Below are 53688 nucleotides of genomic sequence, written 5' to 3'. Positions count from 1 at the left end.
CGGTCGTGTCGACGGTGGTGGCGATGCTGGCCTTCTTCGCCGGGCTGCGCCGGGTCGGCCCGTCGTCGGCGGCCATCCTGTCGACCTTCGAGCCCGTCGTGACGACGGCGCTGGCGACGCTGGCGCTCGGTGAGTTCCTCACCCCGGTGCAGGTGCTCGGCGGCCTGCTGGTGCTGTCCTGCGTCGCGATCGTGCAGGGGCTGCGGCCGGCCGGCCGCGACCCGGCGGCGGCCGATCACCGCTGCGCCGCCCGCGATCACGTGGCAGTGTCACGCCGGTGACCGAGGCACCGCACGACCAGACAGCGCAGCGCGAGCGCATCGAGGTGTCCCGCACGATCCCGGCCGGGCCAGCGGCCGTGTTCGCGGTGCTGCGCGACCCGCAGGGCCACGTCGACATCGACGCCTCGGGGATGCTGATGGACGCCACCGGCGAGCCGGTCTCGGCCGTGGGTGACCAGTTCGTCGTGCACATGGACCGCGAGGCCCTCGGCGACTTCCCCGAGCTCGGCACGTACGACGTGACGGTGAGCATCCGCACCTACGAGCAGGACCGCGAGATCGCCTGGACCATCGTCGGCGTCGCGCGGCCGCCGATCGGGCACGTCTACGGCTACCGGCTCGAACCCGTCGAGGGCGGCACGCTGGTCACGCAGTACTACGACTGGTCGGAGATCTCCCAGCGGTGGCGCGAGCGCGGCATCTTCCCGATCATCTCCGAGGCGTCGCTGAAGGCCACGCTGGGAATCCTCGACCGGACGGTGCGCCGCCGGGGCGGGTGGATGGTGCACTGAGCAGCGCACCATCGCCGCAGGTCCGAGGGCTTCGTGACCGTCGGAGCCGGGCCTGCGGTCGAGTCGACGTCCATGATCGTCGACGACACCGACCACAGATCGAACATGCAATTCAGGTCGCTCCGTGATCTGCACTCGAGCGTCGACGACTACAGACGATGCTCCGGACATCTTGCGACATCTGCCATATCTGACCAGCGGTTTCCGCGCTCTCGTGCCACAGATGTGCCACAAGACCGTCGACTGTGGACCGAGAGTCCGCGATCGGATCCCTGCCAGAGTTGACGCCGTCCCGATCGGGCTGGTGAATCCGCTTACCCGAGGGCGCGAGCATGTCGCTCAAGCTCGGTCCCGCCGCGACCAGACCGCCTACCACAACGTGAACTACTTCTGCCCCGCTCCGTCGGGGCCCACCACGGGTCGCCTCGACCGCCAGCACGGCCAGCGGCTCGACAACCGACACCACCAGCGACTCCCGGACGTTCCTCCGCGGCCTGCGCCAAAGCGGTTCAGGCCTCGGCGAACCGGCCCACCATCTCGGAGCACGTGTCAGGTGCCGCTCTGAAGGCCGGCGGCAGGGCCCCGACAACGCAGCCGCCACACGGTCGTCCGGCATGGCCACGTGCCGCCTGCCAGCCCAGGGCCTCGGCCGTAAGGGGTGCGGGACCGGCTCGGCGTTGCCGCCGCACGTCATGCTCTCCGTGGCCCTGCTGGTCTCGATCCCCCTGCACGGCGCCGATCACGGCGACCTCTACGTCGGCGCGGCCACCGCCGGCGCCGCGCTGATCGCGGTGGCGTGCGGTGTCGTGGTCGTGCTCACCCGGGCAGGGGTCCCGGACGCGGCGCGGTGTGCGGCGGTTGGCCTCGTGGATCCCGCGCGTCGACCCGCAGCGGGTCGAGGACGTGGTCGTGCGGGAGGCCGAGCAACCTGCGGGCACTGGGCAGCGACCCGGCGCGGCTGGCCGTGGCGTGCGGGTGGGGCGCGGCCAACTGACTGCTCGACGCGGCGGCGCTCGGCGTCGTCCTGGCCGGGACCGGCCACCCGGCCGATCCGCTGGAGCTCTTCGTCGCCTACGCCCTGCCCGGGGTCCTGGGCGTGCTGCCCCTGACCCCGGGCGGCATCGACGTGGTCGAGGGCGTCCTGGTGCCCGCGCTGGTGGGGTTCGGGACGCCGCTGGAGGCGGCCGCGGTCGCGGTGCTGGGGTGGCGGTTGGTCAGCTACTGGGCGCCGATCCCGGTCGGTGCGCTGGCCTGGCTCACCCTGCGCCACCGGGCGCCCGCTCCCGGGCGCGGCCGGTGGACGACCCGGACAGGGCCAACGCCGCTCGCCCGCGGGACCTCCGACACCGGTCCCGGATCGGGGACGACCCGACCATGGCGGGATGCAGATGCTCAACCACCATGACCCCGGAGGGCGTGAGCTCGTGGACCTCGACCGGGCCGAGTGCCTGCGCCTGCTCGGCTCGCGCCGCATCGGGCGGGTCGTGTTCACCGAGTCCGCCCTGCCGGCCGCGCAGCCTGTGGCCTACCTCGTCGACGACGAGGAGGTCGTCTTCGCCACCCCGGCCCTGAGCGCGCTGGCCGACGCCACCTGCCACCACGTCGTCGCCTTCGAGGTCGATGAGCTCGATGATCCGACGTGGACGGGCTGGAGCGTGCTGGGGGTCGGCGAGGCCTACGAGATCCTCGAACCGGTCCGCCTGGCCTGGTTGGCCGAGCGGCTCCCGCCACCGTGGACGCCGGGACCCGCGCAGCGGGCGTTCTCCATCCCGCTGCAGCGGTTGACCGGTCGCCGGGTCCGCCGCAGCGCGGCGCCCCGCGACGTGCCGCGGCGGCAGGCGTCCTGATCGTCGTGCTGGGAGGGGGCGGAGGACCCGGACGATCCCGGACCGTCGCCCCTGTCCATCGTGCTGGCAGCGCACCGACCATCGGGGCATGGCCCGCTCCGAGACCGTCACCGGTCCCCGCGCCGCCGGCTCCGCCGATGCAGTCGAGACGGCGGACGAGCCGTCGCGCCGGCTGCTCGCGGAGCTGGTCCGGGACTTCCCCGGGGTCGACGCCACCGTCCTCGCGGCGACCGCCCGCGCGGCGCTCGCGGAGTTCGCCGATGCCCGCATCCACCTCTACGTGCACGTGCTGTCGCTGCGGATCGCCCGCGACCTCGTGCAGACCGGCACCGGAACCCGACCGCTCCCGCGGGCCTGAGCCCCGTCCGGACGGCGCGGGGCCCCGACCCGGCGAACCGGATCGGGGCTCCGGGCGCACCGTCAGACGTGACCGTGCGCCCGTCCCGCCGTCCTCGTGGGCGGCAGGACCGCGGTGTCGACGAGCGTGGCCAGCGCCCAGGTCGCCACGATGGCGATCACGAACACGGCCAGCACGTACTCATTCTCCGTCCACACCGCGGCGACGCCGAGGCCGAACGCACCCACCCCCGTCACCAGGGCGGTGCGGTGCCAGGGCTCGGCGTCGAACGCGGCACGCCCGGCCAGCAGAGCGGCGAGCATGCCGAGGACGAGACCGATGGCGCCCATGCCCCGCGGGTCCTGGACAAGCGGCACGTCCCAGCCCAGCAGGTACCCCACGTACGGCACCACGATGGCGGCGACCAGCACGGTCGCAGCGACGTCCTTTCCGGTGAACCTCATGGTCCTCACCTCCGTCGGACGCCTCCAGCATCCCGCCCGCCACCGATCCGGCCCCGGGGCGAAGGTCCCGTCCCGTGCGGCGCGGAAGTCCTCCGCCCGTGAGATCCCGTCAGGTCGGGCGGTCACCACCGCGGCCGCGGCGGTCGACGCTGTCGATGCTCGCGCCCACCGCCGTCGACACGCTGTCGACCGCCCGGCGGGCGCGCTCGCGGACCTCGGGAGTGCGCAGCCGCTCCCCCAGGCCGCTCAGCACCGCGTCCGCGGCCCGGATCGGACCGCGTCCAGCGGAGGTCGCCGGAGCGGCCCCGTCGGCGGGAACCCGCGCCGGCCGCAACGCGCCGCCGAGCGAGCGCAGCTCCGTGCCGACCGTGCGCCACGCCTCGCGGACGCCGGGCCTGGCCGCACCGCCGGCCGACGGAGCCGGGCGGGCTGCCGTCGCTCCGGACCGTGGGATGAGGACCCAGGCGATGACGTAGGCCACCACCACCGACCCCCCCGCTGACGACCAGCAGCGCGATCGCGGCCAGGCGGACCAGTGCGACGGCCACACCGGTGCGGTCCGCGACCGCGGCGCACACGCCACCGAGGACGCCGTCCGGCGGACGGCGCAGCGGGGGCCTGGGCGAGGGAGCGGAACTCGCGGTACTCCTGTCTTCGGACATGGGTCCACGCTGCCGCGGCACCGGACGGGCGCACAGGGCCGAAGGACCCGCCACCGCCTCCGGCGAGGGGTCTTCCGACCCGGTCGCACGCGTCGAGCGGCCCTGGGGCCGCGCGCGAGATCATCCCCTACGTCCCCATCGCCTCGACGGTTCGCACCGGGGTGTCGATCCTCAGCTACCGCGACCGCGTGGTGTTCGGCGTCACCGGCGACCACGACAGCGCCGGTGACGTCGACGTGCTGGCCCGCGGCCCACCGATCGTGCGCGGCCGGGCGCCGCGGCGCCCGCTCAGGGGGTCCTCCAGCAGGTCCGACTCGCCGACGACGCCCAGCAGCCGGTCGTGGTCGTCGACGACCGGCAGCAGGATGAACCCGTGCCGGGCGAGCAGGTCCGCGGCCTGCGCCGCCGACCATTCCTCGCGCACGCTCAGCACGGGGGTCGTCATGACGTCCTTCACGCGCGGCGTCACCGCGCACCTCCCTCGGATCGTCCACGGTTCGCGGCGCCCGCACCGGAGCGGTCCGGCGCCAGATCGACCCGCACGAGCAGCAGCCGCTTGGCCACGGCGTGCATCCCGGCCTCGTCGGTGGCCCGCATCGTCCGGGCCGCCGCGGGGAACCGCCGCAGCCAGACCCGCAGGCCCTGCTCGGCGAGGTCCGGTTCGACGCCGCCGTCGACGGCGCGCCCCCACCCCGGGCGGCGGATCCCGCACAAGTGAAGCTCGACCGGTGCGGCAGTGGTCAGGTTGCGCCACCAGGTCTTCGCGGGGTGGTCACCGACCAGGACCCACAGCGCGTCGCCGTCGCGGGCGTACTGCACCGGCAGCCGGTAGCGCCTGCCCGTCCGACGGCCGGTCACGGTGAGCAGCAACAGCGAGCGCCCCAGAGCTCCGCCGCGCTGGGTCCGCAGCAGCACGTCCACCAGGCCGTTGACCGCACGGCCGCTCCAGGCCGGAGTCATCGCGACCGACCCGCCGCCGCGGCGACGACGGGCGTCGATCTGTCCGCCGTCGGGCGCAGCGGCACGACGGTCACCGGGCAGGTCGCGTGCAGCACGCAGTGCAGCCCGACCGAGCCGAGCACAGCGCTTGCCACCGCACCACGTCCACGGTGCCCGATCACGAGCAGTTCGGCTCCGCGCGAGCGGTCCACCAGGACAGCTCCCGGCCGGCCGACGATGCCCATGACGTCGTAGGGCACCTGCCGCGCCGCGCCGCCCATCTCCGCCAGGACCTCGCCGACCTTGCGGCGCAGGCGCGTCTCGATGCCGATCGTCATCTCGCCCGCGCTGGGTCCGGTGATCGGCCGTGAGCCCTCGAACCAGGTCTCGGGTCGCTCGTACGCCTGGACCGCGACGAGCGCGGCGCCGCGGAGCGCGGCCTCCGCGGCGGCGTGGCGCACCGCGGTCAGAGAGTTCGGCGAGCCGTCCACACCCACTACGACCGTTCGCTGCGCGGTCATCGCGACCTCCTCCTGGGTTCTCGGTGCCACGATGCCCCGCAGGTGGCGGCGGGACATGAGGCGCAGGACCCGCCAGCGCGGGCACCTCGTCACCCCTCGAGCGGCCCTCCACGCGCACGGCTCATCGCTCTGCGGGGTAACGGGCGAAACCGGCGACGGCCAGGACGCGCCGGGCGACGTCGGTCAGGACGTCCAGCGGCCCTGCGCTCGGCGGGCAGCAGCGCGCCGCAGTCCAGGGCCCCGGACCGAGGTCGTGCTCACCCAGATCCGCCGGCTGGCCGACCGGGGTTTGGCCGTGCTTGTCATTTCGCACAACCTGAACGACGTCTTCCGGGTCTCCGACCGCGTCGCGGTGCTGCACCTCGGGCGGATGGTCGGGGTGCACCCGACCGGCGAGCTCACCCAACGCGCAGTGGTCGACCTGATCACCCTGGGCAGCTCCGCCCAGCTGGCGCCGGGTGCCCGCTGGCCGCGTCCGGGGTCGCGGCTGACCGCACGCGGTGCCGGCCGGGCCGGAGGGCGGACGGCCCCCGCGGTCCCGGACCGACGACCCTGCCCGGTCACCGGGCCCGGGGCGACCATGCGGTCATGCGAAACGCCACTGTCGCCCACGTCATGACCACCACCGTCCGCACCGCGCGCCCCGCGATGCCGATCAAGGACCTGGCTCGGTCGCTCGCCCGGTACGGACTCAGCGCCCTGCCCGTGCTCGACGCCGACGACCGGGTCGTCGGGATGGTGTCCGAGCGCGATCTGCTGTCCAAGCAGGCCCGCCCGCTGACCGATCCCGCCCGCTGGTGGCAGCGCCGTCGGACCCGCGCCGAGGTCCGCCGGGCCCGGGGCGACACCGTCGGCGACGTGATGACCGCGCCCGCGCTCACCATCCGGCCCACTGCCCTCCTCGCCGAGGCCGCGGACCTGATGGTCCGCCACGAGGTCAAGCACCTGCCCGTGCTCGACGACGGCCGGCTGGTCGGCGTGATCAGCCGCGGTGACCTCGTCCGGCGCTTCCTGCGCAGCGACGCCGACATGCGCCGGACGGTCGTCGAGGAGGTGTTCGTGCACATCCTGCTGGCCGATGCGAACGCGGTGCGTGTGTCCGTCGACCACGGGATCGTCGTGCTGGCCGGCCAGCTGCAGCGCCGCAGCGAGGTCGAGATCGCCGAGCGCCTGGTCCGCCGGATGGACGGCGTCGTCGACGTCACCAACGAGCTGGTCTACGCCCTGGACGACGGGGGCGTGAACGATCGACCGCCGGTGCTGCACCGGCGGTGACGGCCAGGCGAGGGAGAGGAGGTACGAGGATGCGCACACCCCGTGGTGCCGTCGTCGTCGGCGTCGAGGACGCACCGGACGCGCGGCTGGCAGTGCGCTGGGCCGCCGACGAAGCCGACCGCCGCGCCGCGCCGCTGCACCTGGTGCACGCCCTCGACGTCGGCTACCGCGAGCTCCCGCCCACCACCCGGGAGTACCGCCGGCTGCGCCACCGCGGCGAACGGGTCCTCGACTCGGCCCGCGCAGTACTGCCGTTCGGGTTCTCCCGACCGGTGTCGTCGGAGATCGACGACCAGCCCGCCGCACCGGCGCTGGTGAGCGCGTCCGGCGACGCCCTGCTGACCGTCGTCGGCGCGCGAGCGCACTCGATCGGCTACGAACTGCTGGTCGGCTCGGTGAGCCTGCACCTGGCCCACCACGCGGCGTCCCCGCTCGTGGTCGTGCGCGAGTCGGCCGACCCGGTTGCCGCGCGGGTCGTCGTCGGGGCGGACGGGTCGCCCGGCGCGGAGACGGCCCTGCGCTTCGCGCTGGAGGCCGCCGCCCGCGAGGGGCTGACCGTCACCGTGCTGCACGGCACGAGCGGCCGCCCCGGCGCCGTCGATCAGGAGCAGGCGAAGCGCGAGGAGGCGATCGCCGCTGCCGTGGCGACGTGGTCGGCGAAGTACCCGGAGGCCTCCGTGAGCGTGCGGGTCGAGCCGCGGCACCCGGCACGGCTGCTGACCGACGCGTCCGCCCACGCCCGGCTGCTGGTGGTCGGCTCGCACGGGCGCGGTGTCCTCGGTGGGCAGCGCCTCGGCCCGGTCGGGCAGGCGGCCCTGCACCACGCCCGCTGCCCGGTCGCGTTCACCCGCTGACCGGGTCGGCGGGACGGCGCTGACCAACGGGACGGCGCTGACCGACCGGTCAGCGTCGTCCCACCGGGTACCGGGTCTCGACCTGCAGCAGCCGCACCACCGAGGGCAGCACCAGCATCCACAGCGGCACCAGGACCCAGATCCGACCCGCCGTGAGGTCGTAGTCCGCGAAGACGGCGGACCAGCTCAGCCCTTCGACGAGGCGCCCGAAGCCGACCTCGAAACCCAGCGTCAGCGCCACCCAGACCCCGCCGATGGCCCACGCCGCGCCCGGACCCCGGATGGGCCAGCGGTGGTGCAACCACCACGCCCAGGACGTGAGCACCACGAGCAGCAGCAGCGTGGCCAGCCTGCGGGCAGCCTGCTCGCCGAGCAGCGGCTGGGTGACCAGCTGCCGCAGTGTCCCGTTGAGCAGGGCCACCACCAGCAGCGCCGACCAGCCCGCCACCCACGCCAGCTCGGCGAGCTGCTGACCGACTTGCGGCGGCGCCGCTACGGCGCCCGCGGCACGGTGACGGCCACGCTGCGGCTGCGCGGGTCGACCCGTCGCAGCTGCCGACGGGGCTGGTCGAGCGTTCCGTCGCGCTGGTGGAGGACCGCGACGACGTCGCCGGCATGGAGCGGGCTTTCCTGTCCGCCACCCGGTCGCTGTTGTGGGCGCTGCTGCGCTCGGGCGTGTACCACGCGGCGATGTCCTCGATCGCCGTGCCGGTGCTGCTCGTGCACGGCGACCGGGACCGGCTCGTGCCGGTCGCCGCGGCGCGGGCGGTGGCCCGGCGGCACCCGGCGTGGCGGTATGTGGAGCTGCGCGGTGTCGGGCACGTGCCCCAACTGCAGGTGCCCGACCTGCTCGCCGAGCACCTGCTGGAGTGGCTCGCCGACGCTCCCGAGGCCCCCGACTCGCACCGCAGCGCCGGTGCCTAACGGTCCCGGTGTCGTGGGCCCAAGGACCGCTCCCGCGCCGCCGGGACGGCGGGACCATGCGGTCCCGACCACTCCGACCGCAGTTCGACCACCAGGAGGACGCCATGATCGAGGCCAAGCGGTGGAACATCGTGATCACCATCGACGAGCACGACGGCCGCACGCGGGCCACGGCCCGCCTGCGCACCCGTGACGGCGAGCGGGTCGGCGTCGGCCTGGCCCGGTGCAACCCCGCCGACCACGAGGTGCCCGAGATCGGCGACGAGCTCGCGGTCGCGCGAGCGCTGACCGACCTCGGCGACCAACTGCTGGGCGCGGCGGCCGCCGACATCGGCGAGAACACCCACGAGGGCGACGTCCACGTGTGACCGACCGGTCCGGGGCGAGGAGAGCGACGAGGAGGTCATCATGACTGTCCCGGGCCGCGGGACGATGCGCGAGCGGACGAGCTCGGGCCGGCGGATCGGTTCGCTGCTGCTCGTGGTGCTGAGCGCGGTGACGCTGGTCGCCGTGCACGTCTGGCCGGGGTGGACCGCCGTGCCGTTCCTGACGCCGGCCACCACGCAGGTGCTCGGCGTGTTCACCGGGTCGCTGGTCCTCACGATGGTCGTGCAGGCGCTCGACGCCCTGATCGACGGTCCCCGGCTGCGCGCAGCGGGTGACGTCGCGACCTCCGCCATGGGGGTGGTCGTGGCCGCGCGGGTGTGGCAGGTGTTCCCGTTCCGGTTCGACCCCGCGGGCTTCGACTGGGCGGTCGTCGTGCGCGTGCTGCTCGTGCTCGGGATGGTCGGCGCAGCGATCGGCGTGCTGACCGCCGGAGTGGTGCTCGCCCGGGGCGGCGGCACCGACCGCACCTGACAGCGGAACGGCCGGTCCCGGCCGGTCGCCGGTCAGGCGCGCGCGGCGGCGGTGTCGGTACCCGCCGCCACCGCGGCGTCACCGTTGGGCCGCACCACGGTCACCGGGCAGGTGGCGTGCAGAACGCAGTGCAGGCCGACCGAGCCCAGCAGCGCGCTGGCCAGCGCACCGCGCCCGCGGTGCCCGACGACGAGCAGGTCGGCGTGCGCGGCCGCGGCCGTCAGCACGTCACCGGGGACGCCGGTGTGCACCTCGACCGAGGCGTCGACCTTCACTGCCAGGTCGGGGTGCGCTTCGAGGAGCTCGCGCAACTGCTCCTGCGCCCCGATCCGCACCCTCTCCAGCACCTCGGCGAGGGACGGCGACGCGGTGATGCCGTACTCGAGTGACCAGACCTCGGGCTGCGGCGCCGCGGCGACCGCCAGCAGGCGCGCTCCCCGGCGAGCGGCGTCGGCCAGGGCGTGCTCCGCCGCTGCCCGCGACCCAGGCGATCCGTCGATCCCCACCACGACCAGGCCGGTGCGGTCCATCTCCGCGCTCCCTCCACGTCCGCCGACGCCCCGGTCCACCGGGACAGCGCCACGGTGGCGCACCCGGCTCGCCCGCACGACGGGCGGAAGTCCCGGATGCACGCGGCCGGTGGTCCCGGGTCCGGTGCGCGGGCAGCGCGGGGCCGCGGCGACGGGGCCGCCGAAGGGACTCACGGCCCGCGGGTCCGGGCCCTGCGGACCTGCCGGGGGGCGGCGCGGCGGCCGATGCTCGGACCCGACCGAACCGGAAGGAGGTCGGCCGTGCAGACCACGTCCCGTCCTGAGCGACGCAACACCCCCCAACCTCCCGGCCCCGCTGACAAGATCGTCGTCGGTGTCGACGGCGGCCGCGGTGCGCTCGACGCCGTGCGTTGGGCCGTCGTCGAGGCCGGCGCCCGCGGTGCCGCGCTGCGCATCGTGCACGCCGCGCCCTACGCGGTGGACGGCGACCGCCACGCGGCCGCGCGGGTCCGGTCGATCCTGGGCGTGGCCTACACGGTCGCGCGCCGGACCGCACCCGACGTCGAGGTGTCCACGGCCTCCTCGCCCGCGGGACCGGCCGATGCGCTGGTCGCCGCGGCCGAGACGGCGCAGCTGCTGGTCGTGGGCATCCCGCACCGCCCGGACCAGTCGTCCTACGACGTCCTGCCGACCTCGGTGGCGTTCGCCGTTGTCGGCCACACCTCGTGCCCGGTCGCCGTGGTGCGCGGTCGGACCCGCAGCGGGTCCGAGCCCGTGCTCGTCGGCGTCGACGACCCGGGGGCCGACGCCGCCGCGCTCGCCGTGGCGTTCGCCGAGGCCGCGCTGCACGGGGTCGGAGTGGTCGTGCTGCAGGCGCGAGCCGGCCTGCGCGAGCACCTACCCGGCCACGCCGCCCACGACGAGGAGCGCACGGCGCACCTGCGCGCGGCGCTCGCCGAGTGGTCGCGGCGGTACCCGCGGGTCGCGGTGGACCTGCGCACACCCGGGGCGGACCCCACCAGCGCCTTGCTCACCGCGGCGCACGCGGCCCGGGTGCTGGTGGTCGGGGCCCGCAGGCGGGGCGCCACCGCCCGCACGCTGTTCGGCTCGCACAGCCGGGCGGTGCTGCGCCACAGCCCGGTCCCGGTCCTGGTCGTCGACCCGGACGTGCGCAGCTCGACACGCTCAGCGGTGCCCGGCTCGACAGCGCCCGCACCGCGGACCTGAAGGAGGAGGGGTCATGAACCAGTACACCGGTCCGGCCGTGGACGAGCGGACCGTCCGCGCGGCCATCGACCTGGCGTCGAGAGCGCCGTCGGTGCACAACAGCCAGCCGTGGCGGTGGGTCGTCGGCCCGCGCAGCGTGCACCTCTACGCCGACCTGCGGCGCTGGCTGCCCGCCACCGACGCCGACGGCCGAGACATGGCGCTGAGCTGCGGCGCGGTCCTGCACCACCTGCGCGTCGCGCTCTCCGCGGCCGGGCTGGCCGCCGAGGTGCACCGACTGCCCAACCCCGACGAGGGCGACCACCTGGCCGCCGTCACGTTGCGGGCGGCGAAGGGCACCGGCGCGGTCGCCGAAGCCGACCTGGGGCTGGCCATCGCCATCTCCGAACGGCGCACCGACCGTCGGCGCTACGGCTCGTGGGACGTCCCCTCCGCCTTCGTCGACGAGATGGTCGCGCGGGCGGCGGAGCAGGGCGCGGTGCTGCGGGTGGTGTCCGACGGCTACTCGCGCCGCGTGCTGCTCGGCGCCATCCGCGACGCCGCCCGCATCCAGGAGAGCGATCCGCGCTACCGCGCGGAGACCGCGGCGTGGACCGGCATGGCCGTCGACGGGCTCGGCGTCCCGCCGCGCAACCTGCTGCGCGACCCGGTCGGCACGGGCGGCGACACCGCCCGCCGGTTCACCCCGGGCACGCTGGACCAGGGCCCGGGCCCCGACGGCGAGGGAGCGGGCGACGGGGCGCTGCTGCTCGTGCTGGGCACCGCGTCCGACGACACCCTCTCGCAGCTGCGGGCCGGTGAGGCCGCCAGCGCGGTGATGCTGCACGCGACCCGGCTCGGTCTGGCGACCTGCCCCCTGAGCCAGCCGCTGGAGGTCGGCGAGACCCGGATCGTGGTCCGCGACCGCGTGCTGGGCGGGACGCTGTCCCCGCAGCTGGTGCTGCGCGTGGGGTGGGCCCCGGGCGGCAAGCCGTTGCCGGCGACGCCGCGGCGTGCCGTCGACGACACCATCGAGCGCATGCCGCGCTGACCGCGTCCGAACGCTCGACGGCTCCTGCCGACCGCGTGGTCGGCAGGAGCCGTGGGTGTGCGGGGTTGGCTGGCGGCAGGTCGTGCGGGCTGGCCACCAGCACCAGCATCGCCTCCGGGTCGAGGTCCGCGCCGCCGCGGGAGAGCAGGGCGCCCACCGCGGCGCGCTCGCCGGGCTCGACCGCGCTGCGCACCCAGGTGGCCTCGGCCTCGGCGGCCCGGCGCAGGTGCGCCCGGATGCCGGGCAGCTCGACGCGCGGGCGCGGCCGGGCCCCGGCCAGGACGGCCTGCAGGGTGCGCTCGGTCGGCGTGGGCGGTGCCTCGGCTCCGTAGCGCAGCACCGCCAGCAGGCTCGGGCGCCGGGTGCGCGGCGCCAACGAGATGACCGGGCGCACGGCGCGCACGACGACCTCCAGGTGCACGGCGAACAGCCCGGAGCCAGCAGCGAGGCGGGTGTCGGGGACCCACAAACCGCCCCCGCCCGCGGTGACCTCGCCATGCACCTCCACCCCGCCGCTGATCGGCTCGATCCACCACCGCTTGGCCCCCGGCACCGCAACGGCCCCGGCGACCGCGGCCCGCATGGCCGCGCTGTCGCCGACGAGGCCACCGACGCCGCCACCGACGCTGCGCCTCACCTGCGAAGGGGTCATCGCGCGAGTGTCCGACCGCCCGCCCGTGCGGTCGACGGCCGGCGGGCCCGGCATCCCCCGCCGTTCGCTCCGACGCGGCGGTGGCCTCCGGCGGCGCCCGACGGGACCTCCGGCCCTGCCGACGGCCCGGGCGCGCGGACGACCCTGGTCGCATGATCGACGCGGTTGTCCGCGAGACCCACGCCGGCCTGGTCCTGCTGGTCGGCGACCTCGCCTACAAGGTCAAGAAGCCGGTGCGGACCGCCTACCTCGACTTCACCACCCCCGCCCTGCGCTCCGCCGCGCTGCGCCGCGAGCTCCGGCTCAACCGCCGCCTCGCGCCCTGGCCCTACCTGGGGATCGCCCACCTGTCTCCCCCGTCGCTCGACGACCGGGACGTCGAGGACCGAGCCGGCGATCCGTACCGCGCTGCCGGGGAGCCCGTGCTGGTCATGCGGCGGATGCCCGAAGACCGGCGGCTCTCCGAGCTCCTGCGCACCGGCGCGCCCGCCGAGGACGCGCTGCGCGCCGTCGCCAGGCTGCTCGTCGCCTTCCACGCCCGCGCTGACCGCAGCGTCGAGATCGACGCCGACGGCGGGCGCGACGCGCTCGCTGCCCGGTGGGAGGCCAACCTCGCCGATATCACCGCTCAACGCGGTACCGTCCTCGCTCCCGGGCTGGTCGACGCCGTCGCCACGGGGGCGCGCCGGTTCCTGTCCGGGCGCGGTCCGTTGCTGGCCGACCGGGTGGCCCGGGGCCGGATCGTCGACGGGCACGGCGACCTGCTGGCCGACGACGTGTTCTGCCTGGACCGCGGTCCGCAGCTGCTGGACTGCCTCGACTTCGACGACCGGCTGCGCCACGTCGACGTCCTGGACGACGCGGCCTTCCTGGTCATGGACCTGGAGCGCCACGACCGGCCCGACCTCGCCGCCGCTTTCCTCGACGCCTACGTCGAGTTCTCCGGCGACCCCGCCCCGCCCGCCCTGCGCCACCACTACGTGGCCTACCGGGCGGGCGTGCGGGCGAAGGTCGCCTGCCTGCGCCACGCCCAGGGCGAGCCGGCCGCGGCCGTCGACGCGGTGGCGCACGCCGAGCTCGCGCTGCGTCACCTGCGCGCGGGCGAGGTCAGGCTCGTGCTGGTCGGCGGGCTGCCCGGGACCGGCAAGACGACGGTGGCGACCGCCCTGGCGGACCGGTTCGGCGCGGTCGTGCTGTCCAGCGACCGGCTCCGCAAGGAGCTGGCCGGGCTCGACCCGGGCTCACCGGCGGGCGCGGGCTACGCGGAGGGCATCTACTCCCCGGCCCGCACGGAGGCGCTGCACGCCGAGCTGCTGCACCGGGCCGAGGTCCTGCTGGGGCGCGGCGAGTCGGTGGTGCTCGACGCGTCCTGGACGTCGGCGACGCTGCGGCAACGCGCGGGTGATCTCGCCCGGCGCACGTCCAGCCGGGAGGTCGAGCTGCGCTGCGAGGCCGACGCAGCGCTGGCGCGGCGGCGGATCCTGGAGCGGACGGGCGGGCCGTCCGACGCGACGCCGGCGATCGCCGCGGCGATGGCGGCCGCGGCCGACCCCTGGCCCACCGCCACCACGATCCCGACCGGGGGGACCGTGGCCGCGGCGGTCGATCGCGCCGCCGCCGCGTGGCGCGACGGCACGGGCGCGTAGGGCCACCGGGCACGGCCGGAGGTCCCGCCCGCGCGGTACCGCTCGGCCCCCTCCGGAGGAGCGCAGCCGGTGACCTTCGGTCCGGTGGATCCGGGCTGTTGCGCAGGCGCGGGGGGGTGCCGCGGCGGGATGGTTCTCCTGCTCGAGGCGGAGCGCAAGGTAGAGCGCGAGGAGCACATCGATGACCATCCGACGCACACCCGAGAACGCCACCTCCGCGGCCGTCGTCCCGGCGAGCGCGGCGGCCCGGTCGCTGGCGGTGCTGCGCATCACCACCGGCCTCGTCTTCCTCTGGGCCTTCCTCGACAAGCTATTCGGCCTCGGCTACGCCACCACCACCGAACGAGCCTGGATCAACGCGGATCCCCCACCAAGGGCTTCCTCAGCAGCGTCGAAGTCGGACCCTTCGACACCACCTTCCAGACCATCGCCGGCACCTGGTGGGCCAACTGGCTCTTCATGCTCGGCCTCGCCGGCGTGGGCATCGCCGTCCTCGGTGAGGCCGCCTGCTGGGCGCTGCTCCCCCGGGCCGGCGTCGGCCGGCTCGCGTGGGTGGCGCCGGACGGCCGCATCCTCGTCGTCCCGGTCAACTACGGGCTCGACGGCCGCACCGTGGTCCTGCGCACCGGCGACACCGACCTGCTCGCCGTGGCCCGTGCGCGGTCGCGGGTCGCGTTCCAGGTGGAGGACATCGAACCCGGCCTGCGCAGCGGGTGGACCGTGCTCGTCGACGGCACCCTCGACGAGGTGGACGACGAGGATCTGGCCGAGCGGCTGGCCCGCCTCGTCGACCCGTGGCGTGGGTGCGCGAGCCGCGCCCCTTCGTCCTGGTGCTCGTCGCGGAGCGGACGAGCGGGCGCAGCATCCACGCGGTCGGCGGCGTCGAGGTCGTCGAGCTGGACCGGGGCTGAGCTGGACCGAGGGCTGAGCGGTCCGCAGCTCGCGGCGGACCCGCCAGGAGTCAGACCGGGAGGGCGCGCAGCCACGGGTCGATGACCGGCGCGGGTTCCACCCGGATCCGCAGGTTTACCGCGACGGGCCCGTCGTCCCGCAGGACCAGCGGGTTCACCTCGGCCTCCGCCACCTTCGGGGACTGCTCGGCCAGCCAGGCCAGCCGGCGGGCGACGTCGCGGACGGCCGCTCGCCGGCCCTGCCCGTGCCCCTGGGCGGGGTTCGAAGGCCCCGCGTCAGGTGCGCGGTCCGGTCGTCCCGGCCGTGCCGTGGCGCAGCACGTCCAGCCGGGCCCGGTACTCGGCCTCGTCGATGCCGCCGCGCGCGAACCGCTCGGCCAGCATCCGCTCGGCGTCGGGCCGTCGGTCCCTGCGCCCGCCGCGGCTCCCGTCCTCCCGAGGCAGCCGCAGCGCCGCCGCCACGACGATCAGCAGTATCACGGCCCAGAACACCAGCGTGCCCGTCATCATGATCACGTTGCCCCAACCGGGCATCCCGTCGATCCAGTGCCTCATCGCCACCGCCTCGCTCCCTCGGTCGGCGGCACCGCGGGCACCGCCGCGCCCCGCACCCGTGAGCCTCCCGCGCCACCCGAGCGTGCCCCAGGGTCGAAGGGCTGACGACAGCCCGACGTCCGACCCGGGACCTCAGCCCAGCGCCGCGACGAGGTACGCAGCGGTGGCCGCGGCCGCCAGCACGAACCGCACCGCGTTCAGCGTCCGGAACCGGCCGCGCAGGGCCCGCCACCCGGGGGCGGCACGTCCGGTCAGCCGACCACTGCGGCGTAGATCGGGAAGTTGGCCCGCACGGTGACCACCAGCGGCGCGAGCGCGAGCAGCACACCGGCCCCGAGCAGCACCGCCCGCACCACGTCCCCGACGACGATGGCCTCGACCAGCGCGGGCACCGGGGCGAGGAACTGCGCCATGGTGATCAGCGTGATCACCGGGTTGCCCTTGGCCGCGGGTAAGAAGGCCCGCATTGCCCGCACGTACTCCTGTGGCGCCGGCGCGCGCCACATCGGGTCCAGCAGCACGACAGGGTCATCATGAGGCCGGCGAACAGCCCGCCGGACAGGATGCCCAGCGCCAGCCCGATCTCCGCGACGGACACCGGCCGCCTCCCCTCCCGATCGTCCCGGCCGCTCAGCTGCCCTCGGGCTCCATCGTGTTCGCGCCCGCCGGGCACCCCACCGCTCGCGCCGTGCCCCACGGCACGTGGCGCTCGTGGATCGCGACGACCGTCGCGTCGTGCGTCGAGCGGTGCCGGACGTCGACCAGGGGTCCGCTGCCGCGGTCGAGAGCACGCGGGTGCGCTCGATGAACTGCTCGGGTGTGTTCGCCTCGGCGCTCACCGCGCTGTCGTCCCCGCCGAGTTGGTCCACCCCGCGCAGGTCGGCGTCGCGGGCCACGGCGTAGGTCCGCAGCCGGTCGTTCCGGTTGATGATCAGGTGGTCGTTGTCGGGCGGCACCCCACCGTTGGCGACCACGGCGTCGTCGCCGGTCAGGAAGATCACGCGATCGACGACGACGGTCAGGCCGTCGCCGTCCTCGCGCACGCGACGAGGTACCCGGCGTCCTCGATGACACCGTCATGGGCGGGCAGCCGCGTGGTCGACGGGGGCGCCACCGGAGCGGGTGCGGCAGGGGCTCGTGTTCGGGCGGTCGACGCAGGGCCCTCCGTAGACGCCGTCGCGGGTGCCGTCGTGGTCGGCCCGCTGGTCGGCGGGGCGGTCGCCGGCCGCGGAGCCGGGCCGAACAGGGACGCGAGGACGACGACCGGTGCGGCGGCCAGGACCGCCGCGATGTACGTCCACGCCTTGCCGTCGATGTGCCTCACGGGGGCCTCCCTCGCTCCCGCGCTCGGTGACCGACCCGCGCCCGGCGGGGCCGGCGCGTCCACGGTCGTCCCACCGGGTCGCACCGACCAGGGCCGATCGGCCCGCGGCCGGGTCGCGGCGGGCATGGGCGGCTGGGCTACGGCTGGTCGGCGCCGGTGGCCGCGGCGTCGAACCGCACCGTCTCGCCGGGGCGCAGCGCGCGCACCTCCCTCGCGCAGCCCACCCGGACCGGCCCGCCGGGCCCGGCCTCGGCGGCGATCTCCACCTCCCGCCCGGTTACGCGCACGGTCAGCGCCTGCCCGCGGTACTGCACGGCGAACTCCAGCCGGCCGTAGCGGCGGGGCCAGTGCGGGTCGAACCAAAGGGCGTCGCGGCGGGCCTCCATGCCCGCGAAGCAGCGCTGCAGCAGGTCGACGCAGCCGGCCATGGCGCCGATGTGCACGCCCTCCGCCGTCGTGCCGGACTGGATGTCGGCGACGTCGCTGCGCAGGGCGCGCTCGAAGTGCTCCAGCGCCTGCGCGCGGTGGGCGCGGGCGAGCACCCACGCGTGCACGAGCGCGGACAGGGTCGAGCCGTGCGCGGTTCGCGCCGTGTAGTACTCGATGGTGCGAACGATGGCCTCCGGCGGCAGCGCGTAGCCCAGCCCACCCAGCAGGTCGCGCAGCTCGTCCGCGGACAGCAGGAAGAACAGCATCAGCACGTCGGCCTGCTTCGACGCCTGGAACTCGTCCACCGAGCGGCCCTCGGCCTCCAGGATGCGGTCGAGGCGGTGGATGTCCCCGTAGCGGGCCCGGTAGTCGGCCCAGTCCAGCTCGGCGAGCTCCCGGTAGCCCTCGAACTGGCTGATCACCCCGTCCAGGCCGATCGGCACGAACATACGCAGCCCGATGTCGCGCCAGCGCAGCAGCTCGGCCGCGGTGAGTCCGAGGGACTCGACCAGCTCGCGGCGCCGCGTCGGCGGCAGCACGTCGAGCACGTCGCGGGCGCGGTGAAGCAGCCACACGGTCATCACGTTCGTGTAGGCGTTGTCGTCGATCCCGGGCCGCTCGGCACCCGGGTAACGGGTGCTGTACTCGTCCGGGCCCATCACCCCCCGGATGCGGAACCGGTCGCGGGCCGCGTCGTGGGTCGCCAGGCCGGCGAAGAACCGGGCGATCTCCAGGATCACCTCCGCGCCGTGGTCGGCCAGGAACTCCAGGTCGCCGGTGGCCTGGTGGTAGTGCCAGATGTTGTGGGCGACGGCCAGGCCGATGTGGCGCTGCAGGTGGCTGATGTCGGGCAGCCAGCGCCCGGAGCGCGGGTTGAGGTGCACGCGCTGGCTCTCCTCGCGGCCGTCGCTGCCCGACTGCCACGGGAACATCGCCCCGGCGAGGCCGGCCGCGCGCGCCGCGCGGCGCGCAGCCTCGAGCCGACGGGTCCGGTAGCGCAGCAGCGCCCGGGCCAGCCCCGGCAGTCGCAGCGACAGCACGGGCAGCACGAACAGCTCGTCCCAGAACACGTGGCCGCGGTAGGCCTCGCCGTGCAGGCCCCGGGCGGGGATGCCGGCGTCGAGATCGAGGTTGTGCGGTGAGGTCGTCTGCAGCAGGTGGAAGGCGCCCAGCCGCAGGTTGCGCAGGACCTCGGCGGTGGTGACGGCGCTGCCGTCGGTGAGTTCCATGCGGAACCGCCGCCACAGCTGCTCCCAGGCCAGTTCGTGGGAGGCCAACAGCTCGTCGAAGCCGGGGGCGTCGGCGAGCAGCTCGACGGCGGCGGCCACCGGCTCGGACACCGCCGGGTCCCGGGAGGTGACGACCGCGGCCACCTTCTCCACCGCGACCGGCTCGCCGGCCTTGAGCTGCAGCGCGAGCTCCAACGCAATGCGCCGGTCGTCCTCGTGCACCGCCACCGGTGGTCCGCCGGTCGAGCACCGGGTGCGGGCGGCGGTGGCGATCGCGGTTCCGGACTGGGTGGTGCGGGCGGCGAGGACGACGGTGTCGGGCTCGGGGCGACCGGTCGCGGTCACGGCGAGGTGCGCGCCGGCCATGTCGCGGTAGCGCTCGACACCGGAGTTGGTAACCGCCCCGTCGATGCCCGACCGCACCCGCAGCCGCCCGCTCCAGTCCTCCGCGGTGACGACGGTGTGCAGGCCTGCCAGGAACGGCCGGCCCATGTGCACGAAGCGGCGCTGGCGCACGGTGGTGCGCCGACCCGCGCCGTCGGCGAACCGCAGGACGCGGCTGAGCAGCCCGCGGCGCAGGTCGAGGACCAGCCGGTGCTCCAGCACTCGGACCCCGGCCATCGCCACCCACGGCCCGTCCTCGACCGCGATCCGCAGGTCGAGCCAGTTGGGCAGGTTGACCAGGCTCTCGTTCTCCACCCGGACCCCGGCCACCTCGTCGACCAGCCGGTTGTAGCAGCCGGCGGCGTAGGTGCCCGGGTAGTGCGTCCCGTCGGCCGCCGACTCCGGGGCCGCTCCCCGGGTCGCGACCCGTCCGTTGCCGAGGGTGCACAGCGCCTCGCGGCGCCCCTCGTCGGCCGGGTCCCACCCGTCGAACACCACGGTCCACGGGTCGGTCGCGGGCGGAGGCCCGGCGGGAGCGGCGGTCGCCATCGGGCCAGGGTAGGGACGACCACCGTGCGTGAGCAGGGGACGAACGCCCCGGGAAGGCGGACCGAAGACCCTGCGCAGCGGCCCGCCGCGCGCTCACGATCGGGGCAGGTGCGGTCGACCGCGACCGCCCGGACCACATCGAGGTGGGTCATGGACACGACGATGCACAGCAGGAACGCCCGGCCCTCGCCCGCGGCGGGCGCCCCGGCCCCGGACGTGGGCACCCTGCTCGACGGCGTCGAGGCAGCGGCCCGGGCGAACCGGGTCTTCGGGGAACCGATCGACGCCCACGGCGTCACGATCGTGACCGCGGCGCGGGTCGGCGGCGGCGGCGGTGCGGGCTCCGGCACGGGCCCGGGAGAGGAGGGCGGCTCCGGCGGCGGCTTCGGAGGGCGCCCGGTCGGTGCCTTCGTGCTCAGCCAGGGGACCGCCCGCTGGCAGCCGGCCGTCGACGTCAACCGGCTCGTCCTGGTCGTGGCCGCCGTCGCGGTGCTCGCGCTGCTCACGGCGCGGCGCGTCGCCCGCCTGCAGGCGGCCGGGTGCCGGTCCGAGCGCTGACCCCCGTGCGCCGGGTGCGGCCGGAGGCCCCGGACGCCCGTCGCCCCGAGCGGGACGGGCTTCCGGGCCGTACCGCCGCCGCGGCGAGCGGCAGCCTCGGCCGCGACACGAACGGCGAGCGCGCGGACGGCCGCATGAACGAGTACCGGGGAGCCCTCGACCTCAGCCGGGCACAGCTGCACGAGGTGCTTGCCACCGCGGCCGCGGCGCCGTCGCTGCACGACGCGCAGCCGTGGCGATTCCACGTCGAGCCGGGGCGATACTGCTGGTCGTAGACCACGAGTGGGGCCTGCCCGGGATCGACCCCGACGACCGCGAGCTGCGGATCTCCTGCGGAGCCGCGCTTGTTCACCCTGCGCCTCGCGCTGCACGGCCGGTGATCCACCCACGCGTCACGCTGGCGCACGATCCAGCGGAGCTGCGCCGGCTGCTCGACGCCGTGCGGCGACGGCCCACCAACCGCCACCCGTTCAGCGACGCCCCGGTCGGCCTGCCCGAGCAGTACGCGCTGCGGCGCGCCCCCAGGAGGAGGCGCCTGGCTGCACATCGTGCACGAACCCGGCGACCGCCCCTGGCTGCGCGACCTGGCCGCGCTGGCCCACCGCCGAGCAGCCGACCGACGGGGCGGTCGTACCTCACCCGGTGGCCGGCCGTCGGCGAGGCACGGCTGCCGCCACGCCCCGCCGCCCGCTCTCGTCCGTCCTGGTGGGACCAGCCCGTGGGGTCCGGGACGGTCTTGGCGGGGGCCGGAGGTCCCGGCCGAGCCGGGACCGCCGACCGGTCCGCCGCGCACCCGCCGGTGCGAGTGTCGGCGCCACAGGCCCCGACCGAGGAGTCCCCCGTGCACACGACAACCGCTCCCACCGACCCGATCGCGACCATTGCGGCCACCGTCGTCGCCGAGGTCGACAGCTCCCAGACCCTCCGCGCGGTCGCCGAGGAACTCGTCGCCGACGAGATCGGCGCCGTCGTGGTGCGCGTCCCCGGCCGACCCAGCGGGCTGATCTCCGAGCGCGACCTGGCGGCCGTGGTCGCCGCCGGTGGCGAGCCGGGCACCGTGCAGGCCGTCGACCTGATGACCACCGAACTGGTCACCGCGGCGCCCGGCGACAGCATCGCCGAGGTCGGCGCCCGGATGCTCGACGCCGGGATCCGGCACGTCGTGCTGCACGACGGCGAGCAGGTCGTCGGGATCGTCTCCATCCGCGACGTGCTGGGGGTGCTGCTCAGCCCGTGGACCGCCCGGACCACCGGGCCCACCCGAGGAGGACGACAATGACCGGACCCGTCCCGCGGTCTCCCGCCCCGACGCCGGAGCCGACGCCGCCACCGGGCGGACCCCGGCGCATCCGCCGCAGCCGCACCGACCGCATGATCGGCGGCGTGTGCGGCGGGATCGCCGCTTCGCTGGGCATCGACGCCGTCCTGCTGCGCATCGCCGCCGTGGCGCTCGCCCTGTCCGGTGGCGTCGGCGTGCTCGCCTACGTGGCGGCCTGGATCCTGATCCCCGAGGCCGGCAGCGGCGATGGGGCCGACGACCCCGTGCCGCAGGCCCCGCCGCCCAGCCGCCACTCGGTGGCCATCGCCGTCGGGTCCTGCCTCGTCGGGATGGGGGCGCTGCTCCTGCTGCGGGCCTGGGTCCCGGGCCTGGGCACCCACCTGTTCTGGCCGCTGGTCGTCGTCGCGGCCGGCATCCTCGTGCTCGTCTCGGCGCGGAGGTGAGCCGTGAGCACACTGGTCGACCCCGTCCCGACGGTCCCCGAACCGGCGCACGACCGGCGCCGGCCCCGCTGGGACCGCATCGTCCTCGGCCTGCTGCTGCTCGCCGTGGGCGTCGGCTGGCTGCTCGACGACGCCGGCGTCGCCGTGCCGTGGCGCGCGCTACCGGCCGCCGCGCTCATCGTGATCGGCGTCGCGCTGCTGGCCAGCCTGGCCGGCGGGACCGGCCGGGCGGACCTGGTGGTCGTGGGCGTCCTCGCGCTCCTGGTCGCGAGCGCGGTCGGGGTGGGCGCGGACCGCTACCTCGGGCCGCCCGGCGAGCGGACGATCGCGCCTGCGCGCGACGGCTGGCCCGCCCCGGTGCGGATGGCGGCCGGCGAGGTGGTGCTCGACCTCGTGCAGGGCGACCTGCCGCCCGGCGGTGCCCACGTGGCGGTCGGCGCGGGCACGGTGGTCCTGCGGCTGCCCGCCGACGAGCCGGTCCGCGTCGACGTCCGCGTCGTGACAGGCACCGTCGAGGTCGACGGCCGCACCGTCCGGGAGGGCTTCGACCTGCGGTGGTCCCAGGGGCCCCCGACCAGCGCGGCGAGCGCCGTGGTCGACGTCGGCGCCGGTGAGGTGGAGGTCCGTCATGTCCGTCCGTGAGACCCGCCGCGGCCACCCGGCCGCCGTCCTGGGCACCGGCCTGGGCGCAGTGCTCGCCGGCGTCGCGCTGCTGCTGCAGGCCTACGACGCGCTGCCGATCGGGTGGGACGTCGTCCTGCCCGTCCTGCTGGTGGTGGTCGGCGTGGTCACCGCCACCGCCGGGGTGGTCGGGGCGCACCGCAGTCGGCCCCGCTGACCCGACCGCGGCTCGGCACCGAGCGCCCGACCGGGACCGCCGGGCGCCGGGCCGCGGGTTGGCGAGCTCAGGCCAAGTGATCGAACTCGCCGCGCTTCGCGCCATCGAGCGAGGCTACAAACTCGTCAGGCCGGAAACGCAGCACCGGGCCTCCCCGGTCCTTCGTGTCCCTGACTTCGATCATGCCCTCGTGACGCCGCTGCTCGACGCAGGACGTGCCGGTGTCGCTCATGCTCGCCTTGATCCAAGGCGTGGTGCCGTCGATCATCCCAGGTACTAACTCCTCGATGGGGACCGCCTGCGCACGCATGCCGTCGAAGGCGCGACAGAACGCCTCGACCTCCTCCGGCTTCTCCACGTACCGACACCCGATGAAGCTCTCGCGCATAGGCCCCGGATGTCCCTACTCACCCCCGTCGCTACAGCGCTCGAGGACCCGCTCGGGTCAGCTCTGCCCGGCACGGCCGTGCCGCCACATCGGCTCGACCCGGTCCCATTCCCGCTCCCAGTAGCGGCCGCGCGCCAGCGCGAGGAGCTGCTCGACGCCCAGCCCCGCGCCGAGCAGCAGCATGCCTCCCAGCGCCATGACCGAGAACCCGGTCAGGATGGTCGACGCGAACACCTCGTCCTGGTCCGCCGGAGCCGTCACCGGTTGGCCGTTTCCGTCGACCCACCCGTTCACCTGCTGACCGGCGTCCGCCCCGAACGGTGCGAACACCTCGCCGGTGACGGGTGTCCCGTCGGGGTCGGTCCAGCGCGCGGCCACGCGGACCGGCGTGGCGGCGGTGGCCGAGGCGGGGGTGCCCTCCCGGGTCGCGTCGGCCAGCAGGACTGCGCCGACCCTCGTGCGTTCCTGCTGCTCGGCCGCGACGCGCTGGGACTCCTTACCGTGCACCACCACCACGGCCGCCCCCGCGGCGAGCAGCAAGGCGAACGCCGCCACCACCGTCAGCACGGCGAGCGCGTCCGCGAGCCGGTCCACTCCCCGACGGGGCAGCGCCTTGCGCGTCGTCGCCACGGTCACGCCCTCCCCGAGCCGTCGGGGCGCACGACCGCGACCGGGCACGGTGCGCGGTGGACGGCCGCGTTGCTGACCGAGCCGAGGACCAGCCCGGTGCGCTCGCCGAGCCCGCGGGACCCGAGCACGAGCAGCTGGGCGCGGGTCGCCCGGCGCAGCAGGACGTGGGCCGGGAAGTCGCGCGAGACCACCGTCTCCACCGCGACCCGCGGGTACTTCTCGCTCCAGCCGACCAGGCGCTCGACGAGCATCCGCCGCTCGTCGGCCTCGATCGCCGCGACGTCGATCACGCGCGCCACCACCGGGCCGATCACGGGGTCCCACCAGGTGTGCACGGCGACGAGCGGGACGCCGCGGGCGTCGGCCGCGGCGAAGGCGAACTCGGTGGCGGCCTCGCTGGTCGCCGACCCGTCTACGCCGAGCACGACGGGCAGCGACGACTCCACGTCAAGGTGAGGACCACCGCGCACGACGACGACCGGGCACTGCGCGGTCGTCGTCACGGCCACGGCCACCGACCCGGCGACGGCACCGCGCAGCCGGCCGCGGCCGCGGTCGCCGAGCACCAGCAGCCGGGCCGAGCGCGACTCGTGGCGCAGCACCTCGGCGGGCGCGCCGGCGACGACGCGCTGCTCGACGGCAATGCCCGGGGTCACCTCGACGGCGGCCGCCGCGGCGGCCGCGGCCGCATCGGCGGCGGTGCGGCGCTGCACCTCCCGGAAGCGCAGCTCGCTCATCCGGTGCGTGGCTGCGCCGTCGCCGACCGCTCCATGGGCCACCACGACGCGCAGCGGCAGGTCGCGGCGCCGCGCTTCGCGCGCGGCCCACCGCACGGCCCGCAGTGCGTCGGCGGAGCCGTCGACACCGACGACCACGTCACGGCGGATGCTCCCGGTACCCAGTACGGCGTCCATGTCCGACCTCCTCGTCTCAGCAGGCAGCCTGCGCCGTCGCCGTCCGCGCCGGCAGCGGCGCAGGGCCCGCGGCCGGGGGTCCTTGGCCCCCGACCGGCGCGGACCGTCAGGGGACGAGGACGGCCGCTCCGGTGATCCGGTCGGCGGCCAGATCGGCCAGGACGCGGTCGGCCTCGTCCAGCGGGCGGCGGGTGACCTCGGGTCGGACGTCGAGCGCCGCGGCGAGCCGCAGGAACTCCTCGCCATCGGCGCGGGTGTTGGCGGTGACGCTGCGCAACTGCTTCTCCCGGAACAGCTCCGCGTCGTAGTCCAGGGCCGGGACGTCGGAGAGGTGGATGCCGGCCACCGCGAGCGTGCCGCCCCGCTCAAGGGCCCGCAGCGCCACCGGCACGAGCTCGCCCGCGGGGGCGAACAGCACGGCGGAGTCCAGCGGTTCCGGTGGGGCGCCGTCGGCCGGCCCGGCGGAGGCGGCACCGAGCCGCAGCGCCAGGGCGCGGGCCGGCGCGGAGCGGGTCAGGACGTGCACCGTCGCCCCCTGCGCGATGGCCACCTGCGCCACCACGTGCGCGGACGCGCCGAAGCCGTAGATGCCCAACCGGCCTCCGGGCGGGAGCTCGGCGCGACGCAGCGCACGGTAGCCGACGATCCCCGCGCACAGCAGCGGTGCCGCGGTGGCGTCGTCGAGCGCGTCGGGCAGGCGGTAGGCGAACGCCTCGGGCACGACGGTCCGCTCGGCGTAGCCGCCGTCGGCGTCCCAGCCGGTGAACCGCGCGGTCGGGCACAGGTTCTCCCGCCCGGTGCGGCACCACCGGCACGCCCCGCACGTCCCGCGCAGCCAGGCGATGCCGACGCGGTCGCCGAGCGCGAACCGACCGGCCCCGGGACCCAGCTCGTCGACGACGCCGACGACCTCGTGGCCGGGGACCGTCGACGGGCGCCGCGGCGGCAGGTCGCCCTCGGCGAGGTGCAGGTCGGTGCGGCAGACCCCACACGCCAGTACCCGCACCGCGACCTCCCCGCGGCCGGGGGCCTGCTCGGGCAGCGCGATCCGCTCCAGCGGACCGGGCCCGGGTCCACCCAGCGGCCCGGGGCACTCGACCGCCCAGGCGCGCACCCCGATTACCGGCCCGCGGCCGGGATGCCGCGGCGGCGCCGCACCTCGTCGGAGGTCAGCTCGCGGTTGGCCACGACGCGCAGCGCGTCGCGCCGGCTGACCACGCCGACCAGCCGGCCATCGGAGACGATGGGGACCGAGCGGATGCCCTCGTCGAGCATCAGGGCGACGACGTCGGCCAGGTCGGCGTCGGGTTGCATCGAGATCGGGGCCGGTGTCATGACGTCGGCGACGGTGGGTTCGGGCTGCTCGGGGACGGCCCAGCCGTCGGGCACGATCCGCCCGCGGACCAGGTCGGCCTCGGTGACGATCCCGATCACGCGCTCCGCCCGGTCGACCACCGGGGCGCCGGTGAAGCCGTGCGAGACCAGCAGTGCGGCCGCCGCGTGCACCGGCACGTCCGGCCGCAGCGTGATCACGGGGCTGCTCATCACGTCTCGGGCCAGCATCGGCCTTCTCCTTCCGATCGGTGGACACCTCCGCCGGGGCGCCGCAGCTGAGCACGGCGCTCGGCGGGGGCGACAGGCTCGACGATCCGGCCGCCGTCGTGCGCCGGCATCAGCCGGCCCGCGCGGGAGTGGCCCCGGGGGTCTCCGGCGACACGACCGCGACCGGGCAGTGGCTGCGGTGCAGCACGGCGTGGCTGACCGAGCCCAGCAGCATCCCGAGCAGGGCGCCGCGACCCCGCGACCCCACGACGACGAGCTGAGCGTCGGCCGAGAGGTCGACCAGCGCACGGGCGGCGCCGTCGCGCCCGACGAGCCGGCGCACCCGCACGTCGGGGTACTTCTCGCCCCAACCGGCGAGCCGCTCGGCGAGGATCTCCTCCTCCTCGGCGGCGATCGGGTCCCACTCCACGAGCGGCGCCAGGCCGGGCGCGTACTCGGTGGCCGCCCAGGTGTGCAGGGCCACCAGGGGAGCCCCGCGCACGGCCGCGGCCTCGTAGGCGAATGCGATGGCGGCCTCGCTGGTGGGCGTGCCGTCGACGCCGACGACGACCGGCCGATCCGCTCCGGTCTCCCGGTGCTCGCCCCGCACGACCACGACCGGGCAGGGCGCGCGTCCGGCGAGGCCGACGGCGACCGAGCCGACCAACAGCCCGGCCAGCCCCCCGAGCCCGCGGCTGCCCACGACCAGCAGCTGCGCCCGGCGGGCCTCCTCGGCCAGTAGGCCGACGGGGAAGCCGACGCGCAGCTCGTCCTCGACGACCAGATCGGGTTCGGCGGCGCGGGCCGCGGCGACGGCCGCGGCCAGGCCGCGCCGCGCGGCGGCGCGCTGCTCGTGGCGGAGCTGCTCGCCCAGGGCCGGGATGCCCACGACGTGCTCCGGCCCGTCGTCGTAGGCGGTGACGAGGCGCACCGCCGCGCGGCGGCGGCGCGCCTCGCCCGCGGCCCAGCGCACGGCGGTGAGGGCGTTGTCGGAGCCGTCCACACCGACGACGACGGGGCCCGTGGCGGGCGCGAACCGAGCGGACATGATCGTTCTCTCCTCGCGTGGTCAGGACTCGGGAACGGCGTCCGGGCGGACGACGGCGACGGGGCAGTGGCTGCGGTGCAGCACGGCGTGGCTGACCGAGCCCAGCACGAGGCCGGCGAGGTTGCCGCGCCCGCGCGAGCCCACGACGACCAGCTGGGCCTTCGCCGACTCCTGCACCAGCACCCGGCCGGCGGGACCCCGCACGACGACCCGGCGGACCTCGACGTCGGCGAACTTCTCGGTCCAGGGGCGCAGCCTGTCGGCCAGCACGGCGCGCGCGTCCTCGGCCAGCGCCTCCCAGTCGATCAGGGCGGCGACCTGCGGGTCGAGGACCAGATCACCGAAGGTGTGCACGGCCACGAGCGGAACGCGGCGGGCCGCGGCAGCGGCGAAGGCGAAGCCGAGCGCGGCCTCGCTCATCGGTGTGCCGTCGACGCCCACGACGACCGGTTCCGGTGATGAGGCGTCGCGGTCCTCCCCGCGCACGACGACGACGGGGCAGTCGGCGCCCGCCACCATGGCGACCGCGACGGAGCCGACCAGCAGTCCGCTCAGGCCGCCGAGCCCGCGGCTGCCCAGCACGAGCAGCTGTGCGTCGCGCGACCGCTCGTGCAGCGCCCGGACGGGGAACCCGATCACCAGCTCCGCGGAGATCGGCACGCCGTCGACCGTCCGCTCGGCCACCCTGGTCGCGCCGGCCAGCACGTGGCGGCGGGTGCGCTCCAGCAGCTCATGCCGGTAGCGCTCGGTCCGGCCGCTGTGGTGGTGGTCGGGTGCCCAGCCGAAGGCCGTGACCACCCGCAAACCGGTCTCCCGGCGCCGGGCCTCGACGGCGGCCCACCGGACCGCCTCCAAGGCGCTGTCCGAACCGTCCGCGCCGACCACGACGGGTCGGCGACCGGTGGCGACCTGCGCGGTCATCGCCGTCTCCTCTCGATGTGCTCACGACCATGCTGGGCCGCGGTGCGGTGCTCCGGTCAGTGGCGGCCGGCCGGGAATCGGTGGGTCGTTCGTCCTGCCCCGACCGGGTCCCCCGGCCGGCGGGCCGCCCGCGCTCCGCCCCTACCCGCGGGGGTGCGACGGGGCGACCCTGGCGTCCCGACTGCCTGCCCACCCCCTTGGGGCACCTGCCGAGCGGAGGACCGAGATGACCTACCGACGCGGCACCGTCACCCTGCTGGGCCCCGACGACACCGTGCGCATCGGCGGACCCCGCCGGCACGAACCACCGCGCGTCGTCGCCGCGCTGCACGAGCTGCCCGGGGACGGCCCGGTCCTCGCCGAGGCCGTGGCCGCCGCGCGGCGGATGGGCGGCGAGCTCGTGCTGGTCCACGCGGTGCCGCTGTCCTTCGCCGAGCGCAGCGTCGGGTTGGAGGAGGCGGTGCGCCGGGGCGAGCGCATGCTCGCCGCCGCGGCGGCGAGCGCGGCAGCGGCCGGGGTGGCGCCGAAGGAGGCGCTGCTCGTCCGGGTCCGCCCGCACGAGCTCGTCGGCGCGCCGGTGGAGGCCGACCTGCTGGTCATCGGCGGTCCGCCGGCGGACGACCCGCAGCGGCTCGGTCCGGTGACCCGCAGCGCCGCGCGGTACGCCCCGTGCGCGCTGCTCGTCGTGCCGCGCCCGTGAAGCCCCGCGGACCGTGCACGTCAGCGCCGAACGCACGACGCCGCGCGAGGCCACCGACTTGCTGCGTGCTCCCTCGGGTCGCGTGACCTTCGCCCCTGGCGCCGCGGGACGAGCGGCCGCTGGTCGGCCCGCCGCGCCGACCTCGATCCTCGCAGGATGCGGACGACGGTGATCGGTCCCGGGCTGCGGCCGGGCCTGACGGCCCTGCGGCGGCGCGACGCGCCCGCGCTGCGCGGCGACGTGGTCGCCGGCGTGACAGTGGCCGCGTACCTCGTCCCGCAGGTGCTCGCCTACGCCGGCGTGGCCGGGGTGCCCCCGGTGACCGGGCTGTGGGCCACCGTCGTGGCCCTGGTCGCCTACGCCGTGCTCGGCTCGTCGCGGCGGCTGTCGGCCGGGCCGGAGTCCACCACCGCGCTGATGACCGCGATCGCGGTGGCCCCGCTGGCCGGCGGGGACGCCACGCGCTACGCGGCCCTCGCCGCGGTGCTCACCCTGCTGGTCGGCGGCGTGTGCCTGCTCGCCCGGGTGGTCCGGCTCGGTTTCCTCGCCGATCTGCTGTCGCGCCCGGTGCTGGTCGGATACCTCGCCGGGATCGCCCTGGTGATGATCGTCGGACAGCTCGGCAACGTCACCGGGGTGCACGTCGAGGGCGGGACGATCCTGGCCGAGGTGGCCTCGTTCGCCACCGGGCTGAGCACCGCGCACCCGCCCACCCTGGCCGTGGCGACCGGCGTCTTCGCGCTGCTCGTGCTCCTCGGTTCCGCGCTGCCGCGGCTGCCCGGACCCCTCATCGCGGTCGTGCTGGCCGCCGCCGTGACCACGGTGGCCTCGCTCGACGCGCTGGGCGTGCGCACCATCGGGACCGTCCCGGGCGGGCTGCCCGTTCCCGCGCTGCCCGCGGTCGGCGCGTCCGACGTGGCCGCGCTCGTGCTGCCGGCGATCGGCGTGGCGGTCGTGGCCTACTCCGACGACGTGCTCACCGCTCGTGCGTTCGGCAGGCGCGACGGCGAGGACATCGACGCCGACCGCGAGCTGCTGGCCCTGGGTGCGGCCAACGTCGCCGCCGGCCTCTTCCAGGGCTTCCCAGCCAGCAGCAGCGGCAGCCGCACCGCGATCGGGCAGGCGTCAGGGGGGCGCTCCCAACTGACGTCCTTGGTCAGCGCGGTGACCGTGCTCGCCGTGCTGGTCGCCGCCGGGCCGCTGCTGTCGGCGTTCCCGGCTGCGGCGCTCGGCGCGCTGGTCGTGCACGCCGCCCTGCGCCTGATCGACGCCGGTGAGCTGCGCCGCTTCGCCCGGTTCCGCCGGTCCGAGCTGGCCATCGCGCTGCTCACCACGGTCGCGGTGCTCGCCCTCGGCGTGCTCTACGGCGTGCTGGTCGCGATCGGGCTGTCGATCCTCGACCTGCTGCGCCGGGTCTCCCGCCCGCACGACGGCATCCTCGGCTACGTCCCGGGCATCGCCGGCATGCACGACGTCGACGACTACCCGCTCGCCAGCACGGTGCCCGGCCTGGTCGTGTACCGCTACGACGCGCCGCTGTGCTTCGCCAACGCCGAGGACTTCCGCCGGCGCGCGCTCGCCGCGCTGGACTCCGATCCCGACCCGCGCTGGCTGCTGCTCAACACCGAGGCCGTTACCGACATCGACATCACCGCCGTCGACGCCCTCGCTCGGCTGGCCGACGACGTCGAGCAGCGCGGGGTCACCCTCGCGCTGGCGCGGACCAAGCAGGACCTGCTGGTCGACCTGCGCAGCAGCGGGCTGGCCCGGCGGATCGGCGAGGACCTCGTCTTCCCGACCCTGCCGACCGCCGTCGCGGCGTACCGCGCCGCCCGGGGCCTGCCGGAGCCGACCTGAGGCCGATCCGGCGGGCGGCGCCGGAGCGGTGCGCGGTCAGCGCCGGACGACCCGGAAGACCGGGATCGCGTCGGCGACCGCGGCGATCTCGGCCAGCGGGGCACCGCGGCGCACCGGCAGGTGCGGGCGCCCGCCCGGGGCGAGCTCCAGGTACCGGGCGATGATCGGGGCACGCTGCTCGACCGGCAGCTCCAGCAGCCGCACGGCGTCGCGGCGGCCGTGCTCCAGCACGGCCTCGCCGCCGGCCGCCCGCACGTTGCGCACCCAGTTCGCCTCGCCGAGCATGCTCACGAGGTACACCTCGCCGTCGAGGCGGACCGGCACCAGCGGCAGCGACACCACTCGCCCCGACCGACGCCCGACCACCTCCAGCGACACCAGCCGCGAGGGCAGCAGACCCCAGCGCCCGATCAGCTCCGAGGGCCGGTTCATCAGCCGCGCGGCCCGGCCGGGCCGCCCGCCGCGGTACATCCGCCGCATCAGCCGCGCGTACCAGCCGTCGGGCGCGACGGCGGACGCCGGGCCGCCCTGCTCCATCGTTCCCATGGGACACCCCGATCTCGAGTCGGAACTTCCTGCTCGCGGTCCGACGCTATCCAGGGCCCGGCGCCGCGCGCAGGGCTGGAGAGCCGCGGTCTGAGGGTCATTCGACCCGCGCCGGTTCCGGAACGCGGATCGACCGACAGCAGCGCGACGGGTGCGGCTCCGGGTCGATCGCCTCCGGCAGCGGGCCTTCCGGGCACGACCGACCTGCTCGGTCCGGCGCGATGCGTTCCTACGGCGTGTCCAGCTCGACGCACCATTCGACGCCGGTCAGGTCCGGGTCCAGGTCGACCACGCGGCACTCCGCCGCGGACGCCCGCGCCCGCAGGTCGCGGATCCACTCGCAGATACGCACCACCGAGCCGTGGGTGCTGCCGACCATCCGCCGTCGGCTCCGGCACCGACTATCCCGACGCGCGCGCGACGCGGGACCTGCGGCGCGCCGCACCGGGCCCAGCGGCCCGGGACGAACGGCGACCACGGGTCGACCGTGGTGGTATGCGCCCTGACCCGAGCACCCACCCGCACGACCACCCGACCACCGCGCATCCCGTCGACCACCGCCCGGTCCTGCTCGCCCACGACGGTTCGGCCGCCGCCCACGTGGCGGCGCGCTGGGCGGCCGCGGCGGCGGCCGGGACCGGCCGCCCGCTGCGCGTCGCCACCGTCCGCCGCTGGCCGGTCCCCGAGCTGAGCGGGCTGGACCTGCCGCCGGACGTGCTCGACGCCGAGCGCGCCGCGAGCGGGGCCCTCGACGCCGCGGTCCTCGCCTGCCGCGACACCGCCCCCGACCTCGACGTGCACGCCGAGGAACTGGTCGGCGACCCGGTCGAGCTGCTGGCGAAGCTGGCCGGCGAGGCCGCGCTGCTCGTGGTCGGCTCCTGCGGTCAGACCGCCCACCCCGACGTGCTGCTCGGATCCACCGCCGCCGAGCTGAGCCGCCGCGTGGTCACCCCGCTGGCGGTGGTCCGCCGGGTTCCCCCCGGCCCGCCCTCGGGCGCTCCGGTCGTCGTCGGCGTGGACGGTTCCCCCTGCTCCGCCGCCGCGGTGCACGCCGCGTTCGCCGCGGCGGCCCGCGACGGTCGCCCGCTGGAGGCCGTGCACGCCTGGCTGGACCTGCCGGTCGACGCCCTCGGCGCGCTCCCCGGGCTCGACCTGCGTCTGGTCCGGGCGAAGGCCGCGGCACTGCTGGACGGGGAGCTCGCCGACGCCCGCCGCGAGTACCCGGACGTGCCGGTGCGCACCGTCGTCGCGGTCGACCGACCCGCGGCCGTGCTGCTCGAGCGCGCCCGCGGCGCCGGGCTGCTCGTGGTCGGCCGGCGCGGGCGGGCGCACCTTCGCGGCGTGCCGCTGGGCTCGGTCAGCCACGCGGTCCTGCACTACGCGCCGTGCCCGGTCCTGCTCACCGGCTGACCGGGGTCCAGCCGCCCCCGCCCCACCCGAGGAGGTCCGCCATGACGGTCATCCTGCCCCCCGACCAGGACCAGCAGCCCTCGCCCCAACCACCCCCGCCGCCCTCGCCGGCCCGGCGCCGCTGGGCCACCGCCGCCGCGGTCCTCGCCACGATCGCGGTGGCCGTCTCGGTCGTGGTCCTCGCGATCGTGCTGGCGGGCGATGCGCCGGAGCCCGATCCGCCGCCGGTCCCGGTCCCGACCACGACGGCGGCCCCAGCGCCGACGCCCACGGCGACCGCACCGGCCCCGACCACCGCGCCGGCCCCGTCCGTCACGGTCGTGCCGACCACCGCCCCACCGGCAACCACACCGCCCACCGCGGCACCCACCACCGCACCGCCGGTCGTGCCGCCCGACGCGAGCACCGCGGTGTGGCCGACAGCCGCGGTGGCGACGCGCTACGACGACCCGCTGGCCGCGGCCCGCGGCTTCGCGACCCGGTTCGTCGGCTTCGCCGACCCCGTCGTCGGCCCATACCGAGCGGGCGACAGCCGCTCAGGCGAGGTCGACGTGCGCCCCACCCGGCGCGGACCGGTCACCACCGTCCTCGTCCGCCGGATGAGCGACGACCGGTGGTGGGTGCTCGGCGCGGCCTCCGCCGACATCCAGCTCGACACCCCGAGGGCCGGCGACGTGCTCGCGCCGCCGTCGGTCGCGCTCACCGGCCGCGCGCTCGCCTTCGAGGGCACCGTCGCGGTGAGCGTCGTCGACGACGCCTCCGCCGAGCCGCTGGGCACGGGCTGGGTGACCGGGGGCGGGGACGAGCTGCGCCCCTTCGAGGGCGCAGTCGCGATCGGCCGGCCACGCGCCGAGCGCGGCGCCGTCGTCCTCACCTCCGACAGCGCAATGGACGGCAGCGTGATGGCGGCCTCCGTCGTGCGCGTCGCGTTCGCCCGCTGAGCGATCTGCCGCCACGGCTCGGGGCACGGGTCACCGCGAAGCCGGTGTGCACCGGCAGGCCGGCGCGCTCCAGCCGGGCGAGTTCCACGGCTGCCGCACCGACGTCGGCGGCATCTGCCTCGCTCAGGTCGTCGAGCCTACGCACGGTCGGGCGTGCGGCGCCGGCCGCGGCGGCGCGGACGCCGACGCGCGCGGCCTCCGGCGGCAGCCGGCCTATCGGCGCCGAGAGCGTCCTCACCGCTGCTCCCCCGGTCGCGCCGCCCCGTCCGCGTCCGTGCGCCCCGCGCCCGTCACGCCGGGGCGGTCGCTGCGTCGGCGGCCGGCTCGGTCACGGCCTCCTCGACCGCCGTCGTCGGGACGACGGTGACCGTGCAGGCCGCGTGCAGCAGGACGTGCAGCCCCACCGAACCCAGTACCCGGCTGGCCAGGCCACCGCGCCCGCGGTGCCCGACGACCAGCAGGTCCGCGTCGTGGGACTGCTCCACCAGTGCCTTCGCCGGCGACCCGAGCAGACCCACGGCCTCGATCGGAACCGCGAGGGCCGTGCCGCCGAGCTCCTCGGCGACGGCACGGAGCATCCCGCGGGTGCGCGACTCCACATTCGCGGTGACCTCGCTCGGGCTGGGGGCGACCACGACCTCGTAGCCCTCGTACCAGGTCTCGGGCATCTGGAAGGCCCGCACGGCGACCACCCGCGCCCCGCGGCGCGCCGCCTCGGCGAGGGCGTGGCGCACGGCGGCCCGCGAATGGTCCGAGCCGTCCACGCCCACCACGATCTTCTGCTGCTTGCTCATCTCGGCCTCCCGTCGCCGGTCTCGAGGTCGACGATGGCCGTCGGGCGACCGCGCGGGCAGGAGGCGATCGGCCCCTCGGCAGGGGCACCTCGTCCCGAGCACCCGCCACCCGACCGGGGCACGACCCGCCGCAGGCCGAAGGTCCCGCCCCGCGCACCCCTGCGGCCCTGCCGCGTGCGGGGCCGGCCGCGGACCCTGCTCGCGGTGGACCGAACCGAGGAGGACGCGATGCTCAACGCCACCGTGGGCGACGAGATCGTCATCGGCACGACGACCCTGGACGTCCCGCGCCGGCGCGGCCGGATCGTGGAGGTCATCGGAACCGGGGAGCGGGAGCACTACCGGGTGCGTTGGGAGGACGGGCACGAGTCGCTGTACTTCCCCGGCCCCGACGCCCACCTCGTCCGGGCGCGCTGACCCGCCCGCAAGCCGACTGAGGGCCGTTCGGCCCGTCGGGTTCGGGCCGCTGGTCCGGCCGGGCGGGCCCGGTCGCCCCCTGCCTGCGCGCCGGGTGCTGATCGACGCTCTTCGACGAGCGCCGGGGCGCCGGCCGGGTCCTGCCGAGGAGCGATGAACCTCGATCTCGCACGGTGGCAGTTCGCGATCACCACCGTGTACCACTTCCTGTTCGTCCCGCTGACGATCGGGCTGTCGCTGCTGGTCGCCGGCATGCAGACAGCCGCCTTGTCGGCGACATCTTCGGCGCCCCGCTGGCCATCGAGGGCCTGCCGGCGTTCTTCCTGGAGTCCACCTTCCTCGGACTGTGGATCTTCGGTTGGGACCGGCTGCCCAGGCCGGTGCACCTGGCCTGAATCTGGCTGGCCTCCATCGGCACCGTGCTGTCGGCCTACTTCATCCTGGCTGCCAACTCCTGGATGCAGCACCCTGTCGGCTCGGTCGTCAACGACGCCACCGGCCGGGCCGAGCTGACCGACATCGGCGCGGTGCTGACCAACTCCACCGCGGTCGGGGCGTTCCTGCACACCATCACGACCTGCTTCGTCACCGGCGGGGTGTTCGTGCTGGCCATCAGCCCTACCACCTGGCCCGCGACCGCGACATCGACGTGTTCCGGCCATCCATGCGGCTCGGCCTGGGCACGGTGCTGATCGCGAGCGTCGGCGTGGTCGTCACCGGCGACCTGCAGGCCCGGCTGATGACCGAGCAGCAGCCGATGAAGATGGCCGCGGCCGAGGCGCTCTACGACACCGTCGCCCCGGCGTCGTTCTCGCTGTTCAGCATCGGCACCCCGGACGGGGTCGCAAGAGGTCTGGAGCATCCGGGTGCCCCCGGGTGCTGTCGTTCATGGCCGGCTCCTTCGACGGCGAGGTCGAGGGCATCAACGACCTGCAGGCGCCGGCCGAGCAGCAGCACGGGCCCGGCGACTACACTCCGAACATCCCGACGACCTACTGGACGTTCCGGTTGATGATCGGGTTCGGGGCGCTGGCCGGGCTGGTGTCGGTGCTCGGGCTGTGGTTCACCCGGCGCCGCGCGACCCGCTCGGTCCCCCGCTGGTTCTACGTCGCCGTGCTGGCCGCGCTGATCACCCCGTTCGCGGCCAACAGCGTCGGCTGGATCTTCACCGAGATGGGCCGCCAGCCCTGGCTGGTCTTCGGATGATCCGAACGGGACCTTCGACCCCAGCGGACAGGGCCGCCGTGCCGCAGTATTCGGTGGTGCAGCGATCCGCCCGACCCCGCGACGAACCCCGCGAGCTCGTCGAGCTCGACCGCGCCGCGTGCCTGCGCCTGCTGGGCACGGCCGCCGTCGGACGGGTGATCTTCACCGAGGCCGCGCTGCCCACCGCCCAGCCGGTCAGCTTCCTGCTCGACGACGAGGAGGTCGTTTTCCAGACCTCCGGCGGCAGCAAGCTCGCGGTGGCCGGGCGCCATCACGTCGTCGCGTTCGAGGTCGACGACCTCGACCCGGTGACCCGCACGGGGTGGAGCGTGGTCGGCGTGGGCGAGGCCTACGAGGTCGTCGACCCGCAGCGGCTCGCCGAGCTCGCCGGGCGCATCCCGGCGCCGTGGGCCACCGGCCGCACCGGGCACGTCATCAGCATCCCGCTGCAGCGGTTGACCGGGCGCCGCCTGGGCTGATGGCGGGGGTGCGCGGGCCCGGACGGCACGGGGCCGTGGTCCCGGTCGGATCCGGACCGAAGCCCCTGCCCGCCCCGCCGCCGCCGGTCGACGATGGCACCGTGAAGAACCTGACCGTTTCCGACGTCATGACCCGGGGCGTGCTCACCGCCCGGGCCGGAACGCCCGTCAAGGAGCTCGCGCGGATCATGGTCGAGCACCGCGTCAGCGCGCTGCCCGTGCTGGACGACGACGACCGCCTGATCGGCGTCGTGTCCGAGGCCGACGTGATCCTCAAGCAGGGCCACCAGATCCCGCGGCGCCCGCACTGGTGGGAGCCGATGGAGCAGCGCGACGCCGTGCGCCGCGCTGCCGGCGACACCGCGGGCCGGCTGATGTCCACCGCGCCGGTGTCCATCGCCACCGGCAGCAGCATCCCGCAGGCCGCCCGGCTGATGGCCGACCACGGGGTGAAGCGCCTGCCGGTCGTCGACGCCCAGGACCGGGTGGTCGGCGTGGTGAGCCGGCACGACCTGCTCAAGGCGTTCGTACGGAGCGACGACGACATCCGCGCCGACGTGCTCGGCGAGGTGTTCGTGCACCTGCTGTGGGACGACCCAACAGAGGTGGACGTGCAGGTGCGCGACGGCGTGGTCGAGATGGTCGGCACCGTCGACCGGCGCAGCACCGCTGAGGCCGCGGAGCGCCTGGTGCGCCGGCTCGACGGCGTCGTCGACGTCGTCGCGAACCTGGGCTTCCGCGTCGACGACCGCGGGCTGGCCCGCCGCCGGTGAGCGGCACGGCGCTGCCCGCGCTGGACCGGGCAAGCCCTGCCGACCTGACCGTGCTGGCCGCGGATCGCCGCCGCGGCGCTCCCGGGCAGATCGGCGTGGTCCTGGTGCTCGACGCGGGCCCCGGCGTGGACGTGCGCGCAGCCCGCGCGGCGCTCGCGGCCCGGGCGCCCGCCGTCCCCCGGTTGCGCCAGCGGCTGCGGGTGCTCCCGCCGGGGCTGGGCCGGCCGCTCTGGGTCGACGACGCTGCGTTCGCCGCCGAGAGCCACATCCGGTCGCCGGAGTGCGCGGAGCCGCTCGACGAGCCGGCGCTGCTCGACGTCGCCGCGCGGGCCACGACCCGCCCCCTGCCCCGATCGCAGCCGCTGTGGCGGGCCGTGGTCGTGCCGGTGACGGGCGGCCGGGTGGGTGTCGTGCTGGTGCTGCACCACGGCGTCGCCGACGGCATCGGCGGGCTGGCCGTGCTCGGGCGGCTCCTCGACCCCGCGCGCGCAAGGCCCCGCGCGGACTTCCCGCGGCCGGTCCCGGGGTGGTGGGTGCTCGCGGCCGACGCCGCCCACGACGCCGTCCGCGCCGCCATCGGGCTGCCCGCGGTCTTCGGCGAGCTGCACCGGGTCCGAGCCGCCGGTGGGGTACCGGGCACGCTCACCCCCACGTCCCTGCTGCACCCCACCGGTCGGCACCGGCGCCTGGCGGTGGCGCGCGTCGACCTGGCCGCCGTGCGGCGCACGGCGCACCGCCACGGCGGCACCGTGAACGACGTGCTGCTCGCGGCTGTCGCGGGTGCGCTGCGGCGGGCGCTGGTCACCCGCGGGGAGCGAGCGGTCGAGAGCCTGCGGATCGCGGTCGTGGCGGCTGGCCGGCGGACGGCGTCACCGGAGGAACCCGGGAACGCGACCGGTCCGCTGGTGGTCGCGGTGCCGGCCGGGGGCCCGCTCGGCGACCGCGTCGAGCGGATCGCCGGTGCCGTGCCCGCGGTGCGCGCCGCCGCGGACGCGGGAGCCGCCGGGAGCCCGGGCGTCGGGGCGCTGCAGCCGCTGTTCCGATTGGTGGCGCGCACCGGGCTCTACCGCGCCTACCTCAGCCACCAGCACCGCATGCACACGCTGCTCAGCAACGTGCGCGGCCCCGAACAGGCGCTGCGGCTCGGCGGGGCGACCATCCGCGAGATGATCCCGGTGTCGGTCGGCGAAGCCGGCAACATGACCGTGCAGTTCGTCGCTCTCTCCTACGCCGGCGGGCTGGTCGTGACCGTCGTCGCCGACCCCCGCCACGTCCCGGACACCGACGGCATCGCGCACGCGCTGCAGGCGGAGCTGGACGGGGCGCGCTGACCGCGCTCAGCGCGGCGGTGGCCCGAGCACGCTCGCCGTACCGTGGCGGTGGGCGCGCAGCTCCAGCAGCACCAGCACCGCCGCCCACAGCATCACCAGCGCGCTGACCACCGCAGCCACCGTCCCGGTGCCCGCCGCCGTGCCGCTGGCGATGGTGAACAGGCCGTGCCACAGGGCGACGAGCGCCACGCTCCCGCTGCGGTTGACCAACCAGCCCAGCACGATCGAGCCGGCGGTCAGCCCGAGCAGCCAGCCCACGACCGTCGCGGCGTCGAACTCCCGGAAGGAGGTGAGGAGCCCGAACATCGGGACGTGCCACCCCGCCCACAGGACCGCGAGCACCAGCATGGCGGCCAGCGGGGCGAGGCGGCGCTGCAGCGCCGGCAACGCGAACCCGCGCCAGCCGGTCTCCTCGCCGACTCCGTTGACCACCACGACGACCAGGCCGACGAGCAGCGGTCCCCACGCCGCCGGCAGCCCGGACATCACCCCGAAGTCCGCCACCGCGGGCAGCGGGGCCCCGGTCACAGAGGCCACGAGCAGGCCGACCAGCAGCATGCCCAGCGGGCTCACCGCGACCAACCACCACCGGGCGGGCACGCGAACGCGCACCATCCGCGCCACCAGCCCGCGCAGCTCGCCCGCGCGGGCCGCCACGAGCAGTGCCGCGACCATCGGACCGAGGAGCGCGGGGAAGTGCGTCGGCCACCCGTCACCGGGCGAGACCACGCCACCGGAGATCCACACCGGGGCGAGCCAGGCCCACGTCAGGCCGTAGGCGAGCACGAGGTAGGCGAGCAGCCCGCCGCCCCGGCCGGATCCGGCCGCCCTCGGCGGCAGTTGCACGTCAGAGCTGGACAACGCGACCTCCTCCGATCACTGTGGCAGCAGTCGGAAGGGTGACTCCGGACGGCAGCGCGGCACGGCAGCGCGTCGCGGTCCACGCGACCAGCGGCCGTCCGACCGCGGATCGGTCGGGCGGCCGTTTGCCGCGGTCCGGGCCTAGCGCAGCCGGTCCATCTCCGCCCGGATGCGCTCCTCGGTCAGGCGGTCGCGACCGAACACCTCCCAGCCGTGGGCGACCAGGCCGATGCCCCATCCGAAGATGGGGAATACCGGCCAGAAGAACGCCGCCCCCATCGTCCACCAGCAGCGCGTTCGTGGCCAGGAAGACGACCAGGTGGGTGCGGAACTCGGCCTGCTTGCGCAATCGCTGTACCCTGCGTTCGCGCAGCTCCTCCTCCGTCGTCGGCTGTACCTTCTCCTCGGGGACCATGTCGGTGTCCTTCCCCGGGATGTCCCCCGTCCCGTCGGGTGCGACCGGGCTCTCCGGCCGTCACGGCGATCCTGCGCCGGTCCACGACGGTCGAGCAGGGCCGTTCGTCCCGGTTCGCGGTGGTCCGACGGCTCGGCGGGACGCGGATCAGGCGGGTTCGAGCGGGACCCGCCAGGTGAGCCGGGTGCCGTGCGGGACGACCGGCAGCACGCTCACCGACCCGCCGCAGTCGCGCGCCCGCTGCTCGAGGTTGCGCAGGCCGCTGCGGGCGGCCAGGGGGTCGATCCCGACGCCGTCGTCGGTGACGTCGACGACGAGCACACCGTCGCCCGCCTCCACGGTTAGCGTGATCGCACCCGCGTGGCCGTGGCGGACGGCGTTGCTCACGCCCTCGCGGACCACGGCCACGGCGTGCACGCCGATGTCGTCGGGGACCAGCGCGTCGACGGGCCCGGAGATCCGCACCGCCGGGGAGACGCCCGCCCCCACCGCCTCGGCCGCGGTGTCCAGCAGCCGCCTGCGCAGCCCGCCCGCGCTGCCCTCGTCGAGGGTGTGCAGGTCGAAGATGGCGGTGCGGATCTCGCGGACGGTCTCGTCGAGATCGGCCACCGCCTGCTGTATCCGCGCGGAGGCGGCCGGCTCCGCGATGCGGCGCAGGGTGCTCTGCAGCTGCAGGCCGGTCGCGAACAGCCGCTGGATGACGTGGTCGTGCAGGTCCCGCGCGATCCGGTCGCGGTCGGCGAACACGTCCAGCTTGCGCTGGGCGCGGTTCTTCTCCCCCAACTGCAGGGCCAGTGCGGCCTGGTCGGCGAACGAGGTGAGCAGCGGGACGACACCGGGTTGGAAGGGATCGGTGCCGTCGCGGCGCAGAGCGAGCAGGGCACCGGAGACCCCGTCCTGCGCCCGCAGCGGGACCGCGACGACCGAGCCGTGCCCGGGCGCGCCGTCCGACCCGGTCAGCACATCGCCCTCGGGGCCGGCGATCACGGCCGCCCGCCCCTCCACGACCTCCTGCAGCACAGTGTTCCGGATCCCGACTTCCCGCTCGACCAGCGCGTCGTCGGCCGCTCCGGCCAGCGCCCGGATGTGGAACGTGTCGTCCCCGTCGCCCCGCCCGAGCAGGATCGCCGTGGCGTGGGCGCGGGTGAGCTCGAGCGTGCGCTGCGCGATCAGCGTCAGCGCGTCGGCCTCGCTCGCCCCGCCGAGCAGCTCGGCCTGCACCTCGCCGGAGGCGGCCAGCCACAGCTGGCGGCCGCGGGCCTGCTCGAACAGGTCCGCGTTCTGCACCGCGACACCGGCCGCGGCGGCCAGCGCCTCCAGGATCGCCTCGTCGGACTGGGTGAACTCCTCGCCCCCGGCCTTCTCGGTGAGGTAGAGGTTGCCGAACACGGAGTCGCGGACGCGGATCGGCACGCCGAGGAAGCTGCGCATCGGCGGGTGGTTCTCCGGGAAGCCCACCGACGCCTCGTGCGCGCCCAGGTCGGGCAGCCGCAGCGGGTGCGGGTGCAGGATGAGCTGACCGAGCAGGCCCTTGCCCTCGGGCAGCGGCCCCATCCGCGCGCGGGTCTGCTCGTCCAGCCCGACGTGCAGGAACCGGCTGAGCCCTCCGCCGGGGCCGAGCACACCGAGCGCGCCGTAGCGGGCGTCGACCAGGTCGACCGCCGCCTCCACGATGCGGTGCAGCGTGGTGTCGAGGTCGAGGTCCTCGGCCACGACCAGCACGGCGTCGAGCAGCCGCTGCATCCGGTCGCGGGTCCGCATCACCTCCTGGAGGCGGTCCTGCACCTCGCGGAGCAGCTCGTCCAGGCGCAGCCCGGACAACACGTCCGACATTGGTCGGGAATGACCGGCCCCCTCCTGCGCCGCCATCTCGCCCCCCTCGTCCGATGTCCGCCGCGGAGATCACCAGGCGTGACCGAGCCTGGCACGACCTGACGTCACCGGGCAACCGTCCGGCCGTTCGGACCGGGACCTCCGGCCCTGCCCCGCCGGCCATCCGGCGCAGATCCTGGGGAGGACAGCACGATCAGGGAGGCCGCCATCGAGGTCGGGCATCTCGCCGCCCACCCGAGACCCTGGACGACCCCCCCGGTCACCGCGGTTATGACGCCACGGTCGTCGCCGTCACCCCCGGGCTCCCCACCGCGCTGCAGCTGATGGCCGTCGCCGGCGTCCGGCTCCTGCCGGTGCTCGATGGCGCCCGGTGCGCGGGCGTGTGGTCGAGACCGACATCGTGCAGGCGATCGCGGTGGGGCGGTGCCGACCGTCGGCGAGCTGGCCCGACCGGTGCGGGTGTGCCCGGCACCGCGCGGCGGTCCGAGGCCGCCCGCGCCGCTGATGGGATCTGTCGGGCACGATCGGGGGCGGACGGCGGCCAGGCGGCGGGTCGAAGGTCCCTTCACGGCGGGACCTGCTCGCCTTCCGGTCCGGTGGGCACCTGGCTACCGTCACAGGCGTGACCACCACCGTGTTCCTGCTCGACGACCACGAGATCGTCCGGCGCGGCATCGCCCAGCTCCTGGAGAGCGAGGACGACATCCAGGTCATCGGCGAGGCCGGAACCGCCGCCCAGGCGCTCGCCCGCATCCCCGCCCTGCGCCCGGACGTCGCCATCCTCGACGTCCGCCTCCCCGACGGCGAGGGCGTCTCGGTGTGCCGCGACGTGCGTGCCGCGATCGACCCGCCACCGGCCTGCCTGATGCTCACCTCGTACTCCGACGACGAGGCCCTCTTCGGCGCGATCATGGCCGGCGCCGCGGGTTACCTGCTCAAGCAGGTCGCAGGCACCGACCTGGTCGGCGCAGTGCGCACGGTCGCCGCGGGCGGCTCACTGCTCGACCCCCGCGCCACCGCCGCCGTGCTCGAGCGGCTGCGCAAGGGCAACGAACCCGAGGACCCGCGCTACGCCTCGCTCAGCCCCCAGGAGCGGCGCATCCTCGGGCTGATCGCCGACGGGCTGACCAACCGCCAGATCGGCGCCGAGATGTTCCTGGCCGAGAAGACGGTGAAGAACTACGTCTCGTCCCTGCTGCACAAGCTCGGGATGTCGCGCCGCACCGAGGCCGCCGTCTACGCCGCCGAGCGCAAGCAGACGGGTCGCACGGGCTGAGGTCCGGGCCGCCCGACATCGGGCCCGGACCCCGACCCGTTCAGCCGACCGGTCGCCGCGGGACGGCCAGGCCGACCAGCAGCGCGCCCGCCAGCAGCGTGGCACCGGCCCCGATGAACAGGCCGGTCCACACCCAGTGCAGGCCGGGCACGGTCGCACCGCCGGACACCCGGGCGTCGACGGGCCGGGAGCCGTCGGCGTTCATGACCACGACCGCCCAGCGGCCGTCGACCGCGGTCCAGGTCAACTGCTGGACGCCGGGACCGGACACCGACGCCGCCCAGAAGTCCTGCGCACCGGGCGCAGTGGCCGGGGCACCGCCGGGCACCCAGGTCGTGCGGCGGGCGTCGGCGGCGGGGCCACCGATCACGTCGCGGCCGACACCGCCGAGGTAGGACCGCACGTCCTCGGCCGGCCCGATGCCCACGAAGACGGTCCCATCCCGTGCGGCGGCCCGCACGCGGACGACACCGAGCAGCGAGGCCGGGTCGACGTAGCGGACCTGGGAGCCGTCGGCGGGGACGAGGTCGACGGCGTCGAACTGCAGCGCGTGGCCCGGGCTGGTGAACCACCGGTCCGGCGTGCTGAGGAAGCCGTCGGCGTCGCGGCCGACGCGGTCGGCGGCGAGCAGGGTGCCACCACCGACCGCCATGCCCAGCGCCGCCGCGACGAGCACCGACCCGACCACGACCGAGACGACCCGGCCCGCGTTCCACCCGTGGGTGGGTGGGGTCGGAGGGGGTGGTGCGACGGACGTCCCGGTCGGCGCCGTCGGCGCGGGGGTGTCGATCGGTCCGGCCCCGGTCACCGTGATCGAGGCGGGGTCGGTCCCGCCGGTGTCGAGCCGGAACGGCGGGTAGGCGTCGGTCATCAGCGCCGCGTACGCGACCACCCGCAGCACCCAGCGGTGCATGCCGAGCACCAGGTCGAACACGCCGCGCGGGTACCGCCCGGTGAACAACAGGGCGATCCCGGCGATCAGCACCAGCAGCCCGATCAGCCCGCCGGCGGCGGTGGTCGACCAACTGCCGGCTTGCGAGCTCGACTCGCCGAGGCGCCACACCGCGTACGTGCCGCCCCCGACGAAGAAGGCGGTGATGAGGTAGTGCGGCAGCGCGAGCAGCCACTTGACCAGGACCAGGCCGCGGGACAGGTGCTCCGGCCGGGTGATGTGCAGGGTGGCCGGGTAGTCCGGCACCTCGCCCAGGGTGAACGGCGGGTACCGATCGGTGCCCAGCGCCCCGTAGGCGTAGTAGGCGACGCGCCACGTCCAGCGCAGCACGCCCGTGGTGAACTCGAAGATCGACTCCGGGTAGCGGCCGGTCGCCAGGATCGCCACGAACGCGACGACCGACAGCACCGCGAACGCCACCCACAGCGGCGCCAGCACGATCAGGTGCGGGATCACCAGCACCCATTTGACCAGCCACAGCCACCGGCTCAGGTGCTCGTCGAGCCGGGCGTCGATGCGGACCGGGCCGCCGGTGGTCGCCGCGGTCATGACGCACCCGCCGGGGCGTCCAGGACGGTGGTTGCGCTGCGCACCGGTCGGGGCCGCGGCGGCGCCTGTCGCCCGTCCGGCCAGACGGCGCGTTCGGCGCGCTGCTTGACGCCCAGCAGCATCCGCCTGGTCATGATGGTGGTGACCGGCTCGATGGCCGCTGTGGCCAGGCCCAGCGCCCGAGACGCGGGCCGTTGGGCGCGCGAGCGCGACAGCAACCGGCAACTCCTGGCGTCCAGCGGTTCGATCTCGAACGTCCAGACGGCGTTCCACGGGTGCTCGGGCGGCGACTGGCGCAGCACGAGGACCCGCTCGGGCTCGATGCGCGCCACCACCATCGCGTACCCGTCGGGCAGCGGGCCCCAGCCCGGCGGCACCACGGTGATGCGGTCGCCGATCGCCAGGTCCTGCCACTCCTCGTGCACCCGGTCGGCGCTGTGGATGTCCAGGCCGATCGCGTTCTCCAGCCGGTCATAGCTGTACATCCCGCCGCGGCCCTGTCCCATCTGCACCAGCCAGCGCCAGACCTCGGCGGCCGGGGCGTCGACGTTGACCGCCCGCGTCGTGGTGCGCGCGGGCTCGGGGACCAGGTCGTCGCCGGGCAGCGGTGCGCCCGTCTCGGTGGGCAGCGCGCCCCAGTCGCGCGAGCGCCGCAGCACGACCCCGGCCGCGGCCACCGCGGTCACGGCGCCGACCACCAGCGCCTCCGCGACGAGCGCCTGCCGGAGCGCTCCCGTGATCGTCCTTGCGAGATCCTTCATCGTCCGCTCCGTTCCGCCTCGCGGGCCGTGACCCGGGCGAGAAGCGCCGCGCCCCACAACCGGGCCCGCTCCGCCTCGCCGTCCACCAGCGGGCCCTTGGTCCCGCTCACCCGGAACGACTCCGGCCCGCAGACGCGCTCGAAGCCCAACCGCCGCAACCTGCGCAACGCCGCAGCAGCCGCCGAACCCGGCAACCGCGGACGGTCCGCGCGGGTGTCGAAGGCCGCCGCGATCCGCCGGCCCTCGACCGGCGGCAGGCCCGCCAACCATTCGCGCAGCCCCACCTCCGCCGGAACGGCACCGCCACCGGCCTGCTCGGCCGCCGACCGGCGCGTCGAGGCGCGCGTCATCCCGAACGCGTGCGTCGGCCCGCCGACCACCAACAGGTCGGCCGACCGTACGGCGGCCGCTTCCGCATCCACCGCCTCCGCGACGTCGACGACCCGCACGTGCGTCCGCTGCCCCAGCCCCGCGGCCACGGCCTCGGCGATCCGGCGCGTGTTGCCGAACACCGACTCCACCACGACAAGCGCATCCATGCCGTCCCTCCTCCAACCCTCCGCGAGCGCATTCGCGGTCCTGTTCGCGCAGCACGAGCCTGCGCCTCGGCCGGGCCCACCGGCAGGGCTGCATCGCCTGTCACCGGCGGGACCTGGGTCGACCGGCCGCGGGCCGTTGGTCCTGCCGCGTCGATCAGCTCGTCCGACCGCGGCCCAGTTCGCACCGTCCGAACGCGAAGTACGCCAGTGGTCCGACGAAGTTGACGAACGATGCGAGCGCCCACGCCCAGCGCGGCCCGTTCACCTGCGCCGCGGGGCGCCGGCGCAGGTCCGCCAGTGCCGCGACGAGCAGTCCGACCTGCACCGTCGCTCCGACCACCACGCCGGCGCGCCCCGCCGGCGGCAGTTCGCTCCAGCTCCGCGCGTTGCCGATCGCCATCTCAGACCTCCTCGTGGGTGCGGTCCGCGACGACCTGCCGCGGACCGTGTCCGTCGGGCCCGGTGCGCGCCCGCGCGGGTTCGACGGCCCGCCAGGAGCGACCGGGCCGCAGGAGCCGGGCCGCCACCGCGGCGCCCACCAGCCCCCACACCAGCAGCACGGCCAGGTGGTGCCAGGCCACCGGGGCCCAGGAGCCCGCCCGCAGGGCCTCGTCGAGCGCGTCGCCGAGATGCTGCAGCGGGAACACCGAGGCCACCGCCCGCACCACGGCCGGTTCCGGCGCACCGAACGGGAAGAGCCCGGACAGGAACGACATCGGCAGCAGCAGGGCCAGCGACACCACCGAGAACGCCTTGCCCGTGCGGATGGCCGCGGCCAGCGCCGTGCCGAGGGCCAGCAGGCAGGCGGTGCCCAGCACCAGTACGAGCAGCAGCGCCGGGACCCCGCGCGGGGCGATCCGCACATCGAACATCGCCACCCCCGCGGCCAGCACCAGCGCGGCGGTGATCGCCCCCATGCCCAGGGCCGACATCCCCCGACCGGCGAGGTAGGCCCACGCCGGCAGCGGCGTGCCGCGCAGCCTGCGCAGGACCCCGCGGTCGCGGGCCACCGCCGTCGCCTCGGGCAGGTTGACGAAGGCGGTCACCGCAACGCCGTACGCGACCAGGCCCGGGGCCAGCGCCTGCGGGTAGGGGATCCCGTCGAACACTGCGCCTCCCCAGACGGCGCCGAGCACCACGAACAGCAGCCCGGGGAACACCACGGCGAAGAACCAGGCGCCGGGGTCGCGCCACTGCGTCCGGTCGGCGTAGGAGAGCTGACCGAGGATCAGGGTGAGCGCGGAGCGGCGGCGCGGCGCCGCGGCGCCCCACGCGGCGTGGGCCCGTCGGGAACCTCGGTGGGGTTCCCACCGGAAGGCGCGCAAGGCCACCAGGGCCCCCATCAGCCCCCATGCCGCCACGACCACGAGGTGCACCCACCCGAAGCCGTCGGCGGTGAACGGGTCGAACGGGTCGCGCAACGCGGCCACCAGGTGCCGCAGCGGGAAGAACCAGCCCACCGCGTCCAGCCAGCCCGGCGCCGCGCCGCCCGCAGTGAACATGTCGGAGACGAACCCGAGCACGACGACCGATCCGATGGTGGCCGCCTGCGCGGTCGCACCGGTGGGCACGAGCGCGGCGACGCCGAGGGCGAGCGCGGCCAGCGCCGCGATCCCGACCACCAGGACGACGAGCGCGCCGGGCAGTTCGGCGAGGTCGACGCGCACACCGAAGGCCAGGACGCCGGCGGCGACCATGATCGCCGTCCCGAGCAGGGCGACGACCGTCGCGCACAGGACCTGCCCGGCCAGGAAGGCCGCGGGCGGTGAGGGGGTCCCCCGCAGGCGCTTGAGCTCACCGCGCTCGCGGGCCAGCACGATCGTGACCGCCGGCGTGACGAACGCGGCCATCGCCACGGCGAACACCGCGGCCACCGGGGTGAGCAGTTGGGCCAGGCGCACCCCGGCGCCCGGCGGGCCGATCTCCTGGTTCCCGACGACCAGCACGACGGTGCCCAGCCAGCCCAGCGGGAACGCCAGCGTGAAGAACGCCGCGAGCGGCGTGCGCAGGAAGGAACGCGCCGCGTGCCGGGCGTGCGCGAGCACAGCGCGCCGCGGGCGCGCGGGAACCGTCTTCTCAGCCATCGGTCCGCTCCGCGTCCCGCACGAGGTCGAGGTAGACCTCCTCCAGCGACGGCCGCCCCAGGCTCAGCGCCTCCAGCTCGACCCCGCGGTCCACCGCCCACCAGGTCAGGGTGTGCAGGTCGTGGGTCGGCTCGCGGGTGAGCACCCGCACGGCCGAGCCGGTGACCGTCAGCCGGTCGCCGAGGTCGGGCAGCTGGGCCGTGCCGACGCCGGCCGGGAGCCGGAACCCGATCGTCGACCCGCCCGCCATGTGCCGTTCGGCCAGTTCGGCAGGCGTGCCCAGGGCGACCAACCGGCCGCCGACGAGGACGCCGACCCGGTCGGCCAACCGCTGCGCCTCCTCCATGTAGTGCGTGGTCAGCAGCACGGTCGTGCCGTGCTCGCGCAGGCCGTCGATGACGTCCCAGGCGTGCTGGCGGGCGGCCGGGTCGAACCCGGTGGTCGGCTCGTCGAGGAACAGCAGGTCCGGGTCGCCGATCAGGGCCAGGGCCAGGTCGGCGCGCCGGCGCTGGCCGCCGGACAGCGCCGCGGTGCGGGTGTCGGCGGCGTCGACCAGCCCGACCTGGGCGAGCACGTCATCGACGGGTCGCGGCCGGGGGTAGAAGCCGGCGTAGAGGGTGAGCAGCTCGCGGGTGCTGAACGCCTCGTCCAGCCCGGCGTCCTGCAGCATGATCCCGATCCGCTCGCGGAACGCCGTGCCCCCGGTTTGCGGGTCGAACCCGAGCACCGTCACCCGTCCCGCGTCGCGGCGGCGGTGGCCTTCCAGTAGCTCCATGGCGGTCGTCTTGCCGGCCCCGTTGGGGCCGACGACGGCGACCAGCTCGCCGGTGCCGACCGACAGGCTCAGCCCTTCGAGCGCCGTCCTCGAGCCGTACGCCTTGCGCAGGTCCTCGACCACGACTGCGCTGTCCATGGCACGTCTCCTCCCCGCTCAGAACTCCAGCACGATGCGGGCCGGGACCGAGCCGGACAGCACCTCGGCGAAGCAGGCGTTGACCTCGTCGAGCTTGCGCGACCGTGCGATCACCCGGGTGCGGCCCGCGGCGTGCAGCGCGAAGACGTCGGCCAGGTCCTGGCGGGTCCCGACGATGGAGCCGATGACGGAGATGCCGCCGAGCACGGTGTCGAAGATCGGGATGTGCAGGGCTCCCTCGGCGGGAAGGCCGACGCAGACCAGCCGGCCGCCGCGGCGCAGCGACCGGTAGGCCTGTTCGAACGACTCCGGTGCCGCGGCCAGGGCAACGGCGACGTCGAGGCCGCCGAGCTCGCGGATCTTCGCGACGGGGTCCTCGGTACGGACGTTGACGACGTGGTCGGCGCCCAGCTCGGTGGCCAGCGCCAGCTTGTCGTCCTCGACGTCGACGCCGACCACCAGCCCGCCGACGATCCGCGCGTACTGCACGGCGAGGTGGCCCAGCCCGCCGACGCCGAACACGCCGACCCGCTCCCCCGGCTCCACCCGGGCCGCCTTGATCGCCTTGAACGTGGTGACGCCCGCGCAGGTGAGCGGGGCGGCGTCGAAGGAGGACACCGCGTCCGGCACGGGGACGGCGAACCGCTCGTCGGCCAGGGCGTACTCGGCGTAGGCCCCATCGACGGAGTAGCCGCTGTTGGTCTGGGCCTCGCACAGGGTCTCCCGGCCCGACACGCAGTACCGGCACCGCCCGCACGCCGAACCCAGCCAGGCGATGGCGACCCGGTCGCCGACCCTGCGCTGCGCCGCACCCGGGCCGACCCGCTCGACCAGGCCGACACCCTCGTGCCCCGGGGTGAACGGCGGCTGGGGCTTCACCGGCCAGTCGCCGCGCGCGGCGTGGATGTCGGTGTGGCAGATGCCGCTGGCCAGCATGCGGACCAGCACCTGGCCCGGGCCCGGCTCGGGCACGGCCACGTCGCGGATCTCCAGCGGGGCGCCCAGCGCGGGCACGACCGCGGCCTTCATGGTGTTCATGGACATCCTCTCGTCGGTGTCCACCCTGACCCGGGAGCCCGTGCCGCGATCAGAGCCCGACGTCCCTTCGACCGGGGGCCTTCGGTCGCCGGCCCGCGGGACCCGGTGGAACGGCAGCGGCCGGCCGGGTCCCGGCGGACCCGGCCGGCCGCTGTCACCGGTTCAGCGCACGTCCAGGGCTCAGGGCGCGTCGGTCCGCACGATCGTGACCGGGCAGGTCGCGTGCAGCACCGACTGCAGCCCCACCGACCCGAGCAGCGCGCTGGTCACCGCCCCGCGTCCGCGGTGCCCGAGGACGAGCAGCGCCGCCCCCTTGGCCGCCTCGGTCAGCTGGTGCCAGGCGACCCCGGTGCGCGCCTCCACCGTCACCGCCACCTTCGCGGCCGTCTCCGGGTGGGCCGCGAGCACCTCGTCGGCGAACTTCCGCGCCTCCGCGCGGGTCCGGTCGACGATCTCTGTCGGTGGCGGAGGGCTGCTCAACCCGTAGGTGACCGCCCAGTAGTCGGGTACCGGCGCCACGGCGACGATCCGCAGCTCGGCCCCGCGCAGCGCGGCCTCCTCCAACGCGTACTCGACCGCAGCCCGCGAGCCGGGCGAGCCGTCGATTCCGACGACGACGTCCCCGGTGGTGGCTTCCTCGGCTGTCCTCTCGACCGTCATCTCGCGCTCCTGTCTCCGTCGCCGGCCGTCCTGCCGGTACGCGACGAGCATCGCGCCGGCGCGCGGCCGCGACGACGGGCCGAACGGTCCGTCCGCGACGGCACTGGTCCCCCGCTCAGCCCACCTCCGGGCGCACCACCGCGACCGGGCAGTGGGCGTGCTGCAGCACGGCGTGGCTGACCGAGCCCATGACGAGCCCGGCGAGGTTGCCGCGCCCGCGAGAGCCCACGACGACGAGCTGGGCGTCGAGCGAGCGCTCGACGAGCGTGTGCGCCGCCGAATCGCGCTCGACGACTTGGGTGAGCGACACCTCGGGGTGCTTCTCGGCCCACCCGGCCAGGCGCTGGGCCAGCTTGGTGCGTTGTTGCTCCCGCAGGGCGGTCCAATCGATCATGGCGGCGACGTGCGCGTCGTAGACGTGCTCCAGCCAGGTGTGCACGGCGACCAGCGGGGCTCCGCGGCTCGTGGCCGCCGCGAAGGCGAACGCGATGGCGGCCTCGCTGGACGGGGAGTCGTCGACGCCGACGACGACTGGCGCCGGACCTGTGGCCTCGTGGGTGTCGCCGCGGACCACGACAACCGGGCACGCCGCCGCAACCGAAAGCGCGACGGCGACCGACCCGAGCACGAGCCCGGTCAGCCCGCCCCGGCCGCGGCTGCCGAGCACCAGCAGCTGGGCGCGCGCCGCCTCCTCGACCAGCACGTCGACGGGGGAGCCGACGACGCCCTCGCTGTCGATGCGGCCGCCGGGAAAGGCGGCCTCGACCACCTCCCGTGCGGCGTCCAGGTCCCGCTCGGCGCGCTTCTGCAGGTCGCTGCGGTGCGACTCGCCGAGCCCGACGCCCCCGTCGAACTGACGCGTCCACGGGTACGCCGTCATCAGGCGCAGGGGTGCGCCACGGCGGCGTGCTTCGAGCGCGGCCCACCGGGCGGCGTCCAGCGCGCTGGCGGACCCGTCGATCCCGACCACGACGGGCCGGTCACTGAATGCGGTCATCTTCTCCTCCTCGGACGCTGCTTCCGCACACACCGTGCGCGTCGTCGGAGGTCGACGGTCAGTGGCCGTGGACCGCAGCCGGCAGGTCGTTGGTCCCGCGGGCCGCGGCGGTCGGCAGCACCACGAAGGGGCAGGGCGCGAACTCCACGAGGCCGCGGCTGGTGGAGCCGAGCAGCATCTCCCCGACGGGGGCGCGCTCGTCGCGCTGCCCCACGACGATCATCCGCGCCGACGCCGCGTGGTCCATCAGCACGCGCAGGGCCGTGCCGGCCTCGACCCGGCGGTGGAACCGCACCTCCGGGCGGTCGTCGAGGGCCCGCGCCAGCGCGTCGTCGAGCTCGGTCCCGGCCTCGGCGACCAACCGGGCCCACTGCTCGTGGCGCCGGTGGGGGGCGCCGCCGGCCTCGGGGCGCCGCCGGCCTCGGACACGTCGGTGAAAGCATGCACCGCGAGCAGTTCAGCGCCGGTCGCGGCGGCCAGGTCGGCGCCCAGGACCAGGGCGCGCACCGAGGCCCGCGAGCCGTCCACCCCGACCACGACGGGTCCCCGGCGCGGCGGCGAAACCAGGGGCGCCTTGCCCCGCACCACCGCGACCGGGCACGGAGCCCGCTCGATCAGGGTCAACCCGGTCCGCCCGGCGAGCATGCCCGACCACGCGGCCTCGCCGTAGCTGCCGACCACCAGCAGCCGGGCACCCGCGGCCCGTCGCACCAGCAGCTGATCGGTCCCCCCCGGCGACGATCTCGGAGTCGGTGGCCTCAGCGTCCGCCCGGACGGCGCGGTCCACGATCTCCCGCAGCCAGTCCGGCACCCCCTCCGGGGCCGCGTCCTGGGGATAGCCCGGGACGACGTGCACGAGGTGCAGCGGGCAGCGCAGGACGGCAGCCAGGTCGGCCGCCCACTCGGCGGCGTCGCGCGCGGAGTCGGACGAGTCGACGCCCACCACGATCGGCGGGCGGGACGACGTGGAGCTGGTCATGGCGGCCTCCTCACGGCGGTTGGCCCCAGCGTCGGCGGGCAGCCCGTTCCCGACCAGGGTCCGCGGACCCTGGTCGGAGGGCGTGCGGTCCCGGTCAGGTCTCGTCCGGCAGCACCTGCACGTGCAGCACCCCGCGCACGGACGCCGCGACGACGCTGGCCGGGTGCTCCTCGGCCGGGTCGGCGAGCGCGTCGCGCAACGTGACCTGACCGCCCTGCACCGCGACCCCCCACCGGCCCGGACCGGCGTAGGCGGCCAGCCGGTGGCGCACCTCGGCGGCGATCGCGCTGTCGGTCCGGGCGAAGGTGGCCAGCACGTCGCGGCGGCTCACGATGCCGACCAGCCCCGCACCGGCCCGGACCACCGGCACCGACCGGATCCCCAACGCCCGCATCCGGGCCACCACGTCGGCGACGTCGGTGATCGGCGTGACCGTCAGCACCTGCGTCGTCATCACCTCGCCCACCCGCGACGGCGGGATCGTCGCCAGCTCCTCAGGCAGCATCGAGCGCGCGTCGTGCCGCACCCGGCCGCGCAGCAGATCGGCCTCGGTCACGATGCCGACCAGCTCGCCGTCGCCGTCCACCACGGGCAGGGCGGTGAAGCCCCGCCCGGTCAGCAGGACCGCCGCGGCCCGGACCGGGGTATCCGGCCGGACCGTCACCACCGGCCGCGTCATCACCTCGCGCACCAACACGTCGCACCGCTCCTTCGCCTGCGGGGCCGGTGCGGTGGTGCCCGCCCGGTGCTCCCCGGTCGGCGTCCACCGTGACCGCCCCGCGCCCGCCCCGGCAGGGCGCAGCGGCCCGCAACGGCGGGACCGACGGCCTGTGCGCGACCCGTCCCTCGGCCCTGGGCGCGCGCCGCGCGACGTCGAAGCATGAGTCCGACGTGCGGTGACGACGTGCGCTGACG

General features: G+C 75.8%; 66 protein-coding genes and 5 pseudogenes (1 of these 71 only partly in view). 32 read left to right on the top strand and 39 right to left on the bottom strand.

Annotated features, from left to right (window positions below; all coding sequences use genetic code 11):
• The 5 genes from KIK08_RS03305 to KIK08_RS03285 all read left to right on the top strand — a co-directional run.
• Positions 1-281, top strand: the final stretch of a protein-coding gene (locus tag KIK08_RS03305) for a DMT family transporter (protein ID WP_214401457.1). It extends 676 nt beyond the left edge of the window; 281 of the gene's 957 nt are visible here — the last part of the coding sequence; the start codon falls outside the window, past its left edge; it ends in the stop codon at positions 279-281.
• Positions 278-793 carry an SRPBCC family protein gene (locus KIK08_RS03300; protein WP_308257357.1) on the top strand — a complete coding sequence of 172 codons (516 nt, stop codon included), beginning with the start codon at positions 278-280 and terminating at the stop codon, positions 791-793. Before KIK08_RS03305 ends, KIK08_RS03300 begins: the two co-directional genes overlap by 4 nt.
• A 994-nt stretch (positions 794-1787) precedes the next feature.
• On the top strand, positions 1788-2198 hold the full coding sequence (locus KIK08_RS03295; RefSeq protein WP_214401490.1) for a lysylphosphatidylglycerol synthase transmembrane domain-containing protein: 411 nt from the start codon (positions 1788-1790) through the stop codon (positions 2196-2198).
• Complete coding sequence (locus KIK08_RS03290; protein WP_214401456.1) at positions 2176-2640, top strand: pyridoxamine 5'-phosphate oxidase family protein; 465 nt, start codon at positions 2176-2178, stop codon at positions 2638-2640. Before KIK08_RS03295 ends, KIK08_RS03290 begins: the two co-directional genes overlap by 23 nt.
• A gap of 88 nt (positions 2641-2728) precedes the next feature.
• Positions 2729-2998 (top strand): three-helix bundle dimerization domain-containing protein, encoded by a 270-nt coding sequence (locus KIK08_RS03285; protein WP_214401455.1) that lies wholly within the window; start codon positions 2729-2731, stop codon positions 2996-2998.
• Between the two features lie 62 nt (positions 2999-3060).
• On the opposite strand, the gene KIK08_RS03280 is transcribed toward KIK08_RS03285, so the two are convergent.
• The 7 genes and pseudogenes from KIK08_RS03280 to KIK08_RS03255 form a co-directional block, all read right to left on the bottom strand.
• Positions 3061-3441, bottom strand: a complete 381-nt coding sequence (locus KIK08_RS03280) for a hypothetical protein (RefSeq protein ID WP_214401454.1) — start codon at positions 3439-3441, stop codon at positions 3061-3063.
• 109 nt (positions 3442-3550) lie between these two features.
• The gene (locus KIK08_RS03275; RefSeq protein ID WP_250556199.1) at positions 3551-3925 is read right to left on the bottom strand and encodes a hypothetical protein; all 375 of its coding nucleotides are present in this window, start codon (positions 3923-3925) and stop codon (positions 3551-3553) included.
• Positions 3926-3938: 13 nt separating this feature from the next.
• Positions 3939-4103, bottom strand: a pseudogene (locus tag KIK08_RS42180) (PspC domain-containing protein); the annotation flags it as partial.
• Between the two features lie 175 nt (positions 4104-4278).
• On the bottom strand, positions 4279-4572 hold the full coding sequence (locus tag KIK08_RS03270; RefSeq protein ID WP_214401452.1) for a CBS domain-containing protein: 294 nt from the start codon (positions 4570-4572) through the stop codon (positions 4279-4281).
• Positions 4569-5063: a nitroreductase/quinone reductase family protein gene (locus tag KIK08_RS03265; protein ID WP_214401451.1), complete on the bottom strand. Its 495-nt coding sequence runs from the start codon at positions 5061-5063 to the stop codon at positions 4569-4571. Before KIK08_RS03265 ends, KIK08_RS03270 begins: the two co-directional genes overlap by 4 nt.
• Positions 5060-5563 (bottom strand): universal stress protein, encoded by a 504-nt coding sequence (locus KIK08_RS03260; RefSeq protein ID WP_214401450.1) that lies wholly within the window; start codon positions 5561-5563, stop codon positions 5060-5062. The genes KIK08_RS03265 and KIK08_RS03260 overlap by 4 nt, the downstream gene beginning before the upstream one ends.
• A 121-nt stretch (positions 5564-5684) precedes the next feature.
• A complete protein-coding gene (locus KIK08_RS03255; protein WP_214401449.1) occupies positions 5685-5969 on the bottom strand; it encodes a hypothetical protein in 285 nt (94 codons plus the stop codon).
• Between the two features lie 182 nt (positions 5970-6151).
• Here KIK08_RS03255 and KIK08_RS03250 point away from each other — a divergent pair, with 182 nt between their 5' ends.
• Positions 6152-6838, top strand: coding sequence for a CBS domain-containing protein (locus KIK08_RS03250; protein ID WP_214401448.1), 687 nt, complete (start codon positions 6152-6154; stop codon positions 6836-6838).
• A gap of 29 nt (positions 6839-6867) precedes the next feature.
• The gene (locus KIK08_RS03245; RefSeq protein ID WP_214401447.1) at positions 6868-7692 is read left to right on the top strand and encodes a universal stress protein; all 825 of its coding nucleotides are present in this window, start codon (positions 6868-6870) and stop codon (positions 7690-7692) included.
• A 49-nt stretch (positions 7693-7741) separates the two neighbouring features.
• Here the strand turns inward: KIK08_RS03245 and KIK08_RS03240 are convergent, their stop codons facing one another.
• Positions 7742-8140 (bottom strand): hypothetical protein, encoded by a 399-nt coding sequence (locus KIK08_RS03240; protein ID WP_214401446.1) that lies wholly within the window; start codon positions 8138-8140, stop codon positions 7742-7744.
• Positions 8141-8280: 140 nt separating this feature from the next.
• On the opposite strand from KIK08_RS03240, the gene KIK08_RS03235 reads away from it, so the two are divergent.
• Genes KIK08_RS03235 through KIK08_RS03225 form a run of 3 tightly spaced genes read left to right on the top strand, consistent with a single transcriptional unit; the run spans position 8281 to position 9474 of the window.
• A complete protein-coding gene (locus tag KIK08_RS03235; protein ID WP_214401445.1) occupies positions 8281-8616 on the top strand; it encodes an alpha/beta fold hydrolase in 336 nt (111 codons plus the stop codon).
• Positions 8617-8672: 56 nt separating this feature from the next.
• On the top strand, positions 8673-8984 hold the full coding sequence (locus KIK08_RS03230; RefSeq protein ID WP_408004628.1) for a DUF1876 domain-containing protein: 312 nt from the start codon (positions 8673-8675) through the stop codon (positions 8982-8984).
• A gap of 40 nt (positions 8985-9024) precedes the next feature.
• On the top strand, positions 9025-9474 hold the full coding sequence (locus KIK08_RS03225) for a hypothetical protein (protein ID WP_214401444.1): 450 nt from the start codon (positions 9025-9027) through the stop codon (positions 9472-9474).
• Positions 9475-9506: 32 nt separating this feature from the next.
• Here KIK08_RS03225 and KIK08_RS03220 read toward each other — a convergent pair whose 3' ends face one another.
• Positions 9507-10004 carry a universal stress protein gene (locus KIK08_RS03220; RefSeq protein ID WP_214401443.1) on the bottom strand — a complete coding sequence of 166 codons (498 nt, stop codon included), beginning with the start codon at positions 10002-10004 and terminating at the stop codon, positions 9507-9509.
• Positions 10005-10265: 261 nt separating this feature from the next.
• On the opposite strand from KIK08_RS03220, the gene KIK08_RS03215 reads away from it, so the two are divergent.
• From KIK08_RS03215 to KIK08_RS03200, 4 genes and pseudogenes are all read left to right on the top strand, one after another.
• On the top strand, positions 10266-11192 hold the full coding sequence (locus KIK08_RS03215; protein ID WP_214401442.1) for a universal stress protein: 927 nt from the start codon (positions 10266-10268) through the stop codon (positions 11190-11192).
• A gap of 13 nt (positions 11193-11205) precedes the next feature.
• The gene (locus tag KIK08_RS03210; protein WP_214401441.1) at positions 11206-12222 is read left to right on the top strand and encodes an Acg family FMN-binding oxidoreductase; all 1017 of its coding nucleotides are present in this window, start codon (positions 11206-11208) and stop codon (positions 12220-12222) included.
• 804 nt (positions 12223-13026) lie between these two features.
• The gene (locus KIK08_RS03205; protein ID WP_214401440.1) at positions 13027-14520 is read left to right on the top strand and encodes a bifunctional aminoglycoside phosphotransferase/ATP-binding protein; all 1494 of its coding nucleotides are present in this window, start codon (positions 13027-13029) and stop codon (positions 14518-14520) included.
• A gap of 181 nt (positions 14521-14701) precedes the next feature.
• Positions 14702-15516, top strand: a pseudogene (locus tag KIK08_RS03200) (pyridoxamine 5'-phosphate oxidase family protein).
• On the opposite strand, the pseudogene KIK08_RS42175 reads toward KIK08_RS03200, so the two are convergent.
• From KIK08_RS42175 to KIK08_RS03185, 3 genes and pseudogenes are all read right to left on the bottom strand, one after another.
• Positions 15482-15664 (bottom strand): annotated as a pseudogene (locus tag KIK08_RS42175) (acetate--CoA ligase family protein); the annotation flags it as partial. The pseudogenes KIK08_RS03200 and KIK08_RS42175 overlap by 35 nt on opposite strands.
• Before the next feature lie 43 nt (positions 15665-15707).
• Positions 15708-15992 (bottom strand): SHOCT domain-containing protein, encoded by a 285-nt coding sequence (locus KIK08_RS03190; RefSeq protein ID WP_408004627.1) that lies wholly within the window; start codon positions 15990-15992, stop codon positions 15708-15710.
• A 245-nt stretch (positions 15993-16237) separates the two neighbouring features.
• A complete protein-coding gene (locus tag KIK08_RS03185; protein WP_214401438.1) occupies positions 16238-16507 on the bottom strand; it encodes a hypothetical protein in 270 nt (89 codons plus the stop codon).
• A 214-nt stretch (positions 16508-16721) separates the two neighbouring features.
• Here KIK08_RS03185 and KIK08_RS03180 point away from each other — a divergent pair, with 214 nt between their 5' ends.
• Positions 16722-16889 (top strand): hypothetical protein, encoded by a 168-nt coding sequence (locus KIK08_RS03180; protein ID WP_214401437.1) that lies wholly within the window; start codon positions 16722-16724, stop codon positions 16887-16889.
• A 558-nt stretch (positions 16890-17447) separates the two neighbouring features.
• Here KIK08_RS03180 and KIK08_RS03175 read toward each other — a convergent pair.
• Positions 17448-19901 carry a glycoside hydrolase family 65 protein gene (locus KIK08_RS03175; RefSeq protein ID WP_214401436.1) on the bottom strand — a complete coding sequence of 818 codons (2454 nt, stop codon included), beginning with the start codon at positions 19899-19901 and terminating at the stop codon, positions 17448-17450.
• 150 nt (positions 19902-20051) lie between these two features.
• Between KIK08_RS03175 and KIK08_RS03170 the strand changes: the two genes are divergently transcribed.
• From KIK08_RS03170 to KIK08_RS03145, 6 genes are all read left to right on the top strand, one after another.
• Positions 20052-20459 carry a sporulation protein gene (locus KIK08_RS03170; protein WP_250556197.1) on the top strand — a complete coding sequence of 136 codons (408 nt, stop codon included), beginning with the start codon at positions 20052-20054 and terminating at the stop codon, positions 20457-20459.
• A gap of 5 nt (positions 20460-20464) precedes the next feature.
• Complete coding sequence (locus KIK08_RS03165; protein WP_214401435.1) at positions 20465-20734, top strand: hypothetical protein; 270 nt, start codon at positions 20465-20467, stop codon at positions 20732-20734.
• Between the two features lie 566 nt (positions 20735-21300).
• Positions 21301-21738, top strand: coding sequence for a CBS domain-containing protein (locus KIK08_RS03160; RefSeq protein ID WP_214401434.1), 438 nt, complete (start codon positions 21301-21303; stop codon positions 21736-21738).
• Positions 21735-22181, top strand: a complete 447-nt coding sequence (locus tag KIK08_RS03155) for a PspC domain-containing protein (RefSeq protein WP_214401433.1) — start codon at positions 21735-21737, stop codon at positions 22179-22181. Before KIK08_RS03160 ends, KIK08_RS03155 begins: the two co-directional genes overlap by 4 nt.
• Positions 22182-22184: 3 nt before the next feature.
• Positions 22185-22823, top strand: coding sequence for a cell wall-active antibiotics response protein (locus KIK08_RS03150; protein WP_214401432.1), 639 nt, complete (start codon positions 22185-22187; stop codon positions 22821-22823).
• Positions 22810-23019, top strand: coding sequence for a hypothetical protein (locus tag KIK08_RS03145; protein WP_214401431.1), 210 nt, complete (start codon positions 22810-22812; stop codon positions 23017-23019). Before KIK08_RS03150 ends, KIK08_RS03145 begins: the two co-directional genes overlap by 14 nt.
• Positions 23020-23086: 67 nt before the next feature.
• On the opposite strand, the gene KIK08_RS03140 is transcribed toward KIK08_RS03145, so the two are convergent.
• The 7 genes from KIK08_RS03140 to KIK08_RS03110 form a co-directional block, all read right to left on the bottom strand.
• On the bottom strand, positions 23087-23377 hold the full coding sequence (locus tag KIK08_RS03140) for a DUF397 domain-containing protein (RefSeq protein WP_308257354.1): 291 nt from the start codon (positions 23375-23377) through the stop codon (positions 23087-23089).
• 87 nt (positions 23378-23464) lie between these two features.
• Positions 23465-24037, bottom strand: coding sequence for an Rv1733c family protein (locus KIK08_RS03135; protein ID WP_214401430.1), 573 nt, complete (start codon positions 24035-24037; stop codon positions 23465-23467).
• A 2-nt stretch (positions 24038-24039) separates the two neighbouring features.
• Positions 24040-24951 carry a universal stress protein gene (locus KIK08_RS03130; protein ID WP_214401429.1) on the bottom strand — a complete coding sequence of 304 codons (912 nt, stop codon included), beginning with the start codon at positions 24949-24951 and terminating at the stop codon, positions 24040-24042.
• Positions 24952-25057: 106 nt separating this feature from the next.
• Positions 25058-26065: a zinc-dependent alcohol dehydrogenase family protein gene (locus tag KIK08_RS03125; RefSeq protein ID WP_408004626.1), complete on the bottom strand. Its 1008-nt coding sequence runs from the start codon at positions 26063-26065 to the stop codon at positions 25058-25060.
• A gap of 5 nt (positions 26066-26070) precedes the next feature.
• A complete protein-coding gene (locus KIK08_RS03120; protein ID WP_214401428.1) occupies positions 26071-26514 on the bottom strand; it encodes a CBS domain-containing protein in 444 nt (147 codons plus the stop codon).
• A gap of 109 nt (positions 26515-26623) precedes the next feature.
• Complete coding sequence (locus tag KIK08_RS03115) at positions 26624-27541, bottom strand: universal stress protein (RefSeq protein ID WP_214401427.1); 918 nt, start codon at positions 27539-27541, stop codon at positions 26624-26626.
• Positions 27542-27562: 21 nt separating this feature from the next.
• Positions 27563-28462, bottom strand: a complete 900-nt coding sequence (locus tag KIK08_RS03110; protein WP_214401426.1) for a universal stress protein — start codon at positions 28460-28462, stop codon at positions 27563-27565.
• A gap of 226 nt (positions 28463-28688) precedes the next feature.
• On the opposite strand from KIK08_RS03110, the gene KIK08_RS03105 reads away from it, so the two are divergent.
• Positions 28689-29162, top strand: coding sequence for a universal stress protein (locus KIK08_RS03105; protein WP_214401425.1), 474 nt, complete (start codon positions 28689-28691; stop codon positions 29160-29162).
• Between the two features lie 156 nt (positions 29163-29318).
• Complete coding sequence (locus KIK08_RS03100; RefSeq protein WP_214401424.1) at positions 29319-31019, top strand: SulP family inorganic anion transporter; 1701 nt, start codon at positions 29319-29321, stop codon at positions 31017-31019.
• Between the two features lie 36 nt (positions 31020-31055).
• Here the strand turns inward: KIK08_RS03100 and KIK08_RS03095 are convergent, their stop codons facing one another.
• Both KIK08_RS03095 and KIK08_RS03090 read right to left on the bottom strand, forming a co-directional pair.
• On the bottom strand, positions 31056-31565 hold the full coding sequence (locus KIK08_RS03095; protein ID WP_250556195.1) for a nitroreductase/quinone reductase family protein: 510 nt from the start codon (positions 31563-31565) through the stop codon (positions 31056-31058).
• Between the two features lie 229 nt (positions 31566-31794).
• The gene (locus KIK08_RS03090) at positions 31795-31944 is read right to left on the bottom strand and encodes a hypothetical protein (protein ID WP_214401423.1); all 150 of its coding nucleotides are present in this window, start codon (positions 31942-31944) and stop codon (positions 31795-31797) included.
• A gap of 116 nt (positions 31945-32060) precedes the next feature.
• Between KIK08_RS03090 and KIK08_RS03085 the strand changes: the two genes are divergently transcribed.
• Both KIK08_RS03085 and KIK08_RS03080 read left to right on the top strand, forming a co-directional pair.
• Positions 32061-32975, top strand: a complete 915-nt coding sequence (locus KIK08_RS03085; protein WP_214401422.1) for a universal stress protein — start codon at positions 32061-32063, stop codon at positions 32973-32975.
• Positions 32976-33016: 41 nt separating this feature from the next.
• A complete protein-coding gene (locus KIK08_RS03080; protein WP_214401421.1) occupies positions 33017-33916 on the top strand; it encodes a Gmad2 immunoglobulin-like domain-containing protein in 900 nt (299 codons plus the stop codon).
• 290 nt (positions 33917-34206) lie between these two features.
• Here the strand turns inward: KIK08_RS03080 and KIK08_RS03075 are convergent, their stop codons facing one another.
• Positions 34207-34710 carry a universal stress protein gene (locus tag KIK08_RS03075; RefSeq protein ID WP_214401420.1) on the bottom strand — a complete coding sequence of 168 codons (504 nt, stop codon included), beginning with the start codon at positions 34708-34710 and terminating at the stop codon, positions 34207-34209.
• A gap of 204 nt (positions 34711-34914) precedes the next feature.
• Here KIK08_RS03075 and KIK08_RS03070 point away from each other — a divergent pair, with 204 nt between their 5' ends.
• The 6 genes and pseudogenes from KIK08_RS03070 to KIK08_RS03050 all read left to right on the top strand — a co-directional run bounded on the left by KIK08_RS03070 (position 34915) and on the right by KIK08_RS03050 (position 38916).
• On the top strand, positions 34915-35127 hold the full coding sequence (locus KIK08_RS03070; RefSeq protein ID WP_308257353.1) for a DUF1918 domain-containing protein: 213 nt from the start codon (positions 34915-34917) through the stop codon (positions 35125-35127).
• Between the two features lie 153 nt (positions 35128-35280).
• Positions 35281-35902 (top strand): annotated as a pseudogene (locus KIK08_RS39500) (cytochrome ubiquinol oxidase subunit I); the annotation flags it as partial.
• Positions 35903-36003: 101 nt separating this feature from the next.
• Positions 36004-36333 (top strand): cytochrome ubiquinol oxidase subunit I, encoded by a 330-nt coding sequence (locus KIK08_RS39490; protein ID WP_408004625.1) that lies wholly within the window; start codon positions 36004-36006, stop codon positions 36331-36333.
• Between the two features lie 56 nt (positions 36334-36389).
• Positions 36390-36812 (top strand): pyridoxamine 5'-phosphate oxidase family protein, encoded by a 423-nt coding sequence (locus KIK08_RS03060; protein WP_214401419.1) that lies wholly within the window; start codon positions 36390-36392, stop codon positions 36810-36812.
• A gap of 101 nt (positions 36813-36913) precedes the next feature.
• The gene (locus KIK08_RS03055) at positions 36914-37585 is read left to right on the top strand and encodes a CBS domain-containing protein (protein ID WP_214401418.1); all 672 of its coding nucleotides are present in this window, start codon (positions 36914-36916) and stop codon (positions 37583-37585) included.
• Complete coding sequence (locus KIK08_RS03050; RefSeq protein ID WP_214401417.1) at positions 37582-38916, top strand: wax ester/triacylglycerol synthase domain-containing protein; 1335 nt, start codon at positions 37582-37584, stop codon at positions 38914-38916. The genes KIK08_RS03055 and KIK08_RS03050 overlap by 4 nt, the downstream gene beginning before the upstream one ends.
• A gap of 6 nt (positions 38917-38922) precedes the next feature.
• On the opposite strand, the gene KIK08_RS03045 is transcribed toward KIK08_RS03050, so the two are convergent.
• The 3 genes from KIK08_RS03045 to KIK08_RS03035 form a co-directional block, all read right to left on the bottom strand.
• Positions 38923-39777, bottom strand: a complete 855-nt coding sequence (locus KIK08_RS03045) for a CPBP family intramembrane glutamic endopeptidase (protein ID WP_214401416.1) — start codon at positions 39775-39777, stop codon at positions 38923-38925.
• 141 nt (positions 39778-39918) lie between these two features.
• A complete protein-coding gene (locus tag KIK08_RS03040) occupies positions 39919-40056 on the bottom strand; it encodes a 2TM domain-containing protein (protein WP_214401415.1) in 138 nt (45 codons plus the stop codon).
• Positions 40057-40339: 283 nt separating this feature from the next.
• A complete protein-coding gene (locus KIK08_RS03035) occupies positions 40340-42025 on the bottom strand; it encodes a sensor histidine kinase (RefSeq protein WP_250556193.1) in 1686 nt (561 codons plus the stop codon).
• A gap of 622 nt (positions 42026-42647) precedes the next feature.
• Here KIK08_RS03035 and KIK08_RS03030 point away from each other — a divergent pair.
• The gene (locus KIK08_RS03030) at positions 42648-43301 is read left to right on the top strand and encodes a response regulator (protein WP_214401413.1); all 654 of its coding nucleotides are present in this window, start codon (positions 42648-42650) and stop codon (positions 43299-43301) included.
• A gap of 40 nt (positions 43302-43341) precedes the next feature.
• Here KIK08_RS03030 and KIK08_RS03025 read toward each other — a convergent pair whose 3' ends face one another.
• The 13 genes and pseudogenes from KIK08_RS03025 to KIK08_RS02970 form a co-directional block, all read right to left on the bottom strand.
• Positions 43342-44802 (bottom strand): DUF4389 domain-containing protein, encoded by a 1461-nt coding sequence (locus KIK08_RS03025; RefSeq protein ID WP_214401412.1) that lies wholly within the window; start codon positions 44800-44802, stop codon positions 43342-43344.
• The gene (locus KIK08_RS03020) at positions 44799-45563 is read right to left on the bottom strand and encodes an SRPBCC family protein (protein WP_214401411.1); all 765 of its coding nucleotides are present in this window, start codon (positions 45561-45563) and stop codon (positions 44799-44801) included. Before KIK08_RS03020 ends, KIK08_RS03025 begins: the two co-directional genes overlap by 4 nt.
• Positions 45560-46102 (bottom strand): flavodoxin, encoded by a 543-nt coding sequence (locus KIK08_RS03015; protein WP_214401410.1) that lies wholly within the window; start codon positions 46100-46102, stop codon positions 45560-45562. The genes KIK08_RS03020 and KIK08_RS03015 overlap by 4 nt, the downstream gene beginning before the upstream one ends.
• Positions 46103-46256: 154 nt before the next feature.
• A complete protein-coding gene (locus KIK08_RS03010) occupies positions 46257-46502 on the bottom strand; it encodes a PLD nuclease N-terminal domain-containing protein (RefSeq protein ID WP_214401409.1) in 246 nt (81 codons plus the stop codon).
• A gap of 1 nt (position 46503) precedes the next feature.
• On the bottom strand, positions 46504-48186 hold the full coding sequence (locus KIK08_RS03005) for an ABC transporter permease (protein WP_214401408.1): 1683 nt from the start codon (positions 48184-48186) through the stop codon (positions 46504-46506).
• Complete coding sequence (locus KIK08_RS03000) at positions 48179-49099, bottom strand: ABC transporter ATP-binding protein (protein ID WP_214401407.1); 921 nt, start codon at positions 49097-49099, stop codon at positions 48179-48181. Before KIK08_RS03000 ends, KIK08_RS03005 begins: the two co-directional genes overlap by 8 nt.
• An 18-nt stretch (positions 49100-49117) precedes the next feature.
• Entirely contained in the window at positions 49118-50137 is a 1020-nt protein-coding gene (locus KIK08_RS02995; protein WP_250556192.1) for a zinc-dependent alcohol dehydrogenase, read from the bottom strand.
• A 180-nt stretch (positions 50138-50317) separates the two neighbouring features.
• Positions 50318-50797 carry a universal stress protein gene (locus KIK08_RS02990; RefSeq protein ID WP_214401406.1) on the bottom strand — a complete coding sequence of 160 codons (480 nt, stop codon included), beginning with the start codon at positions 50795-50797 and terminating at the stop codon, positions 50318-50320.
• Between the two features lie 115 nt (positions 50798-50912).
• A complete protein-coding gene (locus KIK08_RS02985) occupies positions 50913-51794 on the bottom strand; it encodes a universal stress protein (RefSeq protein WP_214401405.1) in 882 nt (293 codons plus the stop codon).
• A gap of 58 nt (positions 51795-51852) precedes the next feature.
• On the bottom strand, positions 51853-52155 hold the full coding sequence (locus KIK08_RS02980) for a universal stress protein (RefSeq protein ID WP_214401404.1): 303 nt from the start codon (positions 52153-52155) through the stop codon (positions 51853-51855).
• Positions 52041-52556: a universal stress protein gene (locus KIK08_RS42170; RefSeq protein WP_408004632.1), complete on the bottom strand. Its 516-nt coding sequence runs from the start codon at positions 52554-52556 to the stop codon at positions 52041-52043. The genes KIK08_RS02980 and KIK08_RS42170 overlap by 115 nt, the downstream gene beginning before the upstream one ends.
• Positions 52543-52773: pseudogene (locus KIK08_RS42165) on the bottom strand (universal stress protein); the annotation flags it as partial. The pseudogene KIK08_RS42165 and the gene KIK08_RS42170, both read right to left, overlap by 14 nt.
• Before the next feature lie 94 nt (positions 52774-52867).
• Positions 52868-53470: a CBS domain-containing protein gene (locus tag KIK08_RS02970; protein WP_214401402.1), complete on the bottom strand. Its 603-nt coding sequence runs from the start codon at positions 53468-53470 to the stop codon at positions 52868-52870.
• Positions 53471-53688 lie beyond the last annotated feature (218 nt).

This window comes from Pseudonocardia lacus (assembly GCF_018531445.1).
Classification (GTDB): domain Bacteria; phylum Actinomycetota; class Actinomycetes; order Mycobacteriales; family Pseudonocardiaceae; genus Pseudonocardia; species Pseudonocardia lacus.
The sequence above is the reverse complement of the archived record's forward strand: the minus strand, read 5'-3'. Positions and strand labels throughout refer to the sequence as shown.

Coding starts and splice junctions, on each gene's coding strand:
- KIK08_RS03290 (WP_214401456.1), top strand. CDS start 2,176: ATGCAGATGCTCAACCACCATGACCCCGGAGGGCGTGAGCTCGTGGAC.
- KIK08_RS03285 (WP_214401455.1), top strand. CDS start 2,729: ATGGCCCGCTCCGAGACCGTCACCGGTCCCCGCGCCGCCGGCTCCGCC.
- KIK08_RS03280 (WP_214401454.1), bottom strand. CDS start 3,441: ATGAGGTTCACCGGAAAGGACGTCGCTGCGACCGTGCTGGTCGCCGCC.
- KIK08_RS03265 (WP_214401451.1), bottom strand. CDS start 5,063: ATGACTCCGGCCTGGAGCGGCCGTGCGGTCAACGGCCTGGTGGACGTG.
- KIK08_RS03260 (WP_214401450.1), bottom strand. CDS start 5,563: ATGACCGCGCAGCGAACGGTCGTAGTGGGTGTGGACGGCTCGCCGAAC.
- KIK08_RS03250 (WP_214401448.1), top strand. CDS start 6,152: ATGCGAAACGCCACTGTCGCCCACGTCATGACCACCACCGTCCGCACC.
- KIK08_RS03245 (WP_214401447.1), top strand. CDS start 6,868: ATGCGCACACCCCGTGGTGCCGTCGTCGTCGGCGTCGAGGACGCACCG.
- KIK08_RS03230 (WP_408004628.1), top strand. CDS start 8,673: ATGCGGTCCCGACCACTCCGACCGCAGTTCGACCACCAGGAGGACGCC.
- KIK08_RS03225 (WP_214401444.1), top strand. CDS start 9,025: ATGACTGTCCCGGGCCGCGGGACGATGCGCGAGCGGACGAGCTCGGGC.
- KIK08_RS03220 (WP_214401443.1), bottom strand. CDS start 10,004: ATGGACCGCACCGGCCTGGTCGTGGTGGGGATCGACGGATCGCCTGGG.
- KIK08_RS03210 (WP_214401441.1), top strand. CDS start 11,206: ATGAACCAGTACACCGGTCCGGCCGTGGACGAGCGGACCGTCCGCGCG.
- KIK08_RS03205 (WP_214401440.1), top strand. CDS start 13,027: ATGATCGACGCGGTTGTCCGCGAGACCCACGCCGGCCTGGTCCTGCTG.
- KIK08_RS03175 (WP_214401436.1), bottom strand. CDS start 19,901: ATGGCGACCGCCGCTCCCGCCGGGCCTCCGCCCGCGACCGACCCGTGG.
- KIK08_RS03170 (WP_250556197.1), top strand. CDS start 20,052: ATGGACACGACGATGCACAGCAGGAACGCCCGGCCCTCGCCCGCGGCG.
- KIK08_RS03155 (WP_214401433.1), top strand. CDS start 21,735: ATGACCGGACCCGTCCCGCGGTCTCCCGCCCCGACGCCGGAGCCGACG.
- KIK08_RS03145 (WP_214401431.1), top strand. CDS start 22,810: ATGTCCGTCCGTGAGACCCGCCGCGGCCACCCGGCCGCCGTCCTGGGC.
- KIK08_RS03130 (WP_214401429.1), bottom strand. CDS start 24,951: ATGGACGCCGTACTGGGTACCGGGAGCATCCGCCGTGACGTGGTCGTC.
- KIK08_RS03120 (WP_214401428.1), bottom strand. CDS start 26,514: ATGCTGGCCCGAGACGTGATGAGCAGCCCCGTGATCACGCTGCGGCCG.
- KIK08_RS03115 (WP_214401427.1), bottom strand. CDS start 27,541: ATGTCCGCTCGGTTCGCGCCCGCCACGGGCCCCGTCGTCGTCGGTGTG.
- KIK08_RS03110 (WP_214401426.1), bottom strand. CDS start 28,462: ATGACCGCGCAGGTCGCCACCGGTCGCCGACCCGTCGTGGTCGGCGCG.
- KIK08_RS03105 (WP_214401425.1), top strand. CDS start 28,689: ATGACCTACCGACGCGGCACCGTCACCCTGCTGGGCCCCGACGACACC.
- KIK08_RS03100 (WP_214401424.1), top strand. CDS start 29,319: ATGCGGACGACGGTGATCGGTCCCGGGCTGCGGCCGGGCCTGACGGCC.
- KIK08_RS03095 (WP_250556195.1), bottom strand. CDS start 31,565: ATGGGAACGATGGAGCAGGGCGGCCCGGCGTCCGCCGTCGCGCCCGAC.
- KIK08_RS03090 (WP_214401423.1), bottom strand. CDS start 31,944: ATGGTCGGCAGCACCCACGGCTCGGTGGTGCGTATCTGCGAGTGGATC.
- KIK08_RS03085 (WP_214401422.1), top strand. CDS start 32,061: ATGCGCCCTGACCCGAGCACCCACCCGCACGACCACCCGACCACCGCG.
- KIK08_RS03080 (WP_214401421.1), top strand. CDS start 33,017: ATGACGGTCATCCTGCCCCCCGACCAGGACCAGCAGCCCTCGCCCCAA.
- KIK08_RS03075 (WP_214401420.1), bottom strand. CDS start 34,710: ATGAGCAAGCAGCAGAAGATCGTGGTGGGCGTGGACGGCTCGGACCAT.
- KIK08_RS03040 (WP_214401415.1), bottom strand. CDS start 40,056: ATGGGGGCGGCGTTCTTCTGGCCGGTATTCCCCATCTTCGGATGGGGC.
- KIK08_RS03035 (WP_250556193.1), bottom strand. CDS start 42,025: ATGTCGGACGTGTTGTCCGGGCTGCGCCTGGACGAGCTGCTCCGCGAG.
- KIK08_RS03025 (WP_214401412.1), bottom strand. CDS start 44,802: ATGACCGCGGCGACCACCGGCGGCCCGGTCCGCATCGACGCCCGGCTC.
- KIK08_RS03020 (WP_214401411.1), bottom strand. CDS start 45,563: ATGAAGGATCTCGCAAGGACGATCACGGGAGCGCTCCGGCAGGCGCTC.
- KIK08_RS03015 (WP_214401410.1), bottom strand. CDS start 46,102: ATGGATGCGCTTGTCGTGGTGGAGTCGGTGTTCGGCAACACGCGCCGG.
- KIK08_RS03010 (WP_214401409.1), bottom strand. CDS start 46,502: ATGGCGATCGGCAACGCGCGGAGCTGGAGCGAACTGCCGCCGGCGGGG.
- KIK08_RS03005 (WP_214401408.1), bottom strand. CDS start 48,186: ATGGCTGAGAAGACGGTTCCCGCGCGCCCGCGGCGCGCTGTGCTCGCG.
- KIK08_RS03000 (WP_214401407.1), bottom strand. CDS start 49,099: ATGGACAGCGCAGTCGTGGTCGAGGACCTGCGCAAGGCGTACGGCTCG.
- KIK08_RS02995 (WP_250556192.1), bottom strand. CDS start 50,137: ATGAACACCATGAAGGCCGCGGTCGTGCCCGCGCTGGGCGCCCCGCTG.
- KIK08_RS02990 (WP_214401406.1), bottom strand. CDS start 50,797: ATGACGGTCGAGAGGACAGCCGAGGAAGCCACCACCGGGGACGTCGTC.
- KIK08_RS02985 (WP_214401405.1), bottom strand. CDS start 51,794: ATGACCGCATTCAGTGACCGGCCCGTCGTGGTCGGGATCGACGGGTCC.